The sequence below is a fragment of the Amycolatopsis sp. NPDC054798 genome (assembly GCF_053611505.1).
Genome location: NZ_JBSHAM010000045.1, coordinates 10732 through 67969, shown reverse-complemented (window position 1 = coordinate 67969; position 57238 = coordinate 10732). Strand labels below are relative to the sequence as shown.

The 57238-nt window shown below is 70.2% G+C and carries 48 protein-coding genes and 2 pseudogenes (1 of these 50 cut by a window edge); 30 read left to right on the top strand and 20 right to left on the bottom strand.

Annotated features, from left to right (window positions below; translation table 11 throughout):
• Positions 1-85 carry the 3' end of an RsmB/NOP family class I SAM-dependent RNA methyltransferase gene (locus ACWGIC_RS26000; RefSeq protein ID WP_452078528.1) on the top strand. 1340 nt of this gene lie to the left of the window's left edge, so 85 of the gene's 1425 nt are visible here — the last part of the coding sequence; the start codon falls outside the window, past its left edge; its stop codon occupies positions 83-85.
• A complete protein-coding gene (locus tag ACWGIC_RS25995) occupies positions 82-588 on the top strand; it encodes a flavoprotein (RefSeq protein ID WP_452078527.1) in 507 nt (168 codons plus the stop codon). The genes ACWGIC_RS26000 and ACWGIC_RS25995 overlap by 4 nt, the downstream gene beginning before the upstream one ends.
• Before the next feature lie 64 nt (positions 589-652).
• Here ACWGIC_RS25995 and phoA read toward each other — a convergent pair whose 3' ends face one another.
• Positions 653-2056, bottom strand: a complete 1404-nt coding sequence (phoA, locus tag ACWGIC_RS25990; RefSeq protein ID WP_452078526.1) for an alkaline phosphatase — start codon at positions 2054-2056, stop codon at positions 653-655.
• Between the two features lie 169 nt (positions 2057-2225).
• Between phoA and rpe the strand changes: the two genes are divergently transcribed.
• The 5 genes from rpe (at position 2226) to ACWGIC_RS25965 (ending at position 5919) form a co-directional block, all read left to right on the top strand.
• On the top strand, positions 2226-2909 hold the full coding sequence (gene rpe, locus ACWGIC_RS25985) for a ribulose-phosphate 3-epimerase (protein WP_452078525.1): 684 nt from the start codon (positions 2226-2228) through the stop codon (positions 2907-2909).
• Positions 2910-2993: 84 nt separating this feature from the next.
• Positions 2994-3599 (top strand): riboflavin synthase, encoded by a 606-nt coding sequence (locus tag ACWGIC_RS25980; RefSeq protein WP_452078524.1) that lies wholly within the window; start codon positions 2994-2996, stop codon positions 3597-3599.
• Positions 3600-3632: 33 nt separating this feature from the next.
• On the top strand, positions 3633-4964 hold the full coding sequence (locus ACWGIC_RS25975; RefSeq protein WP_452078523.1) for a bifunctional 3,4-dihydroxy-2-butanone-4-phosphate synthase/GTP cyclohydrolase II: 1332 nt from the start codon (positions 3633-3635) through the stop codon (positions 4962-4964).
• Positions 4961-5467 carry a 6,7-dimethyl-8-ribityllumazine synthase gene (ribH, locus tag ACWGIC_RS25970; protein ID WP_452078522.1) on the top strand — a complete coding sequence of 169 codons (507 nt, stop codon included), beginning with the start codon at positions 4961-4963 and terminating at the stop codon, positions 5465-5467. The genes ACWGIC_RS25975 and ribH overlap by 4 nt, the downstream gene beginning before the upstream one ends.
• 5 nt (positions 5468-5472) lie before the next feature.
• Positions 5473-5919: a PH domain-containing protein gene (locus ACWGIC_RS25965; protein ID WP_452078521.1), complete on the top strand. Its 447-nt coding sequence runs from the start codon at positions 5473-5475 to the stop codon at positions 5917-5919.
• A gap of 4 nt (positions 5920-5923) precedes the next feature.
• On the opposite strand, the gene ACWGIC_RS25960 is transcribed toward ACWGIC_RS25965, so the two are convergent.
• On the bottom strand, positions 5924-6709 hold the full coding sequence (locus ACWGIC_RS25960; RefSeq protein ID WP_452078520.1) for an exodeoxyribonuclease III: 786 nt from the start codon (positions 6707-6709) through the stop codon (positions 5924-5926).
• An 81-nt stretch (positions 6710-6790) separates the two neighbouring features.
• Between ACWGIC_RS25960 and ACWGIC_RS25955 the strand changes: the two genes are divergently transcribed.
• From ACWGIC_RS25955 to ACWGIC_RS25930, 6 genes are all read left to right on the top strand, one after another.
• Positions 6791-7030 (top strand): DUF2283 domain-containing protein, encoded by a 240-nt coding sequence (locus ACWGIC_RS25955; RefSeq protein ID WP_452078519.1) that lies wholly within the window; start codon positions 6791-6793, stop codon positions 7028-7030.
• Positions 7031-7110: 80 nt separating this feature from the next.
• The gene (gene uvrC, locus ACWGIC_RS25950; protein WP_452078518.1) at positions 7111-9150 is read left to right on the top strand and encodes an excinuclease ABC subunit UvrC; all 2040 of its coding nucleotides are present in this window, start codon (positions 7111-7113) and stop codon (positions 9148-9150) included.
• Positions 9151-9200: 50 nt separating this feature from the next.
• The gene (gene rapZ, locus ACWGIC_RS25945) at positions 9201-10058 is read left to right on the top strand and encodes an RNase adapter RapZ (RefSeq protein ID WP_020658140.1); all 858 of its coding nucleotides are present in this window, start codon (positions 9201-9203) and stop codon (positions 10056-10058) included.
• 1 nt (position 10059) lies between these two features.
• Complete coding sequence (locus ACWGIC_RS25940) at positions 10060-11022, top strand: gluconeogenesis factor YvcK family protein (protein ID WP_452078535.1); 963 nt, start codon at positions 10060-10062, stop codon at positions 11020-11022.
• A 36-nt stretch (positions 11023-11058) separates the two neighbouring features.
• Positions 11059-12048 carry a DNA-binding protein WhiA gene (gene whiA, locus ACWGIC_RS25935; protein ID WP_093574335.1) on the top strand — a complete coding sequence of 330 codons (990 nt, stop codon included), beginning with the start codon at positions 11059-11061 and terminating at the stop codon, positions 12046-12048.
• A gap of 557 nt (positions 12049-12605) precedes the next feature.
• Complete coding sequence (locus ACWGIC_RS25930) at positions 12606-13583, top strand: LLM class flavin-dependent oxidoreductase (protein ID WP_452078517.1); 978 nt, start codon at positions 12606-12608, stop codon at positions 13581-13583.
• Between the two features lie 64 nt (positions 13584-13647).
• Here ACWGIC_RS25930 and ACWGIC_RS25925 read toward each other — a convergent pair.
• Both ACWGIC_RS25925 and ACWGIC_RS25920 read right to left on the bottom strand, forming a co-directional pair.
• Positions 13648-15693: pseudogene (locus ACWGIC_RS25925) on the bottom strand (PQQ-dependent sugar dehydrogenase); the annotation flags it as partial.
• Between the two features lie 221 nt (positions 15694-15914).
• Positions 15915-16355: a PPOX class F420-dependent oxidoreductase gene (locus ACWGIC_RS25920; RefSeq protein WP_452078516.1), complete on the bottom strand. Its 441-nt coding sequence runs from the start codon at positions 16353-16355 to the stop codon at positions 15915-15917.
• 77 nt (positions 16356-16432) lie between these two features.
• Between ACWGIC_RS25920 and ACWGIC_RS25915 the strand changes: the two genes are divergently transcribed.
• The 3 genes from ACWGIC_RS25915 (at position 16433) to ACWGIC_RS25905 (ending at position 23394) form a co-directional block, all read left to right on the top strand.
• On the top strand, positions 16433-17896 hold the full coding sequence (locus tag ACWGIC_RS25915) for a hypothetical protein (RefSeq protein ID WP_093574332.1): 1464 nt from the start codon (positions 16433-16435) through the stop codon (positions 17894-17896).
• A gap of 148 nt (positions 17897-18044) precedes the next feature.
• Entirely contained in the window at positions 18045-18848 is an 804-nt protein-coding gene (locus tag ACWGIC_RS25910) for a hypothetical protein (RefSeq protein ID WP_037814632.1), read from the top strand.
• Between the two features lie 88 nt (positions 18849-18936).
• A complete protein-coding gene (locus ACWGIC_RS25905) occupies positions 18937-23394 on the top strand; it encodes a hypothetical protein (protein ID WP_452078515.1) in 4458 nt (1485 codons plus the stop codon).
• Positions 23395-23448: 54 nt separating this feature from the next.
• On the opposite strand, the gene ACWGIC_RS25900 is transcribed toward ACWGIC_RS25905, so the two are convergent.
• Positions 23449-24429, bottom strand: a complete 981-nt coding sequence (locus ACWGIC_RS25900) for a YncE family protein (protein WP_452078514.1) — start codon at positions 24427-24429, stop codon at positions 23449-23451.
• 114 nt (positions 24430-24543) lie between these two features.
• Here ACWGIC_RS25900 and ACWGIC_RS25895 point away from each other — a divergent pair.
• The 3 genes and pseudogenes from ACWGIC_RS25895 to ACWGIC_RS25885 all read left to right on the top strand — a co-directional run.
• A pseudogene (locus tag ACWGIC_RS25895) lies at positions 24544-24666 on the top strand (LysR family transcriptional regulator); the annotation flags it as partial.
• Between the two features lie 244 nt (positions 24667-24910).
• Positions 24911-25432, top strand: a complete 522-nt coding sequence (locus ACWGIC_RS25890) for a LysR substrate-binding domain-containing protein (RefSeq protein WP_452078534.1) — start codon at positions 24911-24913, stop codon at positions 25430-25432.
• Between the two features lie 54 nt (positions 25433-25486).
• Positions 25487-26749: a winged helix DNA-binding domain-containing protein gene (locus tag ACWGIC_RS25885; protein ID WP_452078533.1), complete on the top strand. Its 1263-nt coding sequence runs from the start codon at positions 25487-25489 to the stop codon at positions 26747-26749.
• Between the two features lie 145 nt (positions 26750-26894).
• Here ACWGIC_RS25885 and ACWGIC_RS25880 read toward each other — a convergent pair whose 3' ends face one another.
• The gene (locus ACWGIC_RS25880; RefSeq protein ID WP_452078513.1) at positions 26895-27854 is read right to left on the bottom strand and encodes a hypothetical protein; all 960 of its coding nucleotides are present in this window, start codon (positions 27852-27854) and stop codon (positions 26895-26897) included.
• Positions 27855-29027: 1173 nt separating this feature from the next.
• On the opposite strand from ACWGIC_RS25880, the gene gap reads away from it, so the two are divergent.
• From gap to ACWGIC_RS25855, 5 genes are all read left to right on the top strand, one after another.
• Positions 29028-30029, top strand: coding sequence for a type I glyceraldehyde-3-phosphate dehydrogenase (gap, locus tag ACWGIC_RS25875; protein WP_020658150.1), 1002 nt, complete (start codon positions 29028-29030; stop codon positions 30027-30029).
• A 5-nt stretch (positions 30030-30034) separates the two neighbouring features.
• Entirely contained in the window at positions 30035-31249 is a 1215-nt protein-coding gene (locus tag ACWGIC_RS25870) for a phosphoglycerate kinase (protein WP_452078512.1), read from the top strand.
• Positions 31250-32035, top strand: coding sequence for a triose-phosphate isomerase (gene tpiA, locus ACWGIC_RS25865; protein ID WP_452078511.1), 786 nt, complete (start codon positions 31250-31252; stop codon positions 32033-32035).
• A 136-nt stretch (positions 32036-32171) separates the two neighbouring features.
• A complete protein-coding gene (gene secG, locus ACWGIC_RS25860) occupies positions 32172-32402 on the top strand; it encodes a preprotein translocase subunit SecG (protein ID WP_033292761.1) in 231 nt (76 codons plus the stop codon).
• A 76-nt stretch (positions 32403-32478) separates the two neighbouring features.
• Positions 32479-32823, top strand: coding sequence for an RNA polymerase-binding protein RbpA (locus ACWGIC_RS25855; protein ID WP_009075886.1), 345 nt, complete (start codon positions 32479-32481; stop codon positions 32821-32823).
• 907 nt (positions 32824-33730) lie between these two features.
• Here ACWGIC_RS25855 and ACWGIC_RS25850 read toward each other — a convergent pair.
• Together ACWGIC_RS25850 and ACWGIC_RS25845 are read right to left on the bottom strand one after the other, a co-directional pair.
• Entirely contained in the window at positions 33731-34933 is a 1203-nt protein-coding gene (locus ACWGIC_RS25850; protein ID WP_452078510.1) for a sensor histidine kinase, read from the bottom strand.
• A 422-nt stretch (positions 34934-35355) separates the two neighbouring features.
• Positions 35356-35895: a YbhB/YbcL family Raf kinase inhibitor-like protein gene (locus tag ACWGIC_RS25845; RefSeq protein WP_452078509.1), complete on the bottom strand. Its 540-nt coding sequence runs from the start codon at positions 35893-35895 to the stop codon at positions 35356-35358.
• A 90-nt stretch (positions 35896-35985) separates the two neighbouring features.
• Here ACWGIC_RS25845 and ACWGIC_RS25840 point away from each other — a divergent pair, with 90 nt between their 5' ends.
• Complete coding sequence (locus ACWGIC_RS25840) at positions 35986-36645, top strand: GntR family transcriptional regulator (protein WP_452078532.1); 660 nt, start codon at positions 35986-35988, stop codon at positions 36643-36645.
• A 121-nt stretch (positions 36646-36766) separates the two neighbouring features.
• Here ACWGIC_RS25840 and pgl read toward each other — a convergent pair whose 3' ends face one another.
• Genes pgl through tkt form a run of 6 tightly spaced genes read right to left on the bottom strand, consistent with a single transcriptional unit; the run spans position 36767 to position 44945 of the window.
• The gene (gene pgl / locus ACWGIC_RS25835; RefSeq protein WP_452078508.1) at positions 36767-37540 is read right to left on the bottom strand and encodes a 6-phosphogluconolactonase; all 774 of its coding nucleotides are present in this window, start codon (positions 37538-37540) and stop codon (positions 36767-36769) included.
• The gene (gene opcA, locus ACWGIC_RS25830) at positions 37537-38574 is read right to left on the bottom strand and encodes a glucose-6-phosphate dehydrogenase assembly protein OpcA (RefSeq protein ID WP_452078507.1); all 1038 of its coding nucleotides are present in this window, start codon (positions 38572-38574) and stop codon (positions 37537-37539) included. The genes pgl and opcA overlap by 4 nt, the downstream gene beginning before the upstream one ends.
• Positions 38571-40097: a glucose-6-phosphate dehydrogenase gene (gene zwf, locus ACWGIC_RS25825; protein ID WP_452078506.1), complete on the bottom strand. Its 1527-nt coding sequence runs from the start codon at positions 40095-40097 to the stop codon at positions 38571-38573. The genes opcA and zwf overlap by 4 nt, the downstream gene beginning before the upstream one ends.
• Positions 40094-41713 carry a glucose-6-phosphate isomerase gene (locus tag ACWGIC_RS25820; protein ID WP_452078505.1) on the bottom strand — a complete coding sequence of 540 codons (1620 nt, stop codon included), beginning with the start codon at positions 41711-41713 and terminating at the stop codon, positions 40094-40096. The genes zwf and ACWGIC_RS25820 overlap by 4 nt, the downstream gene beginning before the upstream one ends.
• A 10-nt stretch (positions 41714-41723) precedes the next feature.
• The gene (gene tal, locus ACWGIC_RS25815) at positions 41724-42833 is read right to left on the bottom strand and encodes a transaldolase (RefSeq protein ID WP_452078504.1); all 1110 of its coding nucleotides are present in this window, start codon (positions 42831-42833) and stop codon (positions 41724-41726) included.
• A 12-nt stretch (positions 42834-42845) separates the two neighbouring features.
• The gene (gene tkt / locus ACWGIC_RS25810; RefSeq protein WP_452078503.1) at positions 42846-44945 is read right to left on the bottom strand and encodes a transketolase; all 2100 of its coding nucleotides are present in this window, start codon (positions 44943-44945) and stop codon (positions 42846-42848) included.
• Positions 44946-45386: 441 nt separating this feature from the next.
• On the opposite strand from tkt, the gene ACWGIC_RS25805 reads away from it, so the two are divergent.
• From ACWGIC_RS25805 to ACWGIC_RS25795, 3 genes are all read left to right on the top strand, one after another.
• Positions 45387-46367 (top strand): heme o synthase, encoded by a 981-nt coding sequence (locus tag ACWGIC_RS25805; RefSeq protein WP_452078502.1) that lies wholly within the window; start codon positions 45387-45389, stop codon positions 46365-46367.
• 191 nt (positions 46368-46558) lie between these two features.
• Complete coding sequence (locus tag ACWGIC_RS25800) at positions 46559-48808, top strand: HelD family protein (protein WP_452078501.1); 2250 nt, start codon at positions 46559-46561, stop codon at positions 48806-48808.
• A 9-nt stretch (positions 48809-48817) separates the two neighbouring features.
• On the top strand, positions 48818-49324 hold the full coding sequence (locus tag ACWGIC_RS25795; protein ID WP_452078500.1) for an FKBP-type peptidyl-prolyl cis-trans isomerase: 507 nt from the start codon (positions 48818-48820) through the stop codon (positions 49322-49324).
• Between the two features lie 6 nt (positions 49325-49330).
• Here ACWGIC_RS25795 and ACWGIC_RS25790 read toward each other — a convergent pair whose 3' ends face one another.
• Positions 49331-50302 (bottom strand): quinone oxidoreductase family protein, encoded by a 972-nt coding sequence (locus ACWGIC_RS25790; protein ID WP_452078499.1) that lies wholly within the window; start codon positions 50300-50302, stop codon positions 49331-49333.
• Between the two features lie 92 nt (positions 50303-50394).
• Between ACWGIC_RS25790 and ACWGIC_RS25785 the strand changes: the two genes are divergently transcribed.
• A complete protein-coding gene (locus ACWGIC_RS25785; protein WP_452078498.1) occupies positions 50395-50712 on the top strand; it encodes a hypothetical protein in 318 nt (105 codons plus the stop codon).
• Positions 50709-51572: an ATP-grasp domain-containing protein gene (locus tag ACWGIC_RS25780; protein WP_452078497.1), complete on the top strand. Its 864-nt coding sequence runs from the start codon at positions 50709-50711 to the stop codon at positions 51570-51572. Before ACWGIC_RS25785 ends, ACWGIC_RS25780 begins: the two co-directional genes overlap by 4 nt.
• Here ACWGIC_RS25780 and ACWGIC_RS25775 read toward each other — a convergent pair.
• The 5 genes from ACWGIC_RS25775 to mptB form a co-directional block, all read right to left on the bottom strand.
• On the bottom strand, positions 51569-52498 hold the full coding sequence (locus ACWGIC_RS25775) for an acyl-CoA desaturase (RefSeq protein WP_452078496.1): 930 nt from the start codon (positions 52496-52498) through the stop codon (positions 51569-51571). The two genes, ACWGIC_RS25780 and ACWGIC_RS25775, sit on opposite strands and share 4 nt — an antisense overlap.
• Before the next feature lie 94 nt (positions 52499-52592).
• A complete protein-coding gene (locus ACWGIC_RS25770) occupies positions 52593-53564 on the bottom strand; it encodes a COX15/CtaA family protein (protein WP_452078495.1) in 972 nt (323 codons plus the stop codon).
• A gap of 142 nt (positions 53565-53706) precedes the next feature.
• Positions 53707-54495 carry an ABC transporter permease gene (locus ACWGIC_RS25765; protein ID WP_452078494.1) on the bottom strand — a complete coding sequence of 263 codons (789 nt, stop codon included), beginning with the start codon at positions 54493-54495 and terminating at the stop codon, positions 53707-53709.
• Entirely contained in the window at positions 54492-55418 is a 927-nt protein-coding gene (locus ACWGIC_RS25760) for an ABC transporter ATP-binding protein (RefSeq protein WP_037359205.1), read from the bottom strand. Before ACWGIC_RS25760 ends, ACWGIC_RS25765 begins: the two co-directional genes overlap by 4 nt.
• A gap of 6 nt (positions 55419-55424) precedes the next feature.
• Entirely contained in the window at positions 55425-57050 is a 1626-nt protein-coding gene (gene mptB, locus ACWGIC_RS25755; RefSeq protein ID WP_452078531.1) for a polyprenol phosphomannose-dependent alpha 1,6 mannosyltransferase MptB, read from the bottom strand.
• Positions 57051-57238: the final 188 nt, after the last annotated feature.

Here is a 57238-nt window from a genome sequence, read left to right as displayed (position 1 = left end):
ACTCGGCAACGGCCCGTACGTCCAGCTGTGGCCCCATCGACACGGTACCGACGCGATGTTCTGCGCGGTGCTGCGCAAACCGTGACAGACCTGGGTTTGGTCGCCAGCTCGTGCGGCGGGCTGGACACCCGGTTCACCGACGAGCTGGCGAAACCAGCGGTCGCCCGCGGCTGGCGGCTCGCCATCACCCTCACCCCGACCGCGTGGGGCTGGCTGAAAGCGACCGGCGGCCTGGGCGAACTCGAAGCCACGACGGACCTTCCGGTGCGCAGCGCGTCCCGGCTGCCCGGCGAACCACGCCCGCACCCGGACCCGAAGGTGTTCCTCTTCGCGCCCGCTTCGGCTAATTCGGTGGCGAAGCTGGCGCTGGGAATCGCCGACAACCAGGCACTCACCTTGCTCGGCGATGTCCTCGGCACACCGGGGATCACCATCGTCGTGGCGTACCAGACCCAGCCGACCCGGGCGCATCACCCGGCCTGGCAGCGGCATCTGGACACCCTGACCGAAGCAGGCGTCCGGCTGCACCGGCTCGACCCGCGCCGCCCGTGGTCGGAAGCTCTCGACCTGCTGCCCTCGCCCGCGTGAAAAGCCGTGAGGGGAACCCTGAGGGAATCAGATTCCCTCAGGGCTCCCCTCACGGACTTGAGGCTCAGCGCAGGCGAAGAGCGCGCTTCACGGTGCCGAACAGGTCGGTCTGGTTGGTCAGCCCGACGACGTTCGCCGCCTGCGGCCCGTAAGCCGCGATCCGGACCTGCGTCCCGGTGTGCTCCATCGAGGAACCGGGCAGCGCGGTGCCGTAGTTGAGGGTCATGTTCGCACCCTCGTTGGTGATCAGCGTGGCGGTCTGACCAGGCGTCTTCGCGTCATTGGACACGATCTGGCTGGTGTGCCCGTGGTCCGCGGTCACCACGACGAGCGTGTCAGTGTGGCTGCGCGCGTAGGCAAGCCCAGCGGCGACGGCAGCGTCGAAGTCGATCGTCTCGCCGATCTGCCCGCACGGGTCGGCCGCGTGGTCCTGCTTGTCGATCGACGCGCCCTCCACCTGGAGGAAGAAGCCCTTGTTGCTCCGCCGGTCTTCCAGCAGCTGCAACGCCTTCTGCGTCTGCGCCACGAGCTTCGGCTGCGTCTTCGGCAGCGCCGGGTTCGGGGTGCAGCGGGTCGGCGCGGTGCCGCCCTGCACGGCCTTCGGGCCGGTCCAGTTCACCGGCATGTTGCCCGGCGCGAACAGGCCGAGCAGCGGCTTGCCGGGACGGGCCTTGGCCAGGTCGTCCGCGGTGTTCACCACGGTGTACCCGGCGGCCTTGGCCTGCTCCAGGACCGGCTTGTCCTTGAACTGCCCGGCGGTGGCCTTCTGGTCGAAGTACTTCGCGCCGCCGCCGAGGAGCACGTCCGGGCGGGTCTGCACGAGCTGCTCCGAGATCGAGCCCGCGCCGCCGTTCTCCTTGGCGTTCTGCGCGCACTTCTTCGAGGTCTCCTGCGGACCCTTGCAGTCGCGGTCGACGACGTGCGCGCCGAGCACGGCCGGGGTCGCGTCCTGGACCTCGGCGGTGGTCACGTCGCCGGTGCGCAGGCCGCTGCGCTTGGCGAGTTCGAGCAGCGTCGGGACCGGGTTGCCGTAGGCGTCCACGGAAATCGCGCCGTTGTACGTCTTCGTGCCAGTCGCCCAGCCGGTGCCGGACGCCGCGGAGTCGGTGACGTAGTCCGGCTTCGCCGGGTTGCCCTTCTCGACCGCGTACGTGGTGTAGTCGCCGGTCAGCGGGAACTCGTCCATCGCGAGCCGTCCCGCCGCGCCGCGCTCGTAGTTGCGCGCGGAGGTGATCTCGGACTGGCCCATGCCGTCGCCGATGAACAGGATGACGTTGCGCGCGTGTCCGCCCTGGATCGCCTGGCGGATCTCCTGCGTGCGGTCGCCCGCGCCGGCCGAAGCGGCGCGCGCGGCCTGGTCGTCCTGGTTGCCCTGCCCGGCGATCGCGACCGGGGCGGCGGCGACCATCGCGACGCCGAGCGCGCCCGCGGCCAGCCACTTGCGGCGGCCTGCCAAGACCGTTCTCATGGTTCTCCTCGAAATGCTTCCCGTCCGGAATTTCCGGACGTGACCCATTAGTGCTCGCCGATATGTTCGAGACGGAGAATCCGGATGAGCGCCCGGTGTCCGGAAAGCGAACTCCGGTGCGGTCACGGCCGGTGAACAGCCGGGAACGGGGTCCTCTTACACTCGGGTCGTGGCTTCACCTCTCATCGCACCCAGCATCCTGTCCGCCGACTTCGCCAAGCTCGGCGAGGAGATCGCGGCCGTCGCGCACCCCGGGGACACCCGGGCCGACTGGGTGCACGTGGACGTCATGGACGCGCACTTCGTGCCCAACCTGACCCTCGGCCTCCCGGTGGTCCAGTCGCTGCTGAAGTCCACCGACCTGCCGCTCGACTGCCACCTGATGATCGACGACCCGGACCGCTGGGCGATCGGCTACGCCGAGGCGGGCGCGTACAACGTCACCGTGCACGTGGAAGCCGCCGCGGACCCGGTCAAGCTGGCGAAGAACCTGCGCGCCGCCGGTGCGAAGGCCGGGCTGTCGATCAAGCCGGGCACGCCGCTCGAACCGCATCTGGAAACCCTCAAGCACTACGACACGCTGCTCGTCATGTCGGTCGAACCGGGCTTCGGCGGGCAGTCGTTCATCGCCGACGTGCTGGAGAAGGTGCGCACCGCGCGCCGGCTGGTCGACACCGGCCACCTCAAGCTGGTCGTCGAGATCGACGGCGGGATCAACGCCGACACCATCGAACAGGCCGCCGAAGCGGGCGTCGACTGCTTCGTCGCGGGCTCGGCTGTCTACGGGGCCGAGGACCCGGGCCGCGCCGTCGCCGCGCTGCGCGAGCAGGCCGCCCGCCTCCGCGTCAGCTGACCTTCCGGCCCGGGAAGCTCCCGGAGCCGGACGGGTGTTGGATGGAAGGGCCACCGAGGATGGTGGCCGGGCGAGGAGGCAGCAGTGTTCACGGGAATTGTCGAAGAGGTCGGCGAGGTCACCGCGGTCGAGCAGCTCACCGACGCGGCTCGGCTCACCGTGCGCGGCCCGCTGGTCACCTCGGACGCGGGCCACGGCGATTCGATCGCGGTCAGCGGCGTCTGCCTGACCGTCGTCACGGTCTCCGGCGGCGAGTTCACCGTCGATGTGGTGAACGAAACACTCCAGCGTTCGAGCCTCGCGAAGGTGGCCGTCGGCGACGCGGTGAACCTCGAACGCGCGACCCCGGCGGGCGGGCGGCTCGGCGGGCACATCATGCAGGGCCACGTCGACGGCACCGGCGTCTTCATCTCGCGCGACGAGCGCGGCGTGACCACGTTCTCCCTGCCCCCGGCCTTGTCGCGGTACGTCGTGGAGAAGGGCTCGATCGCGGTGGACGGCGTTTCGCTCACCGTCGCGAGCATCTCCGAGGACCGGTTTTCGGTCGCGCTGATCCCCACCACGCTCGAGGTGACGACGCTCGGCAGGCGTGAAGAAGGCGACCTCGTCAACCTCGAAGTGGACGTCGTCGCGAAGTACGTGGAGAAGCTCACTGCGCCACACGTGGCGGCGAACGCGCACAATGTGTGACATCCACCCGGCGGCGGCAGCGAAGGAGCACCCGTGAGCGAGACGAAGGCGGCCGAGCCGCAGACCGGATGGACCCCGTGCGGAGCAGGCGCGGCGGTCGACGTGGACGCCATCGAGGCCGCGATCGCGGACATCGCCGCCGGGCGCGCGGTGGTCGTCGTCGACGACGAGGACCGCGAGAACGAGGGCGACCTCATCTTCGCCGCCGAGAAGGCGACGCCGGAACTGCTCGCGTTCATGGTGCGCTACACCTCGGGCTACGTGTGCGTTGCGCTGACCGAGTCCGAGGCGGACCGGCTCGACCTGCCGCCGATGTACCACACGAACCAGGACCAGCGCGGCACCGCGTACAGCGTCACGGTCGACGCGGCCGAGGGCATCACGACCGGCATTTCCGCCGCCGACCGCGCGCACACCACCCGCCTGCTGGCCGACCCCGAAGCCACCGCGAAGGACTTCCGCCGCCCCGGGCACGTGGTGCCGTTGCGTGCCAAGGAAGGCGGCGTGCTGCGCCGTCCCGGGCACACCGAGGCGTCGGTCGACCTCGCCCGGCTGGCCGGGCTGCACCCGGCGGGCGTGCTCTGCGAGATCGTGTCGCAGAAGGACGAGGGCGACATGGCCCGGCGCGACGAGCTGGAAGTGTTCGCCGCCGACCACGACCTGAAGATCATCTCGATCGCGGACCTGATCGCCTACCGCAGGCGCACCGAGAAGCAGGTCGAGCGCGTCGCCGAGGCGCGGATCCCGCTGGCCGCGGGCACGTTCCGCGCGGTCGGGTACGACAGCCTGCTCGACGGGATCGAGCACGTCGCCTTCGTGTACGGCGAGATCGGCGACGGCGAGGACATCCTGGTCCGGGTGCACTCCGAATGCCTCACCGGCGACGTCTTCGGCTCGCTGCGCTGCGACTGCGGCCCGCAGCTCGACGCCGCGCTGCAGAAGGTGGCCGACGAGGGCCGCGGGGTCGTGCTGTACATCCGCGGGCACGAAGGCCGCGGCATCGGCCTGCTGCACAAGCTGCAGGCGTACCAGCTGCAGGACGCGGGCGCGGACACCGTCGACGCGAACCTGGCGCTGGGCGTCCCGGCGGACGCGCGCGACTACGGCACCGGCGCGCAGATCCTGTGCGACCTCGGCGTCCGGTCGATGCGGCTGCTCACGAACAATCCGGCGAAGCGGGTCGGTCTCGAGGGCTACGGCCTGCGCGTCACCGGCCGCGAGGCTTTGCCGATCTCGCCGAACCCGGAAAACCTGCGGTACCTGCGCACCAAGCGCGACCGGATGGGGCACGACCTCAGCCAGCTCGAGCACTACGACCAGGTCGGGGCGACCGACCCGGGCACCGAGGAGGACACCACGCGATGAGCGGCGAGGGGCGGCCGGAAGCCGCGCTCGACCTGCGCGACTGCAAGTCTCTGCGGCTGGCGGTCGTCGCGACGCGGTGGAACGCGAAGATCACCGACGTGCTGCTGGAGCGCGCGCTCGCCGCGGCGAAGGACGCCGAGCTGGAGGAAGAGCCCACGGTCGTCCGCGTGGCGGGCGCGGTGGAGCTTCCGGTCGCGGCGCAGGCGCTGGCGCGCAACCACGACGCGGTCGTCGCGCTGGGCGTCGTGATCCGCGGCGGCACCCCGCACTTCGAGTACGTGTGCGACGCGGTCACCGCCGGCCTCACCCGGGTCGCGCTCGACGAGAGCACGCCGGTCGGCAACGGCGTGCTGACCTGCGACACCGAACAGCAGGCGCTGGACCGCTCCGGCATGCCCGGTTCCGTGGAGGACAAGGGCTACGAAGCGGCCGTGGCGGCGCTCGACACCGCGCACGTGCTGCGGAGTCTGGGCAAACCGTGGACCGAGCGGGGATTCGTGTGAGCGTGATGACCGAGCAGCAGACCGCCCTCGTGATCCGGCCGCGCCGGGCGCTGATCATGTGCAGCGTGCTGGCGGTGGCGCTGCTCGCGGTGTTCGTGGTGGTCGCGGTCCTGCTGCGCAGCACGCAGACCGGTGTCGTGTTCGAGGTGTCGGACCAGGTCGCGATGATCGGCATCGGCGTGGCGCTGTCGGCGGGCACGATGCTGTTCGGCAATGCCCGGGTCCGCGCGGACGCCACCGGCATCGAGGTCCGCAACGTGCTGGCGCGGCGGGTGTTCACCTGGGACCAGGTGCTGTCGATCAGCTTCCCGGACGGTGCCTCGTGGGCCCGGCTGGAACTGCCCGACGACGAGTACTTCTCGGTGATGGCCGTGCAAGCCGTGGACCGGGAACGCGCGGTGACGGCCGTGCGCGCGCTGCGGAAGCTGCACCGAACCGCCACCGAGGGCTGAGTTCTTACAGCTCCAGATCCACGACGATCGGCGCGTGATCGGACGGTCCCTTGCCTTTGCGGGCTTCGCGGTCCACGTAGGAATCGGTGACCGCCTTGGCGAAAACCTCGTTCCCGTAGACGAGGTCGATGCGCATTCCCCTGTTGTTGGGGAAGTTTCCGGCGCGGTAGTCCCAGTACGTGAACGGGTGGTCGTACTTCAGCGGACGCGGGAAAACGTCGGACAACCCGGCGTCGCGGAGCTTCTTCAGCGCCGCCCGTTCGGGCTCGGTGACGTGCGTGGACTCGGCGAACAGCGAGATGTCCCAGACGTCTTCGTCCGTGGGCGCGACGTTGAAATCGCCGAGCACCGCGAACGGGCGCGCGTGCTGGAGTTCTTCGCCGACCAGATCGCCGAGCTTCTCGAACCACTCGAGTTTATAGGCGTAGTGCGGGTTTTCCGGCTCGCGCCCGTTCGGCACATACACCGACCAGAGGCGGATCCCGCCGCACGTCGCGCCGATCGCACGCGCTTCGGCCTGTCCGTCGAAACCCGGTTCGCCCGGTAGCCCGCGCGCCACGTCGTCGAGCCCGATCTTGGAGAGGATCGCGACGCCGTTCCACCGCCCCAGCCCGTACGCGGCGACCTCGTATCCGCGCGCGACGATCTCGTCGGCGGGGAAGGCTTCGGTGGTGTTCTTGAGTTCCTGCAGGCACAGGACGTCCGGCGCGGTGTTGTCGAGCCAGTCGAGCACGCGGGGCAGCCGGGGAACGATGGAGTTCACGTTCCAGGTGGCGACGCGGACGGTCATGGCTGCTCCCTGATCGCTCGGCGGGTCGGCGAAACTACGGTACGGCAGGGCAATTTCGCGCGGCGAAGGCGGGGAGAAGCAGTGACGGAGGTCAGAGTCACCTACGACCGGGCGGCCGATGCGGCCTACATCTATTTCGTGGCCCCAGGCGATTCCGATGCCACGAGGTCGGCGCACATGTACCCCTGCGACCCGGTCGCGGTCGGCGGGATGATCAACCTCGACTTCGGCGACGACGGGCGTCTGCTGGGCGTCGAAGTGCTGGCCGCGAGCAGCAAACTGCCGCGGTACCTGCTGGATTCGGCGGAGCAGCCCTCCTGAGAGCCGGAAGCAGCCGTCTTCTCCCGCCTCACGCAAGGGGTCTCACGGAAACTGTCGGACCCTCGCCATACAGTGGGCACGTGGCTGATCCGACCACCTACCGACCTCAGCCGGGGAGCATCCCGGACTCGCCTGGCGTGTACAAGTTCCGCGACGACGCCAAGCGAGTCATCTACGTGGGCAAAGCGAAGAGCCTGCGCAGCAGGCTCAACTCGTACTTCGCCGACCTGTCCGGCCTGCATCCGCGCACGCGGCAGATGGTCACCACCGCGGCGAGCGTCGAGTGGACCGTCGTCGGCACCGAGGTCGAGGCGCTCCAGCTGGAGTACAACTGGATCAAGGAGTTCGACCCCCGGTTCAACGTCCGCTACCGCGACGACAAGAGCTACCCGGTCCTCGCCGTCACGCTGAACGAGGAATTCCCCCGGCTGCACGTCTACCGCGGCGCGCGCAAGAAGGGCGTCCGCTACTTCGGGCCGTACTCCCACGCGTGGGCGATCCGCGAAACACTCGATCTTCTGCTGCGCGTTTTCCCGGCCCGCACCTGCTCCGCAGGCGTCTTCCGCAGGCACGGGCAGATCGGGCGGCCGTGCCTGCTCGGCTACATCGACAAATGCTCGGCCCCGTGCGTGGGCCGGGTGTCCGCGGACGAGCACCGGGCGATCGTGGAGGACTTCTGCGACTTCCTGGCCGGCCGCACGGACGCGATGGTGAAGCGGCTCGAACGCGAGATGGCCCAGGCCTCCGAGGAGCTGGAGTTCGAGCGCGCCGCGCGGCTGCGGGACGACCTGGGCGCGTTGCGTCGTGCGATGGAGAAGCAGGCCGTGGTGTTCGGCGACGGCACGGACGCGGATGTCGTCGCCTTCGCGCACGACGAACTCGAGGCCGCCGTCCAGGTGTTCCACGTGCGCGGCGGGCGCGTGCGCGGGCAGCGGGGCTGGGTGATCGACAAGGCCGAGGAAATGGACGTCCCGGCATTGGTCGACCACTTCCTCACCCAGTTCTACGGCGAGGAGTCCGACCGCGTGGGCCGCGACGACGTCGAGACCGGCCCGGTCGTCCCGCGCGAGGTGCTGGTGCCGGAGCTGCCTGCGGACGCCGAGGCGGTCGCGGAATGGTTGTCCGGCCTGCGCGGCTCGCGGGTGCGGCTGCGGGTCGCACAGCGCGGAGACAAGAAGGCGCTCGCGGAAACGGTGGAGCGCAACGCCAAGGAGGCGTTCACCCAGCACAAACTGCGCCGCGCGGGCGATCTCACCGCGCGGTCCGCGGCGCTGCAGGAACTCCAGGACTACCTCGCGCTCGACAGTGCGCCGCTGCGCATCGAATGCATCGACATCAGCCACATCCAGGGCAGCGACGTCGTGGCGTCGCTGGTGGTGTTCGAGGACGGGCTGCCGCGCAAGTCCGAGTACCGCAAGTTCGCGTTGCGCGAGGCGGCGACCGAGGGCGACGTCGCGTCCATCGCCGAGGTCGTGCGGCGGCGATTCCACCGCTATCTCAAGGAAACGGCCGAAAACGCGGAAAACACCGCGGGGACAACGGAAACCGCTTCGGAAACCGCCGAGGACGCCGGGGACGAGGCGGTCCAGCCGGTGCGCGCCGGGATCGATCCGGAGACCGGCCGCCCGCGCAAGTTCGCCTATCCGCCGAACCTGCTGGTGGTCGACGGCGCGGGCCCGCAGGCCACCGCGGCCGCGGACGTGCTCGCCGAACTGGGCATCACCGACATCGCCGTCGTCGGGCTCGCGAAGCGGCTCGAAGAGGTGTGGTTGCCAGGGGAACCGGATCCGATGATCCTGCCGCGCACGTCCGACGCGCTGTATCTGCTGCAGCGGCTTCGCGACGAGGCGCACCGGTTCGCCATTCGCTACCACCGCGAAAAGCGCGCCAAGCGCATGCAGGCGTCCGAATTGGACAGTGTGCCCGGACTCGGGCAGGCTCGGCGCACCGCGCTGATCAAGCACTTCGGCTCGGTGAAGAAGCTCAAGCAGGCCCGGGTCGAGGAAATCGAAGCGGTTCCCGGTTTCGGCAGGCGCACTGCCGAGGCCGTGGTGGCGGCACTGGCCGGGGAGACCGGCGCCGCACCGCAAGCAGTACCGGGAGGGGACCAGGGGTCGTGATCGGGAAGGAAGCACACGTGAGTGCGGAAAAGGAACAACGGGGCAGCGGGATGGAGGTCGCGGTCGTGTCCGGCCTGTCCGGCGCGGGCCGTTCCACGGCGGCCAAATGCCTGGAGGACCTCGGCTGGTTCGTGGTCGACAACCTGCCGCCGGAGCTGATCGCCACCATGGTCGAGCTCGGTGCGCAGGCGCGGGGGGCGATCACGAAGGTGGCGGTGGTGATGGACGTGCGCTCGCGCGCCTTCACCGACGACCTGGCCTCGGTGATCAAGGATCTGGACGCGCGCGGCTACAAGCCGCGCGTGCTGTTCCTGGAGGCCACCGACGCGGTGCTGGTGCGCCGCTTCGAATCGGTCCGTCGCGGCCATCCGATGCAGGGCGACGGCAGGCTCGCCGACGGCATCACCGCCGAGCGCAAGCTGCTTTCGCCGCTGCGCGAGGAAGCCGACCTGGTGCTCGACACGTCCGCGCTGTCGGTGCACGACCTGCGCGCGAAAATCGAGGACGCGTTCGGTTCGGAGGCCAGCACGCAGACCCGCGTCACCGTGCTGTCCTTCGGCTACAAGTACGGTTTGCCGATGGACGCCGACCTGGTGATGGACGTGCGGTTCCTGCCGAACCCGTTCTGGATCCCGGAGCTGCGCGAGCACACCGGCCTCGACGGCGAGGTGCGCAACTACGTGCTGTCGCAGGAAGGCGCCGAGGAATTCCTCGACCGCTACCACCAGCTGCTGCGGCTCATCGGCGCCGGCTACAAGCGCGAGGGCAAGCGGTACCTGACGCTCGCGGTGGGCTGCACCGGCGGCAAGCACCGCAGCGTCGCGATCTCCGAGGAACTCGCCCAGCGACTGTCCAATGAGGACGGCATGGCAGTAAAGGTGGTGCACCGGGATCTTGGCCGGGAGTGACGTGCGCGCGGTGGCGCTGGGCGGAGGACACGGGCTTCACGCGACGCTGACCGCGCTCCGGCGGATCACCCGCGCCGTCACGGCAGTGGTCACGGTGGCCGACGACGGAGGGTCGTCCGGCAGGCTGCGCCGGGAACTGGGGCTGCTGCCGCCGGGCGACCTGCGCCAGGCGTTCGCCGCGTTCGCCGCGGAGGACGGCGGGCGGCTGTGGGCGGAGGTGTTCCAGCACCGCTTCGGCGGCGACGGCGCGCTCGCCGGGCACGCCGTCGGCAACCTGCTGCTCGCCGGGCTGTTCGAGGTGCTCGGCGATCCGGTGGCCGCGCTCGACGAGGCGAGCAGGCTGATGGGCATCTCCGGCCGGGTGCTGCCGATGTCGCCGGAGCCGCTGGAGATCGAGGGCGAGGTCAGCGGACTGGACAGCGAGGACCCGGACGCGATCCGGCGCATCCGCGGCCAGGTCGCGGTCGCCAGCACGCCCGGCCAGGTGCATCGCATCACGCTGCACCCGGCCGGCCGCCAGGAACGCCCGCCGCGCGGCTGCGCGGAGGCGATCGAGGCGGTGCTGGAGGCGGACGTCGTGTTCCTCGGCCCCGGGTCCTGGTTCACCAGCGTGCTGCCGCATCTGCTGGTCCCGGATCTGCACGACGCGCTCGTGCGCACGACGGCGACGAAGGTCGTCGTGCTGAATTTGGTCCCCCAACCGGGGGAAACCGGCGGATTCTCCCCGGAGCGGCATCTGGACGTACTCTTCGAGCACGCGCCCGCGCTGCGGGTCGACGCCGTCGTCGCGGACCGTGATTCCGTCCCTGACCCGGCAAGCCTGCGCCGGGCGGCCGAACGCCTCGGAGCGAGGGCCTGCCTGGGGGCGGTGGCCGACCCGAACGTGGTGGGACGGCATGATCCTGGTGCGCTCGCCCAGTGCGTGCGAGAGGCACTCGGCCTCGGCGGGGAGCACTGTGGGTGACGGCGGGCGCGCAGCGAAAGGCAGGAGGGGCAGTACATGGCGATGACCGCCGCGGTGAAGGACGAACTGAGCCGGCTCGAGATCACGAAGATCGGGCCGCGCCGGGCGGAGGTCGCGTCGCTGCTTCGCTTCGCGGGCGGGCTGCACATCGTGGCCGGCCGGGTGGTGGTCGAGGCGGAGCTGGACACGGGTTCGGTCGCGCGGCGGCTGCGCAAGGAGATCCACGAGCTGTACGGACACCATTCGGACGTGCACGTGATCACCGCGAGCGGCGGCCTGCGCAAGGGGACGCGGTACGTCGTGCGCGTGGTGAAGGACGGCGAGGGCCTGGCGCGGCAAACCGGCTTGATCGACCAGCGCGGCCGCCCCGTGCGCGGCCTGCCCGCCGCCGTGGTGTCCGGCGGGGTGGCCGACGCCGAAGCGGCCTGGCGCGGTGCGTTCCTGGCGCACGGCTCGCTGACCGAACCGGGCCGTTCGTCGTCCCTGGAAGTCACCTGCCCTGGTCCGGAAGCAGCCTTGGCGCTGGTCGGCGCCGCCCGCCGGATGGGCATCCAGGCGAAGTCCCGCGAGGTGCGGGGCGCGGACCGGGTCGTGGTCCGCGACGGTGACGCCATCGGAGCCCTGCTGACCCGCCTCGGCGCGCACACTAGCGTGCTGCAGTGGGAAGAGCGGCGGATGCGCCGGGAGGTCCGCGCGACCGCCAACCGCCTCGCCAACTTCGACGACGCGAACCTGCGCCGCTCGGCCCGCGCCGCCGTCGCGGCCGCCGCCCGGGTCGAGCGCGCACTGGAGATCCTGGGCGACACCGCCCCGGACCACCTGCTCGCCGCGGGCCGCCTGCGCTTGTCGAACCGCCAGGCGTCGCTCGAGGAACTGGGCCAGCTGTCCGACCCGCAGATGACGAAGGACGCGGTAGCGGGCCGGATCCGGCGGCTGCTGGCGATGGCGGACAAGCGGGCGAAGGAGCTGAGCATCCCGGACACCGAATCAGCGGTGACGCCGGAAATGCTGGAAGAAGAGGCCTGACGCGGTTGTCTGACGGGCCTCGGCGAGGGACCGGTTAGCCGCTGCGGCGCCGGTCGCGGGGGAGGGGTGGTCTGCCGAGCCCGGTTGTGGTGGCGTGTTCGGGAGCGCGGGGCTTGTCGAGTCCGGTTGTGGTGGCGTGCCTGGGGAGAGCGGGGCCAGCCGAGCCCGGCTGCGGTGCCGTGCCTGGGGAGAGCGGGGCCCGGGCGGCCTGCGCGGGGCCGGGGGCCGCCAAGGCGAGTAGCGGGTTTGTGCGGGGAAGCGCTGGTTTAGTGCGGGTGCGCGTCTTGTGAGTGTCCATCCCGGTTCTAACCGGAAAAAACTCTCACAACGGTCCAGGTTGCCAGCCGGTCGGAGTGCTGCTGCTCAGCGGCCCGCCTGGGCCAGTCGCGGAGGCTGGGCGGGGGAGAAGTGCCCGCCAAGGCCTCAGCCGCGGGCTTGGGCGGGTGCGCCGCCAGAGAATCCCCGCCACCCCGGCCCTCACCCCACTCCCGTCAAGACCTCGTCCACAGTGGACAAATCACCGCCGCCACACCCCCGGGTTCGCTACCGTAGGGGGCATGATCGATCTGCCGCTTTCCGCACTTGAACTCGCGCTGGTCGAAGCCGGGCAGTCGGCCACCGCGGCGCTCGAACCGCTTTCCGCCGTCGCGCGGCGGCTCGACGACCTCGGCTATCACCGTCTCTGGTTCGCCGAGCATCACGGGTCCCCGGCCATCGCCAGCGCGTCCCCGCAGGTGCTCGCGGCGCACGCGGGCGCGGTGACGTCCCGGGTGCGCGTCGGGTCCGGCGGCGTCCTCGCGCCGAATCACGCGCCGTTCGCGTTGGCTGAGCAGTTCGGGACGCTGTCCGCGCTCAACGGCGGGCGGGTCGATCTCGGTGTGGGACGCGGGCCGGGCGCGCTCGATCCGGACATCATCCGCGCGCTGCGCCGGGGGGCCGAACCGGCGGGAGAAGCCGACTATCACGCCGACGTCGACGAGCTTCTCGGCTACCTCGGCAGCGAAAAGGTGCTTCCGGGCGGAGTGACCGTGCCGGAGCCGTGGCTGCTCAGCTCCAGCCCGGTGGGCGCGGAGGTCGCCGCCGAGCGCGGGTTGCCGATCGCGTTCGCGCATCACATCCGGCCGGACAACACCGCGCCCTCGCTGGAGCGCTACCGGGAGAAGTTCCAGCCCTCGAAATGGCGTTCGAAACCGTACGTGCTGTTGTGCGTCGAGACGATCTGCGCGGACACCGAGGCTGAGGCCGAGTACCTGTCCGGGCCGATGAACGTGCTCAAATCCCACCTGCTGACCGGCGGCGGGGGAGATCAGCCGATGCTCACGCCGGAGGAGGCCGCCGGGTACGAGTTCGCACCGGAGATGATTCCGCAGCTCGAACACTTCCGGGCCGCCCAGGCGTATGGCGAGCCGGAGCAGGTCCGGGCGCGGCTCGCGGAGCTGGCGAAGCAGACCGGCGCGGACGAAATCATGGTCACGGTGCCGGTCTTCGACGCGAAGGCGCGCATCCGCTGTTACGAGCTGGTCGCCGGGCAGTAAGCCGGGCACTAAAAGGTGCGGCAGGGGTGACCGGCGCCGCTCCGGTCACCCCTGCCGCGGCTTATCCGGCGAACGCCGCGCCGGGGAACTTCAGCTGCACCACCACGTTGTCGATGGTGTCCGGCGTGCCGCCGAGCTTGTCGTTGTTCGTCGAGGTCACCCACAGGTGCCCGTCCGGCGTCTTGGTCACCGAGCGCAGCCGGCCCCAGCGGCCGGAGAACACCGCGGACACGTCGCCGACGCTGTCGCCCTTGAGCTGCGCCACGAACAGCTGCTTGCCGGTCACCGCCGCGATGTAGATCCAGTCGTTCACGATCTCGATGCCCGACGGTCCGGCCTGCGAGGTCGGCCAGGTCTTCTTCGGCGCGATGGTCCCCTTGCAGTCGCCGATCGTGCCTTCGCACGCCGACCAGCCGTAGTTGCCGCCCTTCTGGATCAGGTTCAGCTCGTCCTGGCTGCTGTCGCCGAATTCCGACGACCACAGCTGTCCGCGCGAATCCCAGGCGAGGCCCTGCGGATTGCGGTGCCCGTAGCTCCAGACGTACCGGGCGTTGCCGCCGGTGGCGTAGAACGGGTTGTCGCTCGGCGCGGAACCGTCCGGGTTGAGCCGCAGGATCTTGCCGTTGAGCGAACTCTTGTTCTGCGCGTTGGCCTTGAGCTTCGCGTCGCCGACGGTGGCGTACAGCTTGCCGTCCGGGCCGAACGCGATCCGGCCGCCGTTGTGGTACTGGTTCTTCGACATCCCGGTCAGCACCGGCGTGGTCGTCTTCGACAGCGTGGTGCCGTCGTAGGTGACCTTCACGATCCGGTTGTCGCTGGACGACGTGTGGTACAGGTACACCGCGTGGTCGGTGTTCCACTGCGGCGAGATCGCCAGCCCGAGCAGCCCGCCCTCGCCGTTCGTGGTGACCACGCCGGGGATCTTGCCGAGCGTTTTCTTCTTGCCGTCCGGCGTGATCTGCAGCAGTTCGAACCGGTCCCGTTCGGTCACCAGAGCGTTGCCGTTCGGCAGGAAACCGACCGACCAGCCGAGGTCGACCTTCGTGATGTCCTTGTCGTACGACGGAATTCCGCCGCCGGCCCCGGTGTTGCTGGTGGTTTTCGCGGTGACCGCGTTGCTCGCCGCGGAGGCGTTGCCGTTGGGGTCACGCGCTTTCACGGTGAAGGTGTAGGACGTGTTCGGCTTGAGGTCGGTGACCGTCGCCGAAGTCTGCGTGGTGGTCGAGACGACGTCGTTGCCCTGGTAGACGTCGTAGCCCGCGATGGAGCCGCTGTCGTCGGTGGAAGCCTTCCAGGACAACGAAATGCTGTCCGAGGTGCTGCCGGTGGTCTTCAGCGAACCGGGCACGCTCGGCGGGGTTTTGTCGTCGCTGGGCGGGGTTTTCACGCCGACGACGTTGCTCGGCTGGGACGGGTTGCCCGCCGCGTCGTAGGCGATCACCGAGATGTCGTACGACGTGTTCGGCGTCAGCTGGTCGACGGTCGCCGAGGTGGTCTTGCCGTCCACGACCTTCAGCGTGTTGCCGCCGCGGTTGATCTCGTACCGCGTGACGCCGACGTTGTCCGTGGCCGGGTCCCAGCGGAAATCGGCCGCGGTGGGCCGGATGTTGGACGCCTGGAAGTTCTTCGGCGGCGTCGGCGGTTCGTTGTCGGCCGGGGCGGAGAAGCTGTCGGTGATCTTGTCCGTGTTGGGCCCGCCGTTCGCGGACGCCGAAACGGTGCGCACGTGGTTGACGCCCGCGGTGAGCTGGACGGTCGCGGTGACGGTCTTCCACGTCGTCCAGGAACCCGTGCTGGGGAAGGAAACCGTGCCCTTGTCGCCGCCGTCGACGACGAGCTTCATCGGCCGGTCGTCGGCGGTTCCGTTGGCATAGCGGAAAGTCAGCGTGTGCGTCCCAGCTTGGGCCGCGTTGACGGAGTAGTCGGCGTAGCTGCCGACGAGGTTTTCGAAGTCCACGAATCCCTTGCCGGAGTAGCCGGAATGGTTCGTGGCGATCTTGGCCTGGGAAAGCGTCGCGTCCTCGGACTCGTAATCCCCGGTCGCCGCGGTCGCGGTCACGGGGGTCAGCAGTGCGCAGCCGAGCGCGGTCGCCGCGGTACCGGCGAACAGCGCGCTCAACGTCGAGCGTCGTGCCACGGGGGCCTCCTGCGTGAGGGGGATCGGGGCGGCGGCGGGGAGGTGTTCGTTGTCCAGCGAGGTCTTCGTTAGGAAAGTTTCCTATTTATCGGGACAGATCACACACCCTCGGCAGGTGCGGTGTCAATAGGGCGATCGCGGCATTACGCTCCGCAGCGGGCGCCGCGGAGCGTAATGCCTAAAAGGAACCGGGCTCAGAAGCCGGCGATGTCCGCCCGCGCGATCACCTTCGTGATCCTCGCCCGGACGAGGGATTCTTCGGGGACGGCGTTGCGCTCGCCGTAGGCCGGGCCGTTCTCCTCGCCCATGTACCGCGCGCCGAGCCGGGTCGCCCACTCCAGCATTTCGCCGAGGTCGTGGTGCAGTTCCGCCTCGGCGGTGAACTGGACGTACGAGAACGGCGGCCGCTGGTCGTCCACCGCGAGCGAGATCCGCGCGTCGCGGCGCAGGGCCTTGCCTTTGAGCGTGTCGGTGCCGGTGGTGAAGATCAGTTCGTCGCCGCGGGGCCCCTCGTTCAGCAGGAACCACACCGGCGTGACGACCGGGGCCCCGTTGGCCCGCACGATCCCCAGCATCCCGGTCCGCGTGCCCTCGCTCGCGAACTTCCACCACTCCGCCCTGGTCATCTCCCGCATGCCCGCCACGCTAGCCGTCCGCGTGTGCGGGCGCTCGGGCAGGCCGACTAGCCTGACCTGCTGTGCGATACGACGAGATGGGCGCCGCGGGGCTCGCCGACGAGGGGCTGACCCGCCGGCTGAAGGCGCTCGCCTGCACCGCGCCGTTGCACGACCTCGACGCGCGCAAGGCGAAGCTCGACTGGGCCGACGCCACGGTCTACCAGATGGCCGAGATCGCGCTGCACACGATCGACCAGGTCACCATCGCGATGGACTTCGACACCGGGGCCGGGCACGACCAGGTGATCGACCGGCTGCTGCCGTTCATCTCGCTGCAGGCGCCCTCGCGGATGCCGGACGAGCACGTGCGCGTCGCCAAATGGGTGCTGGACAACCTGATCAACGTCGGCACCACCGACCGCGGCTTCCGGCGCGTGTACGGCTCGCTCGGCCCCGGCGGCTACCAGCGCCGCCAGTTCGACTTCAAGCTCCTGGTCGAGCTGGCCGCCCCGGACGGCGAGGTCTATCTGCGCGCGACCGACGAGGCGATCAACGTGCTGGTCGGCGCGCTGGACACCGACGTCGAGTCGGCGCAGATCGCGGCCGAGGTGAAGCTGGAGAACCTGATCAACCGCGGCCGCCTCGCCGACGCGAAGCTCGCCGCGGAGCAGGCCCGCTACCGCACGGTGCAGTACGGCGAGACGCTGCGCGCGAAGCTCGACGCCACTCGCCGCGACGTGCGCGCGGTCGACTGGGAGAGCGAGGTGCCGGAGCTGATCGAATCGGCGCTCGGGCACATCGAGTCCCGCTTCCGCGCGGAGAACGCGATCCTGAAGAACATCACCACCGCGCGGGACGAGTCGGAGGACGCCGACCACAAGCGCCGCGCGGCCGAGCTGGTCGACATCGTCGCCGACTGCATCCGGCGGCACACCCGGCTCCAGTCGCGGCTGGCCGACGCCGGTGCGGTCTTCCGCGCCGAACAGGACCGCCAGCAGTTCTCCGGACCGCCGCAGCGGGCGACGATCGACCTGTTCGGCCAGCTCCTGATGCCGACGCTCGGGCTGCCGCTCGCCGACGCCACCGCGCCCGCCGAGCACTTCTTCCACGCCGTCGCCGGCATCACGACGCCGGTCGTGCCGTCGCTGTCCTCGCTGGTGTCGCTGCTGCTGCGGCCCGCCCCGGAACGCGACCAGCTGGTCGGCGAGGTGCCGGAGCCGGAGCTGGTGCCCGCCGAGGTGACCGACCGCTTCGGCGACGACGTGTGGCGTCTCGCCGACGAACTGCTCGACCTGCCCGACGTGCCGCGCCGGCTGTCCGGGCTGCTGGAGGACGCGCGCCGCTCCGGGCAGCCGAACCTGGCGTCTCTGGTCGCGCTGCGTGCGCTGCACGCTTACAGTCCCGAGGTCGGCGCGGCGCGCCGGCAGGGGGAACGCCACGTGCTGCTCGCCGTCGACGACGGCACCCTGCTCGACGACCCGGATTTCGGCGGGGCAGATCTGCTGCTGTCCACCGCGGAGGTCGAACGAGCGGACGACGAGACCGAGGAGGTCGCCTGATGCTTGTTTCCCCGAGGCGACCAAACCGCCCCAATGTGGCATTGGGTGCATCCCACGCACCGAATGCCACATTGGGTGCGTCTGACGCACCGAATGCCACATTGGGGCGCTTTGCGGCAGGTCACGACGAGACCGAGGAGGTCGCCTGATGCCGGTGACGCACACGAGCGTCGACGCCGAGGCCGCCGCGCGCCTCGTCGCGTTCGGGATGCGCCCGAAGCAGCTGCCCGCCCGCGACGTCGTGTACGGCGAGCTGGTGCGCCGTTACGGCGAGGACAACGCGTTCAAGGCGCTCACCCACGCGGTCGCGTCCGGGCTCGGGCTGATGGTGCTGGAGGTGACGCAGCAGGCCGGCTGCGTGCTCGCGGCGACCGACGAGTCCGTCTTCGAGATCAAGATGGACAGCTACGCGCGGCAGGCCAAAATCCGCGAGCGGCGCGAGACGGAAAAGGTGCTGCACGGCCTGATCCACCTCGCGACGGCCGCGCTCGGCTACCCGCGGCCGGACGACCTGGCCAACGACACCTACATCGGCCGCGTGAGCGTCGAGCAGGTCGACGCGATGGTCCGCGAAGCGGCGCGTGTGCTCGACGAGCGGGCGCAGCTGGCCGAGGCGAACAACGACCCGCTCGCGGACGCGCCGGAGCTGGAGCAGGCATGGCGCGCGTACGCCCGCCGTCCAGCCGCAGCGGCGACGAAGGACGGCCGGATGGCGGCCGACACCACGCGCGGCATGGTGTCGCGGGCGCTGCGGTTCCTTGCTGATCAAGGCTTTTTGGTGCAGGTGAGCGACGAGCAGGGCGGCACTTACCGCACGACGCCGCGATATCAGATCCAGGTGCGCGAGCTGGCCGCGGACGCCGCGTTCGACGACCTGCTCGCGCTCGACGTCGTCGCGGTCGCCGGTGCTGGGGGCACGCTGCGCGCGACCGCCTCGGACACGCTGCAGTGAGGGAATCAAGGTCCGTGGGGGAATCAGAGTCCGTGAAGGTTCCCTTCACGGACCAGCGGGCGGATCAGGCGCGGTAGAGGGGAAACGGATGTACGAGCTTTCGCGGGTCCGCCTGCATTCGGTGGGCCCGGCGGGCGCCCGGTACCAGGACGTGGTGCTGGACTTCAGCGGCGTCGGGGCCACGATCACCGCGCCGAAGCAGGACGCGCTGTTCTCCGCGGGCATCCACGCCGGCGGCCCGGTGCGCCGCCCGTCGCCGGCCAGCGTGCTGTTCCTGGAGAACGGCGGCGGCAAATCGGTGCTGATCAAGCTGATCTTCTCGGTGATGCTGCCCGGGCGGCGCCAGGTCGTCGGCACCACGAGCACGAAGGTGCTGGAGAAGTTCGTGACGGCCAAGGACGTCGCGCACGTGGTGCTGGAGTGGCTGCACGTCGAGACCGGGCAGCGGGTGATCACCGGCAAGGTGTCGGAGTGGCGCGGGCACGTGACGTCCGCGGACTCGGAGAACCTGGTCGACTCCTGGTACTGCTTCCGCCCGACCGCCGAGGTCGGCCTCGATTCGCTGCCGCTGACCGAAGACGGCCGCCTGCTCACCATGTCCGGCTTCCACGACCGGATCGCCGGTGCGGCGATGGCCGAACCGGAGCTGGAGCTGTTCTGGACGCGCCGCCACCACGAGTGGACCGGGCGGCTCGACCAGCTCGGCCTGGACACCGAGCTGTTCCGCTACCAGCGCGCGATGAACGCGGGCGAGGGCGAGGCGGCGGACGCGTTCCAGTTCTCCACCGACGAGGCGTTCGTGGAGTTCCTGCTGCGCGCGGTGCTGTCCGAGGACGAGCCGAAGGACCTCGCCGAGGTCGTGTCGACGTACGCGAACAACCTCGCGCAACGCGGCGATCTGATGGCGGAGAAGGAGTTCGTCGAGGGCGCGCTGGAACTGCTCGGGCCGCTGGCCGAGGAGGAAGGCGTGGCCGCGGCGTCCCGGCGGATCGCCGAATCGGCGCGGGAGGACCTCAGCGAGCTGGCCGGGCGGATCCACGCGCGCAACGAGCTGGAGAACGCGCGGCTGTCCGGGCTGGAGGAGCACGTCGAAGAGGTGCGGACCGCCGAAAAGCTCGCCGAGGGCGACCATCGGCGGCTGACCGCGGGCGTCACCGAGCTGCGTCGGCTGGTCGCGGTGCTGCGCCTGGAAGAAGCGCAGATCGAACGCGAGCGCGTGGACGGCGAGCTGGCCGAAGCGAAGACGCAAGCGGAAGCGTGGCGCGAAACCGCGACCGTGCTGAACCGGTTGAACGCCGCGCGCAAGGCGAAAGACCTGCGCGAGCTGGTCGGAAACCGCGAGGAAAAGGCGAAGCCGGCGCTGGCCGCGCGAGATGCGGCGGCCGTCGCGCTGGGGCGTGGTTTGCTTTCGCTGGCGCGTGACGCGCAGCGCCAGGCGGACAAAGCCGAGGCGCACGCGGACGCATTGCGTGCCGAAGCCGAGAAGGCGCAGACCGACCGCGACGAGGCGGCGAATCTGGCTGCTGGACGTCGAGCTGAGGCGCGCGGGCTGTCGTCGCGGATCGCTGAGCTGCGCGAGGAAATCGCGGAGTCCGTCCGCAGTGGACTGTTGCCGTCCGGTGCGGATGTCGCGGAAGCGGCGCGGTCTGCACGGGCGGAAGCCGAGGCCGCGGCGGCGGAATCCGTTCGCCGGGAACAGGAACTCGACCGGGTCGGCGAGGATCTGCAAGCGGCGCAGCGCTCGGTCAACGAGGCGCATCAGCTCGCCGGGTCCACTCAGGACCGCCTGGTGCGCGCGGCTGAGGATCTTGAGCGGGCGCACCGGCGGACCGACGCGCTGGCCGCGGAACCGCGGCTGATGGAGCTGCTCGGCGCGGACGACGTCAAGCTGGAGAGCGATCTTCCGGTGCTGCTGCAGCGTTTGCGCGACGCGAGCGCGGCGGTGGAGAAGGAACAGACCGCGCTGCGGATGGAAGAGTCGGCCGACGAACGGGCGCTGGCCGCGCTGGGGTCGGGCGGGCTGCTGCCGCCGCCCGAGGACGTGCAAGCCGCGCTGGATGCGTTGGAGCAGGCCGGGATCACCGCGTGGTCGGGCTGGCGTTATCTGTCCAAACTGGACTCGGTGCGACGTGACGAAGTGCTGGAGCGGATGCCGCAGCTCGTCGCCGGGGTGCTGCTGAACGACGCGGCGCAGGTCGAGCGGGCGCGCGAGGTGCTGGCGGCTTCGCGGCTGCTGCCGAGCGCGGTGATCGCGGTCGGGACCACCGAGGCGTTCCAGGCATCGGACGGTCCGGCCGCTGCGGGCGTCGAGTTCCTCGTGCCGCCGAACCCGGCGATGTACGACGAGGAAGCCGCCGACACCGAGCGGGAAGCCGTGGCGCAACGGCACGCCGAACGTCAGCGTCGGCTGGAGCAGCTGTCGGAGAAGCTGGCAGCCGACGGGGCATTGACGTGGAAGCTCACCACCTGGCGTGAGGACTATCCGGCCGGTGCCATCGGGACGCTCGCCGAGCAGGCCGAAAGCGCTCGCGTCGCACGGGAGACCGCGCAGACCGCGCTCGGGCAAGCCGAGGCGGAATTCGCCCGGTTGAGCGAAAAAGCAGCTGCGTTGCGCGAGCGGGTCCCGGCCTTGCGGACGGCTGCTGCCGAAGCCGAGGAGAAGGCGCGTCGGCTCGGGGAACTGTCCACTCGGGCCGCGCGCGTCGCGGAATGGACCGAAGAAGTCGAGCGGGCAACGGAAATCGCGGAACGCGCGGAGTCGTCGGCGGCCGAAGCATCGGCCCGGGCGGCGCGATTGCGTGAGCAGGCGGCGGAGGAGCAGCGGACCGCCGACGGCCACCGCCGCACCGTCACCACCGCACGGTCCGAGCTGGCCGAGGTACCGGGTGCGGCCGAGCTGCCGGAGGACGTCGAAGCGCCTTCGGAACCGGTGGACGCGTTGCGGCGCACCTTCGCGTCGGCCTCCGAGGCGTACGCGAAGGTCGAGGTCGGCAGCGATCTCCGGGCCGAGCTGGAACAGGCGGAATCCGCTGAGGCCGCAGCTTCCTCGGCGCTGGAATCGCTGGACGAAGAGGTCCGGGTGCGCGCGGCGGCGTTGCTGGAGACGCCGGACGGTTCGGACTCTTCCACGCGAGCGGCAGCGTTGGCGCGGGCCCGGCGAGTCGTCGACTCGCTGGAGGAGGAACGCACCGAGGCGATCGGCCAGGTGTCGACGCGGCGCGCTGAGCTGGACGTCCTGCCGTTGCAGACCGGCGTCGCTTCGCCTGCGGAGCGGCCGCGCGACATCGAACACGGCCTTGAGCTGATCGACGCTGCTTCGCTGGAAGTGTCCGCGGCGGCCCGGAAATGGGAAGAGCTGCAAGAGCGCCGAGCAGCCGCGGAGGCGACGCTCGACGCGGGCAAGGCATCGGCGTCCGGCTTCGGGTTGCTGGCGGAATCGTTGGCACACTTGCGTTCGGAGGAGCCCGCGGACGCGTACGACGGCGATGTCGAGTCCGCGCGGACCCGGTACAACCAGCTCAACACCGTCCTGAACGACGCGCAGTCGGCGGCCGACTCCGGCGACCGGCGGGTGCGCGCGGCGGCGGACCAGCTGGCGCAGTACGCGACGGAAAAGCGGTTCGAGAAGCTCAGCACGCCGGTGCGGCAGCAGGTGATTTCCGTTAAACGGGACCAGCTTCCCGTGCACGCGGCGGAATGGGGCGAGGCGCTGCGGCCCCGGCTGCGGACGCTCACCGACGATCTCGCGCAGATCGACCGCCATCGCGGCGGCATCATCACGCGGCTGCAGGGCATGGTCGAAGGCGCGTTGCGCACCTTGCGGTCGGCGCAGCGGGTGTCGCGGCTGCCGGACGGGCTTGGCGACTGGTCCGGGCAGGAGTTCCTGCGGATCCGGTTCACCGAGCTGGAAGACCATGTGCTGGCGGAAAAACTGGGCGAGGTCGTCGACGAGGCGGCCGCGGGCAAGACCGCCGACGGCCGCGACGTGAAACGCGACGGGCTGTCGCTGGTGCTGCGCGGGGTGCACGTGGCCGCGCCCAAGGGGTACCGGGTCGACATGCTCAAGCCGGATTCCGTGCTGCGCACCGAACGCCAGCGGGTGTCGGAAATCCGCGACGTGTTCTCCGGCGGCCAGCAGCTGACCGCCGCGATCATCCTGTACTGCACGCTGGCCGCTCTGCGCGCCAACAACCGGGGCAAGGCGCGGAACCGGCATTCGGGCGTGCTGTTCCTGGACAACCCGATCGGCCGCGCGTCGGCCGGGTATCTGCTGGAACTGCAGCGCGCGGTGGCGGAGGCGCTGGGCGTGCAGCTGATCTACACGACGGGGTTGTTCGACGCGGGCGCGTTGGCGGAGTTCCCGCTGATCGTGCGGCTGCGCAACGACGCGGACCTGCGGGCCGGGCGGAAGTACCTGTCGGTGGACGCGACGATCCGGAACTCCCTCGACGATCTCGGGGACCCGGACGGGGTGGCGCGGCTTTCGGCGACGCGGATGTTCAGCCGTACCGCTCCCGCGGAACTGCCCGCGGAAGAACCCGCCTGACGGTCCGGCTGGCGCGCGGTCTGCCCCGGACGGCACACCGCGCGCCGAGACCCGTCAGCTGACGGGCACGTACGCCAGCCCGTGTCCGCCTGCCGCCTCGGCCGCCTCAGTGTCCAAAGTGGATACCAAGGTGCGGGTTTCGAGATCGATGACCTCCACCGCCGCCGACCCCGCCCCGGAAACGAAAGCGACCCGGCCGTCCGGATCGGACAGAATGGCCAGCGGAAACTCCGTCTGGAGTTCCATCGACCCGAGCATTTCGTTGCTGGTAGCCGAAAACGCCAGCAACCGTCCGCCCAGTTCGGCGGCCAGCACCTCGCCGGACGTCGTGCAATGGATCGGCAGCACCGGACGTTCCGTCGGAATCAGGGTTTCGAGCGATCCGGTGACCGCGTCGAACACCCTGATCCCGGGCGCCGCCCGGACCGGCTCGGTGCCGTTCTCCAGATACGGTGCCGCGACATAGAGCCGCTTGCCGTCCCGGGAAATCCCCAGCCCTTCGCTGCCCGGAACGGAAATCCGCTCGACCTCGCCGCTGTCGAGGTCCACAAAGGACACGAACGGTGCTTCCTTGTTGGTCACGAACCCGCGCCGTCCGTCCGGGCTGATCGTGACCCAATGCGGCCCGGGTGCACCGGCCGCGAGATGCCGCACCGGCCGCCGCGTCGCGGTGTCGACCACCACCAGGCCGCCTTCGCGCCCCGGGCCGGCCTCGACGGTCGCGTACAACAGCCCGCGCACCGGATCGATCGCCAGCCCGTGCGGCGCGTGATCCGGCGAGAGGTCGACGACCTCCAGGATCTCGCGCGAATCCGGATCGATCGCGGTCAGTTCGGTCGCCCGCTCGCCGTGGCTGTGATAAGCGCCGCGGCGGTACGCGCTCGCGCTCCAGACGAGGCGGTGGACCGGGTCGTAGCAGAGGTCGTGCGGCTGCGCGGGCACTTCGACGGTGCCGAGGTGCTTCCCGGAACCGACGTCGAAGAAGGCGACCGCCGGCCCCTTCGCCCCGGCGACCGCGAGTATCGCTTCTTGCATGGGTCTCTCCTGGTCTCGTGGCTTGCCTGATCCACTCTGGGCGACCGCGGATTGCGCGTCGATGCAAGAATTGGCACGGAATTGTTCCGCTGGACGCAAACCTTTCGGAGCGGCATGGACCTCAACCTCTTGCGTGTGCTGGACGTGCTGCTGCAGGAAGGCAGCGTCACGCGCGCCGCGGCCAGACTGGGCAGCTCGCCCGCCGCGGTGAGCCGCACGCTCGCCAAACTGCGCCGCGCCGCCGGCGACCCGCTGCTGGTTCGCGCAGGCCAAGGCCTGGTCCCGACCCCACGCGCCCTGGAACTGAAGGACGAAGTCGCCGCCCTGGTGCACCGCGCCGACCGCATCCTGGGCCCCGGCCCCGGTTTCACTCCCGCGGACCTGCGCCGCACCTTCACCGTCCAAGCCGCCGACCTGGTCGTGAGCGCGCTGGCCGGTGCCCTGAGCCCGTCTCCGCGCCGAAGCTCCGCACGTCGAGGTCATCTTCCTGCCAGAGTCCACAGAGGACAGTGGTGCTCTGCGCGACGGCCGGGTAGACCTCGAAATCGGCGCCGCCGGTCACCACGACCCGGAAACCCGCACCGAGCCGTTGGTACTGTCGACAGTGCTAGGCGTTGCCCGGCAAGGGAATCCACTCTTCGCCGCGCCAGTGGATCCTGCCCGCTTCGCCGCCGCCGAACACATCGGCATCTCCCGCCGAGGCAAGCAACAAGGCCCGATCGACGCCGCCCTCGCGCAACTGGGTTTGCGCCGCCGGGTCGCCGTGGTCGTCCCCGGCCACCCGAGTGCTTTGGTCCTAGCGAGCGAAAGCGACCTGGTGACCATCGGCGTCGTCGGCTGGCTGGACCCGTTCCTGGCCGCTTTGGGCCTGCGGACCTTCCCGATCCCGCTCGACCTGCCGCCGATCGAACTGGGCCTGGCCTGGCACCCCCGGACCGCCGCCGACCCCGCTCAGCTCTGGTTCCGGAACCACGTGCGCGCAGCCCTGTTGCGATCGACTTGACCAGCCGGAACGCGTTTTCTGTCGGCCCCTCCTGGTAGGAATCGTGTCGTGAAGATGACCCTCGCCCAGCGCCGGGCCCGCCTCGGCGTCCGCCACCACCTCGCGGCACGGGCGACGACCGTCGCGACAGCAGTCGACGGCGTCGTCGCGCTGCACGCCACCGATCCCGCTTCGGTGTACCTGTCCGCATGGTCACGCGTGCGGGAGGTTTCTGTCGCCGATGTCGAGGACGCGCTGTACTCCCGCCGCACCCTTTTGCGCCTCCTGGGCATGCGGCGGACCGTTTTTGTTGCCGACGTCGCCACCGCCGCTCTGGTCCAAGCCGCGTGTTCGCACGACATTGCTGCCCGCCAACGCCGTCTCCTGGAAAAGCAGTTGGCCACCCAAGGTCATCCGGACAATGTGCTTAATCCCGCCGAATGGCTGGACGACGTGATGGCGAGCGTCGAAAAAGCGTTGCGCGCCAGAGGATCGGCGACCGCCCAGCAGTTGGTGGAGGATGAACCGCGGCTGCGGCAGCAACTGCTGATGGCGAAGGGAAAGCCGTACGAATCGATCGGCAACGTCACCAGCCGCGTGCTGTTCCAGCTGGCCGCGGAAGGCCACATCGTCCGCGGCCGCCCGCGGGGGAGTTGGCAAAGTACGCAGTACCACTGGTCGCCGCTGGCCGAATGGCTGTCCGGGAGTGCTGCCGGGGCAGGTTTTCCCAGCTCTGGTGCCGGTGGCCGCCCTAGCCCCGGCACTGGCCCGGTGGGCCGCCTCGACCCCGGCGCTGCCGACTGGCCAGCAATCCCCGAAGACGAAGCCCGAGCCGCCCTGGCCCGGCGATGGCTCTACGCCTTCGGCCCCGCCCCGGCCGCCGACCTACGCTGGTGGACCGGCTGGACCGCGGGCCAAACGAAAAAAGCGCTGACCGCCGTCGCCCCCGCCGAGATCGACCTGGACGGCGAACCGGCGATCGCCCTGCCCGACGACCTGGCCCCGGTAGCCGCTCCCGACCCGTGGGTCGCCCTGCTCCCCGCCCTCGACCCGACCGCGATGGGCTGGCAGTCCCGGGACTGGTACGTCGGCCCGCACCGTCCCGCCTTGTTCGACCGCAGCGGCAACATCGGCCCGACCGTCTGGAGCGACGGCCGGATCGTCGGAGCCTGGGCCCACCGCCCGTCGGGAGAGATCGCGGTCCGCCTGCTGGAGGACATCGGAGCGGAAAAGACCGCCGCGGTGGACGCCGAAGCCGCCCGGTTGAGCGAGTGGCTGGGGGAGGCGCGGGTGGTGCCGAAGTTCCGGACCCCGGCAGAGAAGGAGTTGTCTGCGTAGCGCCTCGTGGTGCCGGAGATGTGCGCTGTCGAACGGCTCGGCCGCCGGACTGCCTGACGAGCAAAGTGCCTGACACCCTGCCGTCGCGCACCCGGGCGAGTCTCTTGCGGGCGGACTGATCCTGCCTGCCCGCCCGCAAGAAAGACTACTTGTTCACCTTGAACGATTTCAGGATCTTGTCCTTGTCTGCCGGGGTCAGATTTTCGTATCCGTCGACCTTCAAGGTCGGATCCATCAAGTAGTAGCAAAGGACAGCAGTCACCGGTTTCCCGCTGGAATCCTTCGAGGGAAGCGCCACGAAGACCATTCCGTTGTCGAAATCGGGGTCCGTGTTGACGCCGCCGTCGCAGTCGGCGACGCCGTGGTGGGCAGGACGGATGGAGTACTTGTACCCGTGGACCCCGTCGAAGTCCGCCTCGCCCCATTGCCCGTGTTCGGCGTCGTTGACCTCTTGGAATTTGAAGCCGGTGCTCATCTCGTAGACGGAAGGGATGAGTTTCTGGAAAATTTTCAGGGCTTCGTCTTTGCTGCTGCTGGCACCGGCCGGATACGCGGCGGTGAAGATGGACGCTTTGGTGATCCCCGCCTGGGACGGCTTCCCGTTCTTGGTGCCGTGGCATTCGCCGATGCCGTACTGCAGCATCTTCCATTCGCCGCCGCCCATGGTCAGCCGGGCGGAGAAGGGAGTCCACTCGTCGCCGACCTCGTACTCGAGACCGGCCGCGTCGTCGGTGACAGTCTGCACCCCGGTGATATGAGTCCAGTTGACCACGATGACGAGGCAGAGGAACGCCACCGCCAGGCCCAGTCCGATGCCGGACGGGATGAAGACCAGGAGCTTCTTCTTGAGACTCCACTTCTTCCGCGGCTTCTTGCCCTTGCGACCGCCGGTTTCCTCGCCGCCCGGCGTGGCGTGCTGAGAGGAAAGACCAGCGGAATTCCATTGCTGCGCTGTCCCGGGCCCGGGAGGATTTTGCGGGAATTGCGGCTGCGATGGCGGTTGCTGCGGATATCCCGGAGATCCGCCTTGCGGCTGTCCGGGATATCCGGAATAATGGGGTTGTCCCTGAGGGTTGTGCTGTTGCGGATTTCCGCCTGGTTGCATTTTCGCGATTCCTCCCCTGGTCGCCTTCCGGTGCATCGCTGACGCGCGCGGAGATCAACTTAGCGGAGGAGAACCGGGAAGCCAGGGAGTCGCCCGCGCCACGGCGGGCGAGACGGTTCGGCCCGGGGAAGCCGGGACCGAGACGGACCTCGCTGGTCGCTGGTCGCTGGTCGCTGGTCGCTGGTCGCTGGTCGCTGGTCGCTGGTCGCTGGTCGCTGGTCGCTGCCGTCCGGCGCTGATTTCCGTCACGCTGTATCGCTGTCACGCGCCCGGCCGGTGTTGTGCGGCTGAACCGCGCCAAGCCGCCCTGTCTCGCTGCACCGCCGCGCTGCGCTGTTGCCTCACCTCGTCTGGTTGCGTTGCACGGCGTTCTTGCCTCGCGGCGTCTCGTGTGCGTTGCGTTGCCCGGCCGCACCGCGTCACAGGGCCTTGTTTCGCCGTGCCCGCGCCACCGCGCCACCGCGTTGATTTGCGGTTGTCGGCCGCGCCTCGTCGGCTGCTCCCGCCGTCCTGTGCCTGTCACCACCGAGGCAGCCTCATACGCGACGTGCCCAGCACGCTCAGAGTGAAAGAGCCCGCCTCGGCAGGCCCGGCCGGTCCTGAGGCCAGACCGCCCGCATCGCCGGTTCCGAAGCCGCTCGGCCCCTCGCGGTTTGTCCTCGCCCGCCGCTGCTCGTCAGGCCGAGACCCCGCGCCTGCCGCACCCGCTGCATCGGGCGCACTCCGCAATCCGCTCTCGCCGGAAGCCGCACCCCGCGCCGTGCTCGCCGTCCCCCTCACCGCCGAGCCGTGCAGCCGCCAAACTCCCGCCGCCTCCGACACCCGCCCCGCGCCGCTCGGCGAAACCGTCCCGACAGCGTGAACCGGGGCACCAAGACCGATCAAGCGAGTGGTCCGCCCCCGCCCCGAACCGCCGCGGGAGCCCGCGCCCCGTTTTCGGTCCTCACCCGGCTGAGCTGGGTTCTTAATCGATTCTTGACGTCCCCCCGGCAGTGGTGGAAGTCTCGTCAGGGCAGTCCGGGGCAATGGCGCCCGCACGCTAGGGTTGCGCCCGAAACCGGAAGTCGCAGGAGTCGTCCGGGGCGGGCGCCCCGGAAAACTTCCGCAGTGTCCAACCGAACGGTCGGCGGCCGGTGCGCCGCCGCCGTGATCAACACCAGAGGAGTGGCAGCAGTGACCGTTCGCGTAGGTGTCAACGGCTTCGGCCGGATCGGCCGCAACTTCTTCCGTGCCGTGAAGGCGAGCGGTCACGACATCGAGGTCGTCGCGTTCAACGACCTCGGCGACGTCGCCACCATGGCCCACCTGCTCAAGTACGACTCGATCCTCGGCCGCTTCCCGGGCGAGGTCAGCGTCAGCGACGAGGGCATCGTCGTCGACGGCAAGACCATCAAGGCCCTCGCCGAGCGCGACCCGGCCAACCTGCCCTGGGGCGACCTCGGCGTGGACGTCGTCGTCGAGTCGACCGGCTTCTTCACCAACGCCGACGCCGCCAAGGCGCACATCGCCGGCGGCGCGAAGAAGGTCATCATCTCCGCGCCCGCCAAGGGCGAGGACCTGACCGTCGTCCTCGGCGTCAACGACGACAAGTACGACGGCTCGCAGACGATCATCTCGAACGCGTCCTGCACCACCAACTGCCTCGGCCCGCTGGCCAAGGTCCTCAACGACGCCTTCGGCATCGAGCAGGGCCTGATGACCACGATCCACGCCTACACGCAGGACCAGAACCTGCAGGACGGCCCGCACAAGGACCTGCGCCGCGCCCGCGCCGCCGCCCTGAACGTCGTCCCGGCCTCCACCGGCGCGGCCAAGGCGATCGGCCTCGTGCTGCCGGAGCTGCTCGGCAAGCTGGACGGCTACGCGCTGCGCGTCCCGGTCCCGACCGGCTCGGCCACCGACCTCACCGTCACCCTCAAGAAGTCGGCCACCGTCGACGAGATCAACGAGGCGTACAAGGCCGCCGCCGAGGGCCCGCTGGCCGGCATCCTGCGCTACTCGGTCGACCCGATCGTGTCCTCGGACATCGTCACCGACCCGGCGTCCTGCATCTACGACTCGCCGCTCACCAAGGTGATCGGCAACCAGGTCAAGGTCGTCGGCTGGTACGACAACGAGTGGGGCTACTCCAACCGCCTCGCCGACCTGATCAAGCTCGTCGGCTCGAAGCTCTGAACCGGATGAGCGTCAAGAACCTCGACGACCTGCTGGGCGAGGGCGTTCAGGGCCGGTACGTACTCGTGCGTTCCGACCTGAACGTCCCGCTCGACGGGTCGGCCATCACCGACGACGGCCGGGTCCGCGCCGCGCTGCCGACGATCAAGAAGCTCGCCGACGCGGGCGCGAAGGTCGTCGTCACCGCGCACCTCGGCCGCCCCAAGGGCGAGCCGGACCCGAAGTTCACGCTCGCGCCCGTCGCGAAGCGGCTGGGCGAACTGCTCGGCTCCGAGGTCCCGCTGGCCGGCGACCTCGTCGGCGAATCGGCCAAGGCGCTCGTCGCCGGACTGGCCGACGGCGGTGTCGTGCTGCTGGAGAACGTGCGTTTCGACGCGCGCGAGACCAGCAAGGACGCTGTCGACCGGTCCGAGCTCGCGGCTGAGCTGGCCGCGCTGACGCCGGGCGGGGCGTTCGTCTCCGACGGCTTCGGCGTCGTGCACCGCAAGCAGGCCTCGGTCTACGAGATCGCCGCGGTGCTCCCGGCCTACGCGGGCGGCCTCGTGCTGGCCGAGCTGGACGTGCTGAAGAAGCTCACCGACGACGTCAAGCGGCCGTACGTGGTCGCGCTCGGCGGCTCGAAGGTGTCCGACAAGCTCGGCGTCATCGCGAACCTGCTCACCAAGGTCGACCGGCTGCTCATCGGCGGCGGCATGGCGTACACGTTCCTCAAGGCCAAGGGCTACGAGGTCGGCAACTCCCTGCTGCAGGAGGACCAGCTCGACCAGGTCAAGGGCTTCCTCGCCGAGGCGGAGAAGCGCGGCGTCGAACTGGTGCTGCCGGTCGACGTGCTCGCGGCTGAAGGGTTCGCCGCCGACGCGGCGCACGAGGCCGTCGACGTCACCGCCATCCCGGCCGACCGCATGGGCCTCGACATCGGCCCGCGCAGCGCCGAGCTGTTCGCGCAGAAGCTCGCCGACGCGGCGACCGTCTTCTGGAACGGCCCGATGGGCGTCTTCGAATTCGAGGCGTTCGCAGGCGGCACCCGCGCGGTGGCCGAGGCGCTCGTCAAGAGCGACGCGTTCACCGTCGTCGGCGGCGGCGATTCGGCCGCCGCGGTGCGGCAGCTGGGCCTGCCCGAGGACGGCTTCTCGCACATCTCCACCGGCGGCGGCGCCTCGCTGGAGTACCTGGAAGGCAAGGAGCTGCCCGGCGTGGCGGCGCTGGAGGGGAAGAACTAAGTGGCACGCAAGCCCCTGGTGGCCGGCAACTGGAAGATGAACCTCAACCACCTCGAGGCCATCGCCCTGGTGCAGAAGATCGCCTTCGCGCTGCCGGAGAAGTACTACGCGAAGGTGGACGTGGCCGTGCTGCCGCCGTTCACCGACATCCGCAGCGTGCAGACCCTGGTCGACGCCGACAAGCTCCCGCTCGCCTACGGCGCGCAGGACCTGTCGCCGCAGGACTCGGGAGCCTTCACCGGCGACATCTCCGGTCCGATGCTGGCGAAGCTGGGCTGCAGCTTCGTCACCGTCGGGCACTCGGAGCGGCGCGCGATCCACGGCGAGACCGACGAGCTGGTCAACAAGAAGGTCAAGGCCGCGCTCAAGCACGGCATCACGCCGATCCTGTGCGTGGGCGAGGAACTCGAGATCCGCGAGGCGGGCGAGCACCTCGAGCACACCCGCAACCAGCTCGTCGAGGGTCTCAAGGGACTCAAGGCCGAGCAGGTGCAGGCCGTCGTGATCGCGTACGAGCCGGTGTGGGCCATCGGCACCGGCAAGGTCGCGACCGCGGCCGACGCCGAAGAGGTCTGCAAATCCCTGCGCGGGACGCTGTCGGAGAAGTACGGCGACGAGGTCGCCACCGCGGTCCGGGTGCTCTACGGCGGCTCGGTGAAGTCCGGGAACGTCTCCGAGCTGGTGGGCGCGGACAACATCGACGGGGCGCTGGTCGGCGGCGCGAGCCTGGACGGCGAGGAGTTCACCAAGCTCTGCGCGCTCGCCGCCGGTGGCCCGCTGCCCTGATCGTGGGCACTACCGGGTAGCCTGTGTGTTCGGTCCGTCACTAGAGCAGTGGACGAGTCCAGGGGTACGGTGAAGATCCGCACACTGTGCGGGTCCGGCCGTACCCCTGCATGCTCCGACAAGCACAGAGGATGACATGAAGCTGTTCCTGCAAATCCTGTTGATCGCCTCCAGCGTGCTGCTGGTGGTGGCAGTGCTGCTGCACCGCGGCCGGGGCGGCGGCCTGTCGTCCCTGTTCGGCGGCGGGATGCAGTCGAGTCTCGCGGGGTCCAGCGTCGCCGAGAAGAACCTCGACCGGATCACGCTGCTGCTCGGTGCCATCTGGCTGATCAGCATCGTGGGTCTCGGCCTCCTGCTCAAGGTATGACCGGGTCCCCGGAAGGGGACTTGCGATCGGCGTGCCTATTGGGGGGCGCGCCGCCGATTCCAACGGGTGAGGATTCATGGTTGGCGGTAACGCGATTCGCGGCACCCGCGTGGGTGCCGGTCCTTCGGGCGAATCGGAGCGGGGTGAATCGGCGCCACGGCGCCGGGTGTCGTATTGGTGCGCGAACGGGCACGAAGCTCGCCCGTCGTTCGCGATGGACGCGGAAATCCCCGACGAATGGGACTGCCCGCGCTGCGGGCTCCCGGGCGGTCAGGACGAGCAGAATCCGCCCGCCGCGCCTCGTACCGAGCCGTACAAGACACATCTGGCTTACGTGAAGGAACGCCGCAGCGACGCGGACGGCGAGGCCATCCTCGCCGAAGCGCTCGAGCGCCTCCGCCAACGCCGCGAATTGATCTGAGGCACGGTTTCTCCGGGACCACCGGTTCTTCGTCCGTCGAGGGCGAGGGCCGGTGGTTTTTTAGTTCCCGGGTGGTTGGGGTTCGCTGGGGTTCAGGCCTCTGCGGGGGCGGCTCAGTTTGGCGGAGACGCGCTTGTGCCGGATAGCGGGGGCGGTGTGTGGGCGGGGTGGTTCAGACCTGCTGGAGACAGGTCTGGACCTCTGCGCGGGAGGTTGTGCGGTCCGGGGTGGGGGAGTTCTTGCGGTGGGCGGGTCTTGACCGGTCCAGACCAATCTCGGCAGTGGTCCGGGGCGAAAGTTGCTGCGAGGTGGCGGCTCCGGCGGTTCTTGCCCGGAGGCGATGCGGGGCGGAGCGGCTTGTCCCGGCGTCGTGCGGTGGGTTCGGGTTTCGGGGAAGCGGCTTGGCGACATCGGCTTGGCGGAAGCGGCTCTGTGGAGGCGGTGAGACGGCGGAACCGGTTCGGAGGGGAAGCGGCTTGGTGAAACCGCTCGGCCGGAACTGACTCGACGGAACCGGCTCGGCGAGAAGGGGCTTGGCGAAACCGGTCGACCGAAAGTGGCTCGGCGGGAGTGGCCCGGCGGAAGTGGCTCGGCGGGAGCGGCCCGGCAGAGTCGGTCTGGCGGAGCTGCTCGACGGAGCCTGTCTGGTGGCACCAGACCAGGTGGCACCGGCCCGATGGGAGCGGCTCAGCGGAACCAGCCCGGGCGAAAGCGATCCGGCGGAACTGCTCGACGGAACCCGGCGCGGGTCCGGCTTTTCCGATGGTCTGGACCGCCACCGATCCAGACCGGGCCGACCGAAAACGCGGCGAGAACAGCATCCTTGACCGGTCCAGACCAATTCCGCGACAGGTCCGAACCAGACCGGAACCAGACCAGAATCAGCCCTGAACCAGCCCCGGGCAGCTCAGCGGTCCAGCGGATACCGCGCCCGCACCCGGAACCCGCCGTCCTCTGTGCCGGACGTTTCGAAGCTTCCGCCCAGCAGCCGGGCGCGTTCGGCGAGTCCAGTGAGTCCGTGGCCGCCCGATGGGAACGCTTCGCCTGCGCGGCAGGCGCGGGCGTTCTCCACCTCGATGTCCAGCGCGCCGCTCGCCGCGTGGATGCGGATCGTGGCTGTCGCGCCGGGAGCGTGCTTGTGGACGTTCGTCAGGCACTCCTGCACCGTCCGGTACGCCGCCGCGGAGACCTGGCTCGGCAGAGTGTCCGGCAGTTGCTCGACAGTCAGCTGCACCGGCACGTCGCACTCGCGGATCAGGTGGTCCAGTTCTCCGATCCCGGGCCGCGGGCCGTCGTCGCCGGAACCGGAGCGCAGCACGCTCACCAGCGAGCGCAGTTCCTCCAGCGTCCGCGTCGACAGCTGGCGGATGACCTGCGCCGTTTCCAGCGCCGGGCCGTCCTTGGCTTGTGCTTGCAGTGCGCCGGCCTGCATGGCGATCAGCGTGATCTGGTGCGACACCACGTCGTGCATCTCGCGGGCCAGTCGCGCGCGTTCCTCGGCGCGCACGGCGTCGGCGTGGAAGCGGCGTTCGCGGTCGCGGCTCTTCGCCAGCTCGCGCAGTTTTGTCGAGATCTCTGCGCGCGCCCCGATCAGCAGGCCGATCGCGATCGGCATTCCGGCCACCAGCACGCCGTAGATTCCGTCCAGGACGTGTTCGCGCCAGCTCAGTTCCGCGAACTCCGGCAGCGGCCACCGCACGAACCGGCAGGTGAACACCAATCCCGCGCCGACCCAGGTCTGCCAGTGCAGCTGCCGCCGCGTCGCGAGCATGCCCAGGTTGAGCATCGACGCCAGCTGCGCCCATCCGGCGAAGAATCCCGGCACCGCGGCGAGCACCGCGAGGAACGGGAACCGCCGCCGCACCACGACCGCGAGGCACGCGGCGGCCGACAGGTAGAGCGAATAGGGGTGCGCTTTCGGCGGCACGACGAGCCAGACGTCGAGCACCGCCAGCAGCACGACCACCGCCTCGACGGCGATCGTCGCGGCGAGGGGTTTCCGGAACACGGCGAACGCGCCGGTCAGGTTGACGCGTCTGGCCCGCCGGGCTGCTCCCGCGGCGGAGCTGCTCATCGAGATGCCAGGAATCGAGAGTCCCTCAGTGCTCATCGCGGCGACCCCATTCGTCTTGTGGACTTAGTGATGAGATGCTCCGGCCACCCGATCGGGACGCGCGGTGGTGAACAAATGTGCGGATGCTAACGGGAATGTGTGTGTTGGCAGTAAGTTTCACCCAGAGTGGCTTTTGTGGTGTTGTAATCTCCACAACTGCTCCAAGAAGGTGAACGAGGCGCGGTCAACATCACCTTGTGTCGATCACATCACCTTATGTTCACCATACGGCGGTTCCCACATGCTGGTGAGCCGCTTTTTGGCGGAGTGTCATTTACTCCGTTTGCCGCCCAGGTCGGGACCACGCGTTCAGGGGAGACATCACCCGTGCGGGTGGGTGGAAGTGTCGCTGCGCAGTCGAAGGCCGCCGCGTCGTGGCGAGCACGAGGCGGCGGCCTGAACGGGGCCTTGCTGGGGCTTTACGCGGGCGTTTCCGCGGTCGCGACGAGGGCCGCGCGGCCGAGCGCGTGGCCGAACATGGTGAACCCGAGGACGGCGGGCGTCGCGTCGGCCGGGACGCCGATCGACTCGACGTCCAGGGCGTGCACGACGACGAAGTAGCGGTGTTCGCCGTGTCCGGCGGGCGGGGCCGCGCCGATGAAGCGGGCTGCTCCAGCGTCGCCGCGCAGCTGGAACGCGCCGTCGGGCAGGCCGGATCCGGTGTCGTCGCCCGCGCCTTCCGGCAGATCAGTGACGGTGGCCGGGATGTCGGCGACCGCCCAGTGCCAGAAACCGGAGCCGGTCGGCGCGTCGGCGTCGTAGACCGTGACGGCGTAGCTCTTCGTGCCTTCGGGTGCGCCAGACCAGGACAGCTGTGGCGACGTGTCTTTGCCGCCGGGCACGCCGAAGATCCCGGAGAACTGCTCGGCGGACCAGGCCGCGCCGTCGGCGACGGTCGTGCTGGTGACGGTGAAGCTCGGCACCTCGGGAAGGCGCGCGAACGGGGAGTTGGCGGACATGGGTTCCTCTCACTGGAAGCGGTACGTCATCGACGATAGCACTAATAATCGATGATTTGTCGGATCGTCTATCCTGAGGGCATGAAGCAGATGCTGTCCGAGCAGATCTACGACCAGGTCCGCGACGCGATCATGCGCGGCGAGGTCGAGCCGGGACAGGCGCTGAAACCGCAGGAACTGGCGGCTCGGTACGAGGTCAGCCTCGCTGTGGTGCGCGAGGCGCTGGTCCGGCTGGTCGGGGAGGGGCTGGCGGTACGGCTGACGAACCGGGGGTTCGCGGTGCCCTCGCTCGCCGATCAGCGATGGCAGGAGATTGTCGAGGCGCGCCAGACGGTCGAGCCCGCGATGCTGCGGCTGTCGGTCGCGCGCGGGGACCTGGAGTGGGAAGCGCGGGTGCGCGCGGCGGGACACCGGCTCGGCCGGACGCCGATGTATGTGCCGGCCGAGGGCAGCTACTACTCCGCGGCTTGGGCGGAAGCGCATCGCTTGTTCCACCGCACGCTGCTCGACGGCTGCGGGAACGCGGTGCTGTTGGAGAATTTCGACCGGATGTGGCTGGCCAGCGAACTGGCCCGGCGCTGGACGGTGCACCCGGCGTACCGGCTGCCGGAGGAGGACGTGCTCGCCCAGCACGAGGAGCTGGAACGGGCGGCGCTGAGCCGGGATCCGGAGGAGGCGGCGGGGTTGCTGACCGCCCACCTGGCGGCGACCGCGACGCTGCTGACCAGTGCGGGGGAGCAGGGGTCGTGAGTGCGTATCGCGGTGAGAACCGGGCTACGCGCTCACGAGCCGCGCCCGCCCGCTTTCCCTGCCCCACAATGAAAAAGGCCCCCCGCGCCCAAGCGCGAGGAGCCTTTCCCGATAAACCGTTCTATTCAGCGGGCGGCTGATACACCTTCGTCAGCTTCCCGGCCGCTTCGCGGTCCAGGAGCCACAGCGTCCGCCGGTAGCCGCGAGCGCCCGAGACCGGGATCTGCGTTTCCGGCGCACCGGCCAGCGCCTGCGCGACCGCGTCCGCCTTGGCGGTGCCCGCCGTCATCAGCCACACCTCGCGGGCACGGCGGATGGCCGGGAGCGTGAGCGACACTCGCGTCGGCGGAGGTTTCGGGCAGTCGCGGACCGGCACCACCGAGCGCTGAGTCTCGCGCACCTCGGCGGTTTCCGGGAACAGCGACGCCGTGTGGCCCTCGCCGCCGAGACCCAGCAGCATGATGTCGAACTCCGGCACGTCCGCGCCGGGGCCCGCCGCGTCGGAGAGCACCTTCGCGTAGGCCTCGGCCGCCGCGTCGACGTCGTCGCCGAATTCGCCGTCCGAAGGGGCCATCGCGTGCACCCGTTCCGGAGCCAGCGGCACGTGGTCGAGCAGGGCTTCGCGCGCGCCCTTCTCGTTGCGCTCGTCCGAATCCGCCGGGACGAACCGCTCGTCGCCCCAGTAGACGTCCAGCCGCGACCAGTCGATCGCGTCCCGCGCGCTCGACTCCCGCAGTTCGCGCAGCACCGCGATGCCCGCGCCGCCGCCGGTGAGCACCACCGACGCCGCGCCGCGAGCCGCCTGCACGTCGACGATCCGGGTCACCAGCCGGGCCGCGGCGGCCGCGGCCAGCAGGTCCGCGTTTTCGTAGACGACAACCTCGGTCCGGCTCATGAGGCGCTCTTTTCCGCCGTCTTGCGGCTGGTCGCCTTCGGCTTAGCCGCCGCGGCGGGCTTAGCCGCGGGCTTGGCCGAAGCGGAAGCCTTGGCAGCAGCGGGTTTGGACCCGTTGGACGCCGCGATCTTGTGCAGCCCGTGCAGCGACGCCTCGTACACCTCGTCCGGGTCGAGCCGCCGCAGTTCCTCCACGAGGCACTCCGGATTGCTGCGCCGCTGCAACGCGATCCGCCGCGTCGGCTGTCCCGGCTGGGTCAGCGTGCCGACCCGCCCGTCCGGCCGCGTCAGCTCCACCGCGCCCGATTTCCGCTCCAGCTTCACCGAGATGATGCCTTGCGCGCTCGAGCTTTTGACCCGGTGCACCGGGGCCTTGAGGTACTCGGCGAGCCAGCCCGCGAGCAGTTCGGTGGACGGCGAATCGGCCTCGCCGGTCACCGTCGCGCCGGTGATCTTCTCGTACGGCGGCAGGTCCAGCGCCGACACCAGCTGCGCCCGCCAGTGCGTCAGCCGGGTCCACGCCAGGTCGGTGTCACCCTCCACATAGGACTTAGCGCGCGTAGTGAGTGCCCTTATCGGGTTCTTCTCCGCGGCGGAGTCGGTGATCCGGCGCTGCGCGAGCTGGCCGAGCGGGTCCTCCGCGGGGGCCTTCGGCCCGGCACCCGGCCACCAGGTGACGATCGGCGCGTCCGGCAGCAGCAGCGGCACCACGGCGCTCTGCCCCTGCGCGGCCAGCGGGCCGTACAGCCGCAGCACGATGACCTCGCTCGCGCCGGCGTCGCCGCCGACGCGGATCTGACCGTCTATGCGCGGCGCGGCCGTGCGCGCGCCCTTCGCCACGACGATCACCCGCGACGGATGCTCGCGGCTGGCGTCGTTCGCGGCCTCGATGGCTTCCTCGAGCTTGGCGTCGTCGTCCGCGACGATCACCAGCGTCAGCACCCGGCCGAGCGCGACCTGGCCGCCCTGCTCGCGGATCTCCACCAGTTTCTTGTTCAGCGCCGACGTCGTGGTCGACGGCAGGTCGATGATCACGGACGCCTCCAGTGCCTGCCGGTACGTTCCAGCATCTCGTCAGCCGACTTCGGTCCCCAGCTGCCCGGCGGATACTGCTCCGGAGCGGTGCCGAGCTTCGCCCAGTGCGACAGCACCGGGTCGAGGATTTCCCACGACAGCTCGACTTCCTCGTTCACCGGGAACAGCGACGGCTCGCCCAGCAGCACGTCCAGGATCAGCCGTTCGTAGGCCTCCGGCGACGATTCGGTGAACGCGTGGCCGTAGCCGAAGTCCATCGTGACGTCGCGGACCTCCATCGTGGTCCCCGGCACCTTCGAACCGAACCGCAGCGTGATGCCCTCGTCCGGCTGCACGCGGATGACCAGCGCGTTCTGCCCCAGCTCCTCGGTGGAGGTGGAGTCGAACGGCAGGTGCGGCGCGCGTTTGAACACGACCGCGATCTCGGTGACGCGACGGCCGAGGCGCTTGCCGGTGCGCAGATAGAACGGCACGCCCGCCCAGCGGCGGTTCTGCACCTCCAGCGTTACCGCGGCGTACGTCTCGGTGGTCGAATCCTTCGCGAAACCGGCTTCCTGCAACAGCCCCGGCACCTTGGTGCCGCCCTGCCAGCCGCCCGCGTACTGCCCGCGCGCGGTGGTCTGGTCGAGCGGCAGCATCGGCTTGGTCGCCGCCAGCACCTTGGCTTTCTCCGAGCGCAGCGCCTTCGGCTCGAACGACAGCGGCTCGTCCATCGCGGTGAAGGCGAGCAGCTGCAGCAGGTGGTTCTGGATGACGTCGCGCGCGGCGCCGATCCCGTCGTAGTACCCCGCGCGGCCGCCGAGGCCGATGTCCTCGGCCATGGTGATCTGCACGTGGTCGATGAAGTTCGCGTTCCAGATCGGCTCGAACAGCTGGTTCGCGAACCGCAGCGCCAGGATGTTCTGCACCGTCTCCTTGCCGAGGTAGTGGTCGATGCGGAACACCGACTCCTCGGGGAAGACGTCGTTCACGATCGCGTTGAGTTCCTTGGCGCTCTTGAGATCGTGGCCGAACGGCTTCTCGATGACCACGCGCCGCCAGGTGTTCTCGTCGGCCTGCGCGAGGCCCGAACGCGCCAGCTGCTTGGTCACCACCGGGAACGCGCCCGGCGGGATCGACAGGTAGAACGCGGTGTTGCCGCCGGTGCCGCGTTCCTCGTCCAGTTCGCGCACGGTCTTCGCGAGCCGGTCGAACGCCTCGTCGTCGTCGAAAGTGCCCTGGACGAACCGGATTCCTTCGGCGAGCCGGTTCCACACCGACTCCTTGAACGGCGTCCGCGCGTGCTCGCGCACCGAATCGTGCACCAGCTCGCCGAAGTCCTGGTGCTCCCAGTCCCGGCGGGCGAAACCGACCAGCGAGAACCCGGCGGGCAGCAGCCCGCGGTGCGCGAGGTCGTAGATGGCCGGCATCAGCTTCTTGCGCGCCAGGTCGCCGGTGACGCCGAAGATCACCAGGCTCGACGGCCCGGCGATCCGCGGCAGCCGCTTGTCGCGGGGATCCCGCAGCGGGTTGCGCCAGGTCACTGAGCGGCCTCCTGCACTGCCCGGACGAGCTGCGCGAGCCCGGCGGCGCGGTCGGTCAGGTGCAGCCGCAGCACCGGACGCCCGTGCTCGGCGAGCACCTGGCCGTCGCCGAGCGCCTGCGCGTGCTGGAGCTGGCCCAGCGTGTACGGGCGGTCCGGCACCGCGAGGTCGTCCTCGACCGCGCCGGTGATCTGCAGGAAGCTGCCGTTCTGGTGGCCGCCCTTGTGGTACTGCCCGGTGGAGTGCAGGAACCGCGGGCCCCAGCCGAACGTGGTCTGCACGCCGGTCCGCTTGGCGATTTCGGCGCGCAGCAACGAAGTCGACGCGTCGTCCAGCCGGTCGAGGTACGCCTGCACGGCGATGTAACCGCCGTCGGCCACCGAACCGAAGAACGCGCGCAGGATGTCGGCGAGCTTGCCGTCGGTGGAAACCCCTTCGCTGCCAAAGACTTCGACCGCACCGTCCACAGTGGCCGGTGTCTCGCCGCCCTTCAGCTTCTCCGGGTCGTCCAGCAACGCGCGAGCCGCCTTCTTGGCCGCTTCGACGTCCGGCTGGTCGAACGGGTTGATCCCGATCAGCCGTCCGACGAGCGCGGTCGCGAACTCCCACATCAGGAACTGCGCGCCGAGCGGGCCGGTCACCGAGATCTGCGCCGCGCCTTCCGGGGCGCCGATCGCGACCGCGGTCGCGTCCTTGCCGTGGCCGGCGAACCCGGGCGCGTCCGGGCCCTCGACGGCCACCGGCAGCAGGCCGGTGCCGAGCTTGCCGGTGGACTCGGCGATCAGCTGCTCCGCCCAGTCCGGGAATCCCTTGATCCCGGAACCGGTGTCGGCCAGCACGACCTTCTCCGCACCCGCTTCGTGCGCCGCGCCCCAAGCCGCCGCCAGCTGCACGGCCGGGTTCTCGGGCGCGTCCTCGGCGAGCGTTTCCGCCACCGAGGCGGCCTGGTCGAGCAGCCGCGCGACGTCCGCGCCCGCGAGACCGGCCGGCACGAGGCCGAACGCGGTCAGCGCGGAGTAGCGGCCGCCGACGTGCGGGTCGGCCAGGAAGGTCTTGCGGTAGCCCTCTTTCTCCGCCAGTTCGGAGAACGGGGAGCCGGGATCGGTGACGACGACGATGCGCCGCGCCGCGTCGATCCCGGCGTCCGCGAACGCCTTGGCGAAAATCCGGCGGTGGCTGTCGGTCTCGACAGTGCCGCCGGACTTCGACGACACCACGATGACCGTGCGCTCGAGGTCGCCCGCGAGCGCGTCGGCCACCTGGCCGGGGTCGGTCGTGTCGAGCACCGTGAGCGGGACGCCGGCCGTGGCGGTGATGACCTCCGGCGCGAGCGACGAGCCGCCCATGCCGGCGAGCACCACGCGGTCCACGCCCTCGCTGCGCAGTTCCGTGCGCAGCGCTTCGATTTCCCCGATCAACGGACGCGACGACTTGTGCAACGTCGTCCAGGACAATCGGATCGACGCTTCGGACTCGGCGTCCGGACCCCACAGCGTGGAGTCCTTGGCGGCGAGCTTGGCAGCGGCGCCGTCGGCGGCCAGCCGCTGCGCCAGCGGCGCTGCCTTTTCTGCCAGTTCGGCGTCGACGATCACGACGCCGGTTTCGTCCCCGCTCATGGTCTCTGGTTCAGCCCCTCGCTTTGTTCAGCTGTCCGGTCACCGTGTCCAGCAGTTCCTGCCAGGACTTCTCGAACTTCTCGACGCCCTCGGTCTCCAGCGTCACGAAGACGTCCGGCACGTCGATGCCTGCCGCCGACAGCTTGTCGAAGACCGCCTGCGCCTGCTCGCCCTTTCCGGAAACCGTGTCGCCGGTGATCTCGGCGTGGTCGGCGACCGAGTCCATGGTCTTCTCGGGCATCGTGTTCACGACGTCCTTGACCACGAGCTGGTCGACGTAACGGGTGTCGGAGTAGGCCGGGTCCTTCACGCCGGTCGAGGCCCACAGCGGACGCTGCGCGTTCGCGCCAGCCTCGGCGAGCGCCTTCCACTGGTCGGTGGCGAACAGCTTCTCGAAGGCCGCGTACGCGAGCCGCGCGTTGGCGATGGCCGCTTCGCCCAGCAGCGCCTTGGCCTCGTCGGTGCCGATCGCGTTCAGCCGCTTGTCGACTTCACTGTCCACACGGGACACGAAGAACGATGCGACCGAGTGGATGCCCTTGAGGTCGTGGCCGTTGGCCTTCGCCTGCTCCAGACCGGCGAAGAAGGCCTTGATGACGGCCTCGTAGCGCTCGACGGAGAAGATCAGCGTGACGTTGACGCTGATGCCCTCGGCGAGCACCGCGGTGATCGCGGGCAGACCCTCTTCGGTCGCCGGGATCTTGATCATCACGTTGGGCCGGTCGACGGTCTTCCACAGGTCCTTGGCCTCGGCCACCGTCTTCTCGGTGTCCTTCGCCAGGCGCGGGTCCACCTCGATGGACACGCGGCCGTCGACGCCGTTCGTGGCGTTGTACACGTCGCGGAACAGGTCCGCGGCGTTGCGCACGTCGGTGGTGGTCAGCTCCCGGACGGTGCCGTCGAGGTCCGCGCCGCGGGCGGCGAGGTCGTTGACCTGCTCGTCGTAGGCGGCGCCGTTCGACAGCGCGTTCGCGAAGATCGTCGGGTTGGTGGTCACGCCGACGACGTGCTTGTCGCGGATGAGCCCGGCGAGGTTGCCCGAGTTCAGGCGCTCCCGCGAGAGGTCGTCCAGCCAGATCGAGACGCCTGCTTCGGACAGCTGCGCGAGTCGGTCAGTCATCGTGATCCCCTTTCAGTTCTTGGTGTTGGCGATCGAACGACGGGCGGCGTCGACCACGGCCTCGGCGGTGAAGCCGAACTCGCGGAACAGCGTCGCGGCGTCGGCCGAGGCTCCGTAGTGCTCGATCGACACGTTCTCGCCGGCGTCGCCGGTGAAGCGCTGCCACGGCATCGCGATCCCGGCTTCGACCGAGACGCGGGCCTTGACCGTCGGCGGCAGGACGGCGTCCTTGTAGTCCTGCTCCTGCGCGTCGAACCACTCGACGCACGGCATCGACACGACGCTGGTGGGGATGCCGTCGGCCTCGAGGGTCTTGCGCGCCTCGACGGCCAGCTGGACCTCGGAACCGGTCGCGATCAGCACGACCTCCGGGGTGCCGTTGGACGCCTCGGCCAGCACGTAGCCGCCCTTCTTGACGCCCTCGGCGTTCGTGCCCTCGAGCACCGGCACGTTCTGCCGCGTCAGCGCGAAACCGGACGGGTGGTGCACGTCCTCCAGCACGGCCTTCCACGCGTACGCGGTCTCGTTGGCGTCCGCCGGGCGGACGACGTTGAGGCCGGGGATGGCGCGCAGCGCGGCGATCTGCTCGATCGGCTGGTGCGTCGGGCCGTCCTCGCCGAGGCCGATCGAGTCGTGCGTCCACACGTAGATGACCGGGGCCTTCATCAGCGCGGCGAGCCGGACCGGCGGGCGCATGTAGTCGGAGAAGGTGAGGAAGGTCGCGCCGTAGGGCCGGGTGCCGCCGTGCAGCGCGATGCCGTTGAGGATCGAGCCCATCGCGTGCTCGCGGATGCCGAAGTGCAGCGTGCGGCCGTACGGGTTGGTCTTCCACATGTCGGTGCCGGCCGAGGCCGGGCCGAACGAGTCGGCGCCCTTCATGGTGGTGTTGTTGCTCTCCGCGAGGTCCGCGGAACCGCCCCACAGCTCGGGCAGCGGCTCGGCCAGCGCGTTGAGCACTTCGCCGGAGGCCTTGCGGGTGGCGATGCCCTTGGCGTCGGGCTCCCACGACGGCAGGTTGTCCGCGAAGCCCTCGGGCAGCGTGCGGGTCGACAGCCGGTCGGCCAGCTTCTTGCGCTCCGGGTTCGCCGCGGCCCACGCCTCGTAGCGCTCCTGCCATTCGGCGCGCTGCTTCTCGCCGCGCTCGATGGCCTGGCGGGTGTGCGCGAGAACCGCGTCGTCGACGTCGAAGTTCTTCTCCGGGTCGAAGCCCAGCGCCTTCTTGACGCCGGCGACCTCGTCTGCGCCCAGCGCCGCGCCGTGCGCCTTGCCGGTGTTCATCTTCGTCGGGGCCGGGTAGCCGATGATCGTGCGCAGCTGGATGAACGACGGCCGCTTCGTCTCGGCCTGCGCCGCCTTGATGGCCGCCTCGATCGCGACGACGTCCTCGCCGCCCTCGACGGTCTGCACGTGCCAGCCGTAGGCCTCGTACCGCTTCGCGACGTCCTCGGACAGCGCGATGTTGGTGTCGTCCTCGATGGAGATCTTGTTGTCGTCGTAGAAGACGATCAGGTTGCCCAGCTCCTGGCGGCCCGCGATGGACGAGGCCTCGGAGGTGACGCCCTCTTCGATGTCGCCGTCGGAGGCGATCACGTAGATGTGGTGGTCGAAGATGCTCTCGCCGGGAGCGGCGTCCGGGTCGAGCAGGCCGCGCTCGCGGCGGGCCGCCATCGCCATGCCGACGCCGTTCGCGAGGCCCTGGCCCAGCGGGCCGGTGGTGGTCTCGACGCCCTTGGTGTGCCGGTACTCCGGGTGGCCCGGGGTCTTGGAGCCCCAGCGGCGCAGCTGCTCGAGGTCTTCCAGCTCCAGGCCGAACCCGGCCAGGTACAGCTGGATGTAGAGGGTCAGGCTGGAGTGCCCGGCGGAGAGGACGAACCGGTCGCGGGCGGGCCACTCCGGGTCGGCCGGGTCGTGCCGCATGGTGCGCTGGAACAGCGTGTACGCCAGCGGCGCCAGGCTCATCGCGGTGCCCGGGTGGCCGCTGCCGCAGTTTTCGACGGCGTCCGCGGCCAGCACGCGGGCGGTGTCTACGGCGCGGGTGTCGGTCTCGGTCCAGTCGGCCGGCACGTTGCGCCGGAGCAAGGGGTTGGTCTCGCTGCTAGAGGTTTCGGACACTGAACTCGAACTCCTGCGTCGGTGAAGTGATGGCTGTATTCCGTGCGTGCCGCTCAAGTGCTGCGGTGTGCGCCCTCAGTTATCTCAATCGATCCCGAAGGGACGATATTCCTGCTGGCGGCGCTCTGCAGGCGGAGCGAGCGGCCCGACGCTGTCACCCTAGTGCGTACGCGTGCGCGCGAGCGCGGGCGACAGCCCAGCGGGTGAGGTGATCCTGCCCGCCTGCCCCTCTCCGGCTACCCGCCGCGGGCGCTCGCGACTCGTCCGGCCCGCCGCGGCCGACGTGACGGAGCAGACATCGCCGGGCGTGTCCCGGACCCGCGGGCGTCGGGCCGGTCCGCCACGTCTAACATCGATCGCGGGCCAGGCACGGGAGTTCTCCACCGAGCACCACCTCATTTCTTCCGGGCCGCCCGGCCCAGGACTGACTCAGGGAGAGAAATGTCGTTGGTGAACGCTGCGCACGGACGCAGTGAAGACACCAGCGCCGCACCCCCGGACGGCGGGCGACCGCGCGGGGCCCGGCGAAGCTTCCGCCAGGTGGCCGGCGCGTACGCCGCACTGGCGAAGCCGCGCGTGATCGAGCTTCTCCTCGTCACCACGATCCCCGCGATGTTCCTCGCCGGGCGCGAGGTGCCGAACCCGTGGCTGGTGGTCGCGACGCTGGTCGGCGGCACCATGGCCGCGGGCAGTGCGAACGCGCTCAACTGCGTGATCGACAGCGACATCGACAAGGTCATGAACCGCACCAAGCGGCGTCCGCTGGTGAAGGACGCGGTGCCGCGGCGCAACGCGCTGATCTTCGGCCTCGTGCTGGGCGTCGCCTCGTTCGTGGTCCTGTACTTCACGGTGAACCTGCTGGCGGCGGTCCTCGCGATCGCGACCATCCTGTTCTACATCTTCGTCTACACCCTCGGCCTCAAGCGGCGGACGTCGCAGAACGTGGTCTGGGGCGGCGCTGCGGGCTGCATGCCGGTGCTGATCGGCTGGGTCGCGGTCACCGGCACCGTGCAGTGGCCCGCGTTCGTGATGTTCGGCGTGATCTTCTTCTGGACGCCGCCGCACACCTGGGCGCTGGGCATGAAGTACCGCGACGACTACGAGCGCGCGGGCGTGCCGATGCTGCCGGTCGTCGCGACCGCCGAGCACGTGGCCCGGCAGATCGTCATCTACTCGTGGGTGATGGTCGCCTGGACGCTGCTGCTGCTCCCAGTCACCAGCTGGCTGTACGCGACCTTCGCGATCCTCGCCGGCGGCTGGTTCCTCTTCTACGCGCACCGGCTGCAGGCCGCCGTGCACCGCGGCGAGGAAACCAAGCCGATGGCGCTGTTCCACCGGTCGAACACGTACCTGATGATCGTGTTCGTCGCCCTGGCGGTCGACTCGGCGATCGGCTTGCCGGTCCTCGGCCTGCCCTTCTGACCCCTGCCGTCGAGCGCCCCAATGCCACATTGGGTGCGTCAGATGCACCCAATGTGGCGTTCGGTGCGTCAGATGCACCCAATGCCACATTGGGGCGCGAGCAGCCCTTCGCGACCGGGCAGGAATGGTCCGGGATCCTCGCCGGTTGCACTCTTCCGGCCCCGATCCCGACCTGAAAGCAGGACCTTTCCTTGCCCGAGGAACCGGCCTACGAAGCCGAGCTGCGCCGCGAGCAGGCCTACACCGACGCCCTGTTCGCGAAGCTCGATTCCGAACGCTCCCAGACCCAGCGCCGGCTGGACGAGACCCTGCGCCAGACCGGCGGGACGCCGCAGGCGCGGACCGAACGCGAAGCCGCCACGACCCTGCACAGCGACCGGCTGGCCCAGCTCGGGTCGGTCGAGCAGGGCTTGTGCTTCGGGCGGCTGGACTTCGTGCCGGGCAGCACCTCCGAAGACACCGACGAGACCGCCTACATCGGACGGCTCGGGCTGTTCGACGAGGACGACGACTACCGGCCGCTGCTGATCGACTGGCGCGCGCCGGTCGCGCGGCCGTTCTACCTCGCCACCGCCGCCTCTCCGGACGGCGTGCGCCGCCGACGGCACCTGCGGTCGCTGAGCCGTCGCGTCACCGGGTTCGACGACGAGATCCTCGACCTGACCGCCGCCGACCAGGGCCAGGATCTCGGGCTGGCGGGCGAGGCGGCATTGCTGGCCGCGCTGGAGCGTCGCCGGACCGGTGAGATGGCCGACATCGTCGCCACCATCCAGGCCGAGCAGGACCGGATCATCCGCGCACCGCTCGGCGGGGTGATGGTGGTGCAGGGCGCGCCGGGCACCGGGAAGACCGCTGTGGCGCTGCATCGCGCGGCGTATCTGCTCTACACGCACCGCCAGCAGCTGACGACGCGCGGCGTGCTCGTCGTCGGTCCGAACTCGACTTTCCTGCGCTACATCGGCCAGGTGCTGCCTTCGCTCGGCGAAACCGGCGTGCTGCTGTCGACCATCGGGCAGCTGTGGCCGGGCCTGGACGCCGACGGCGTCGAATCCCCGGAAGCGGCCGAGGTGAAGGGCCGGCTGGTGATGGCCGACGTGCTGGCCCAGGCGGTCCGCGACCGGCAAGGTGTACCCGATCCGGTGATCGAGATCGAGCACGAACGCGAGATCCTCAAGCTCGACCGGAAGACCTGCACGCAGGCCCGGACCCGGGCGCGCCGTTCGCGGCGGCCGCACAACCTCGCGCGGCGGCTGTTCGTGTCCGACGTGCTCGACGCGCTCACCCGGCAGGCCGCCCGCGCGCTGGGGGAGGACCTGCTGGACGCGCAGGACGTCCAGGACATCCGCGCGGAGCTGGCGGCCAGCCCGGCGGTCGCTGCCGCGCTGAACTCGCTGTGGCCGAAGCTCACCCCGTCCGGCCTGCTGGACGACCTGTTCGCCGACCGCGAACACCTCGACCGGGCGGCCGGCGCGCTGCTGTCCGAAGAGGACCGGAAGCACCTGGAGAGCGGCCGCGACGCGAAGTGGACGCCCGCCGACGTGCCGCTGCTCGACGAACTGGCCGAGCTGCTCGGCAGCGACGACTCCGAGGAGGAAGCGGAGCAGAAGCGCCAGGAACGCGTCGAGCGCGCGTACGCCGAGGGCGTGCTGGACATTCTCGAGCAGGACGAGGAAATCCAGGACGAGGAGATCCTGCGGGTGTCCGACGTGCTGGACGCCGAGTTGTTCGCCGAGCGGCAGCAGGCGCGCAGCGAGCTGACCGCGGCGCAGCGGGCCGCGCAGGACCGGACGTGGACGTTCGGGCACGTGATCGTGGACGAGGCGCAGGAGCTGTCCGCGATGGACTGGCGGCTGCTGATGCGCCGCACGCCGAACCGGTCGATGACGCTGGTCGGCGACGTCGCGCAGACCGGGGCCGCCGGGGGAGCGCGGACCTGGGACGAGGTGCTCTCGCCCTACGTCGCGGACCGCTGGCGGCTGGAGCAGCTGACGGTGAACTACCGGACCCCGGCGGAGATCATGGCGGTGGCCGCGGGAGTGCTCGCGGAACTCGACGTGGACCTGGCCGCGCCGACGTCGGTGCGGGAGACCGGGGTGCCGCCGTGGGGGGTCGAAGTCGCTTCGCTGGACGAGGAACTGCCCTCGCTGGTGGCCGCGGAACTGTCCGCTGTGGACGGTGGGACGGTCGCGGTGCTGGTGCCGGGCGGCCGCCTGGACGAGGTGCGGAAGCTGCTTCCGGAGGACGAGCGGCTGAGCGTGCTGACCGTCGACCGGGCGAAGGGGCTGGAGTTCGACGGCGTCGTGCTGGTGTCGCCGGACGAGATCGCGGCGGGGTCGGCGCGCGGGCTCAACGATCTGTACGTGGCGCTGACCCGGGCGACGCAGCGGCTCGGCGTCGTGCGGACTGGTCCGGCGGTGCCCGCGCTCGGCGGGCTTGGTTAGTCTTCCGCCATGCAGAAATTCGGCAGGACAGTCGTCATCGGCGCGTGCGCTGCGGTTGCCGCGTTCGGCCTCACGGCCTGCGGCGACGACAGCAGCGCAGCCTCGAGCCGCGAATGCACCGTGGACGACGTCAAGACCACCGGGAACTTCGGCCAGGTGCCGACGATCGCCATCCCGGACGACTGCGCCCCGCCGAAGAAGCTGCTCACCAAGGATCTCTCCGAGGGCACCGGCCCCGCCGCGGCCAAGGGGGCGAAGCTGTCCATGAACTACCTGGTCGTCACCTGGTCGAACAAGAAGAAGCTGGACAGCTCGTTCGACCGCGGCGAGCCGTACGGCCTCGACCTCGGCGCCCACCAGGTCATCGACGGCTGGGACCAGGGCCTCGTCGGCGTCAAACAGGGCGGGCGGCGGATGATGATCATCCCGCCCGCCCTCGCCTACAAGGACGGCGGGCGCGGCATCGAGCCCAACGAAACGCTGGTGTTCGTCACCGACGCCCTCTCGGTTTCCTGAGCCGACTCAGGGAATCAGCAGCAGCTTTCCGGTCGTCCGGCGTCCCTGCAGGTCCTCGTGCGCCTTGCGGGCGTCGGCGAGCGGGTAGCGGCCGCCGATGCGGACGTTCAGCGAACCTTCCTGCACGGCGGCGAACAGTTCGCCGGCCCGCCAGTCGAGTTCCTCGCGGGTGCGCAGGTAGTGGCCGAGCGTCGGGCGGGTCAGGAAGAGCGAGCCGCCGGAGTTGAGCCGCTGCGGGTCGATCGGCGGCACCGGGCCGCTGGCCGCGCCGAACAGTGCCAGCGTGCCGCGGATCTTCAGGCTGGCGAGGCTGCCGTCCACGGTGCTCTTGCCGACGCCGTCGTAGACCACGGCGACGCCTTCGCCGTTGGTCAGCTCGCGGGTGACCTCGGCGAAGTCTTCTCGGTCGTAGCGGATCACGTGGTCCGCGCCGGCGCCGCGGGCCAGCTCCGCCTTCTCGTCGGTGGACACGGTGGCCAGCACTCGCGCGCCGCGTGCCTTCGCCAGCTGCACCAGCAGCAGCCCGACGCCGCCGGCTGCGGCGTGGATGAGGATGTCGTCGCCTGCCTGCACTTCATAGGTCGAGCGCACCAGGTAGTGGGCGGTAAGGCCCTGCAGCATCGTGGCCGCGGCGATCTCGTCGGACACGCCTTCCGGCACCTTCACCGCGGCGCTGGCCGGGACGACCGCGCGCTGGGCGTAGCTGCCGAGCGCGCCCTGCCAGGTCACCCGGTCGCCGGGGGAGAATTCGGTGACGCCCTCGCCGGTCTCCACGACTGTCCCGGCGCCCTCGGAGCCGAGGACGAACGGCAGGTCGATCGGGTAGATGCCCTGGCGCTGATAGGTGTCGATGTAGTTGACGCCCGCCGCGGCGAGGTCGACCAGCAGCTCGCCCGCGCCGGGCGGACCGGGCTCGATCTCGGCCAGTTCCAGCACTTCCGGGCCGCCGGTCCGGGTCACCTGCACTGCGGTCGGCATGGTTCCTCCTCGAGATGTGCGCGTCTGGCGTCCACTATGGCCGAGAACACGGTCGGGCCGCGGGGGCGGGGGTCTCGGGTTAAGCTCCGGACGTGGCTGAGGAGACCGAAAACACGCCGACCGCCCCGACGGCCCGCCAGCTGGCGTCCGCCCGCGCTTTCGTGGCGCGGCACGGCAAACCGTCGCGCGCCGTGGTCGAGAACATCGGCATCGCCGGCGCGCGCGTCGTGCTCGTCGGCCCGGACGGGGCGATGGGCGACGTGCTGGTCGCCGGGGTCGAGACCGGATCCGCGCTGGTCGAGCAGGTCGACGACCTCGAGGCCGCGGAGTGGGACAGCGAAACGGTGAAGACGGTCAAGATCGGTGCCGCGCACCGACGCAAGATGGCCGGGCCGCGAGCGGGCCGGTGACCCGCTCGGCGATTTTCGCCGGCTGCGCCGCGCTGCCCGAGGGCGACGGCGATGAGGCCGCGGTGCTGCCCGCGCTCGCCGACCTCGGCTTCGAGGTGAGCTGGGCGGCCTGGGATTCGGACGCCGACTTCGCTTCGGCGGACCTCGTCGTCCTGCGTGCTGCCTGGGACTACCCCGAGCGCCGCGACGAGTTCCTCAGCTGGTGCGAAGACGTGCCGGGGCTGAGCAATCCGGCTGCGGTCGTGCGCTGGAACACCGACAAGACGTACCTCGGCGAACTGCTGGACGCGGGCGTGCCGACGGTCCCGGTGGAGATCGTGCCGCCAGGAGAGAAGCCGCGCTGGCCGAAGAAGCCGTTCGTGGTGAAGCCCTCGGTAGGCGTGGGAGGCCGCGGTGCCGCCCGGTTCGAGACCGCTGGAGCCGAGGCGGAGAAGCACCTGAGCGCTCTGCACAGCGACGGGCGCACCGCTCTCGTGCAGCCGTATCAGTCCAGTGTGGACACTCAAGGCGAAATCGCCTTGGCGTACTTCGGTGGCGTTTATTCGCACGCTTTCACGAAATTCTCGCCGCTGGAGTCCGAAGTGGACGCTTCCGGGCTGTACCGGCAAGAGCGGCTGGCGGCTGCTGTCCCGGCACCGGAAGTGCGTGCGGTGGCGGAGGACGCGCTGGACGCCGCGTGCGGGCTGCTCGGCATCCTGCGCGCCGAACTCCTGTACGCCCGGGTCGACCTGGTCCGCGGCGACGACGGGCGGCCGCTGGTGCTGGAACTGGAGTTGACCGAGCCGTCGCTGGGTTTCCGGCACGCGGACGCGGGCGCGCCGTTGCGGTTCGCGTCGGCGGTGCGGCAGCAGCTGGCCTAAGCCGTCCGTCGCTTGGCCGCCAGCCGTTCGGCTCGGGGCCAGCGGACGTCGGTCGCCCAGCCGAGCCGTTCGAACGCCCAGATCACCCGGGCCGAGACGTCCACCTGCCCGCGCAGCACGCCGTGCCGGGCGCAGGTCGGGTCGGCGTGGTGGGAGTTGTGCCACGACTCGCCCATCGACAGCAGCGCCAGCGGCCAGAAGTTCGCCGCGCGGTCGCGGCTCGCGAACGGGCGGTCGCCGACCAGGTGGCACACCGAGTTCACCGACCAGGTCACGTGGTGCAGGAACGCGATCCGCACCAGCCCGGCCCAGAAGAACGCCGTCAGCGCGCCCTGCCAGGTGCCGCTGAACGCCCAGCCGAGCGCGGCGGGCAGGGCGAGGCTGAGGGTGATCCACAGCCAGAAGAACCGGTTCACCAGGCGCAGATCGCGGTCGCCGACGAGGTCCGGCGCGAACCGGTCGGCGTTGGTGACCTCGCGCTGGAACATCCAGCCCATGTGCGCGTGCCAGAACCCGCGCAGCAACGCGGCGGGCGAGGTGCCGAACAGCCACGGCGAATGCGGATCGCCCTCGCGGTCGGAAAAAGCGTGGTGGCGGCGGTGGCTCGCGACCCAGAAAATCACCGACCCCTGCACGGCCATGCTGCCCGCGATCGCGAGCGCGATCCGCAACGGGCGGCCCGCTTTGAAGGCGCCGTGGGTGAAGTAGCGGTGGTATCCGACGGTCACGCCGAGCGTGCCGAGCACGTAGAAGACGGTCGCGAGGATCAGGTCGGTCCAGCCGATGCCCCACCCCCACAGCAGCGGCACGGCGGCGACGAGCGCGGCGAACGGCACGAGCAGGAACGTCTTGAGCACGAGCATCTCGGCGGTCCCGCGCCGGCCGGAGAGAAGGGGTTTGCCGGAACGGGCAGGGGCGGTCGGCATGGCGGCACCTCGGGCTTTTCGGAAGCCGGACGGCGATGACGGTAAGCCGCGGACCTGTCCGCCGGGCCGACGCGCAGTTACGGCTGGATGACCGTCAGTTCGCGGCCGCGAGTTCCCGCTTCTCCGCAGGCTCCAGCGAAGTCACCGGCCCCCGGTCGCGAGTCCCCGTCCACAGCACCGCCGTCACGACGATTACGAGCGCCGAGCCCAGCACGTGGAACGACACCATCGCCTCCGGCACGCCCAACGCGTACTGCACCGTCCCCAGAACCCCCTGCAGCAGCGCGACAATCCACACCCACGCGTACCGCCGCCACACGCCCTTCGGCGCACCGACGCGCATCAGTGTCAGCCCGAAAACCCCCAGCACCACGAGATACGCGATCAGCAGCGCACTGTGAACGCGCGCCAGCGCCTCGATCGGCGCGTCGAGCCGATGCGTGTTCACGTCGCCGCCGTGCGGGCCCGCTCCGGTGACCGTGGTCCCGGCGATGAGCACCGCCCACATCAGCACCGTCAGCAGCACCAGCATCTGCCGTCCCAGTTTCGGGACCAGCGGGCGCGCCGGTTCGTCTCCTTCGTGGAACGCCTTCAGCAGCAGCACCGCCAGCCAGATGAGCGGCGTCGAAGCGAGGAAGTGGATCGCGACTGTCCACCATTCCAGTTTCGCCAGCACGGTCAGCCCGCCGATGACCGCCTGCAGCACGACGCCGCCGGGCATCGTCCAGGCGAGCTTCACCAGCCGTTTGCGTTCCGGGTGGTCGATCTGGATCCGCCACGCGGTGAGGACGGCCAGCGCCGCCACCACGATCACGACCCCGGTCAGCATCCGGTTCGAGAACTCGATCCACTGGGTGACCGCGTCGATGCCGGGGTGCTGCACCGGCACCAGGCTGCCCGCGACGCACTGCGGCCAGGTCGGGCATCCCAGCCCGGACCCGGTCACCCGCACCACGGAGCCGGTGACGCCGATGCCTGCCTGCGCGACCACCGCGGCGATCCCGACCGCGCGCTGGACCGCGGCGGACGGATACGGCAGGCGGGCGATCAAAGTGCGAAGGGACACGCGGAAAGAATACTCGCGCGCGTTTTCCCGCCTTCACGCGGCATTATTGTCGCGCCGGGATTTGCCAGCGTGCGCAAGGAATCGGGTGCGGCGGCGGTCACATTCAAGCGCAGAATTCCGCGCGGAAATCCGGAGGTGGGATTCAGGTGAGTTTCGTGGTCCGGGTCGCCAGAGCCCCGGCCGCAACGGCCCACACCACCAGCACCACCGCCGGTCCGATCGGGAACTGCCCGTCCACCAGTGCCGCGCGCATTCCTTCGGCCAGTGCGCCCGACGGCAGCAGCGAAACCACCAGCCCGACCCCGGACGGCAGCGCCGACGGGGCCAGCAGGATCCCGCCGGCCAGCAGCAGCACGAACCACACGATGTTCGCCAGCGCCAGCACGGCTTCCGCGCGCAACGCGCCGCCCAGCAGGACGCCCAGCGCGCCGAAAGCGAGCGTCCCCAGCACCAGCAGCACCACTGCGGAGCCGATCCCGGCGGTCGACGGCGACCAGCCCAGCAGCGCGGCCACGACGCCGAGCACCACGGACTGCAGCAGCACCACGACCAGCGCCGCCGACAGCCGTCCGGCCACGAGCAGCCAGCGCGGCAGCGCCGTCGCCGAAAGCCGCTTCAGCACGCCGTACCGGCGGTCGAAGCCGAGGGCGATCGCCTGTCCGGTGAACGCCGACGACATCACCGCCAGCGCGAGGATCCTCGGCGTCATCCAGTCCACTTTGGACGTCGAGCCGAGCTGGCTCGCGGGCAGGATGTCCAGCGAGCTCAGGCCGATCAGCAGGGCGAGCGGGATGATCAGGGTGAGCAGCAGCTGCTCGCCGTGCCGCAGCGTCAGCGCGGCCTCGACCCTGGCGTGCGTGCGCAGCATCCTGCCGAGCGAGCCGCGGCCGGGCGCGGGGGTGAAAGTGCCTGCGGGGAACGGAGAACTCATGCGCGCAGCTCCCGTCCGGTGAGTTCGAGGAACACTTCTTCGAGCGTCCGCCGTCCGACTTGCAGTTGTTCGGGCAGCACGCCCTGTTGCGCGCACCAAGCCGTCACGGCGGAGACCACCTGCGGGTCGACCGCGCCTTCCACCAGGTACGAACCGGGCGCGGTTTCGCTGACCCGGTACCCCTCCGGCAGCGCGGCTTCGAGCAGCGTCGTGTCGAGTTTCGTGCGGGCGCGGAACCGCAGCTGCGCCGCCTCGCCCGCTTCCAGTGTCAGCGAATGCGGCGTGCCCTCGACGACGACCTTGCCGTGGTCCACGATCACCACCTGGTCGGCCAGCGTTTCCGCCTCCTCCATCAGGTGCGTGGTGAGCAGGACGCTCACGCCGTCCGCGCGCAGGGCCGCGAGCAGGTCCCACACCAGCCGCCGCGCCTGCGGGTCCATGCCGGCGGTGGGCTCGTCCAGGAACACCAGCTCCGGGCGGCCGACCAGCGCGCACGCCAGGGAAAGCCGCTGCTGCTGCCCGCCGGAGAGCCGTTTGAACGGGGTCCGCTTCGCGCCGGCCAGCCCGAGCACGTCGAGCAGCCACGCCGGATCGTGCGGGTTCGCCGCGCAGGAAGCCACTAGCCGCAGCATTTCCTCCGCGCGCACGCCCGGGTACGCGCCGCCGCCTTGCGGCATGATGCCGACGCGCGGGCGGAGCCGGGAGCTGTCCGCGACGGGGTCGAGGCCGAGCACGCGCACCTGGCCCGCGTCAGGTCTGCGGAAACCCTCGCAAATCTCGACAGTGGTCGTTTTTCCGGCACCGTTCGGCCCGAGCAGGGCCAGCAGGGAACCACGCTCCATGCGCAGGTCGATGCCGTCGACCGCGGTGGTGGAGCCGTAGCTTTTCGCCAAGCCGGAGATCTCGACGGCGGGGTTGTCCACAACGAATCACGATACGACGTCCGCGGTCGCGCGCGGTGCTGGGGACGCCGGAGGTGTCCTGGACAACAGCAGCGGCGAAACCCGGTACACGATCGCGAGCCCGCCGAGCGTCACCAGAGCGGCCGCGCCGTAGGCCCACGGAAGGACGTACGAGCGGCCGTCGAAGGTGCCGCCGGTGGGCGGCAGCAGGAACGGCAGCCCCGCGCTGATGACCGTGGCGACCACCCGGAACCGCGACGTCCCGGCCGCCGCGGCGAGCGGGATCACCGCCCACAGCAGGTACCAGGGCTGGAGGTTGATCTGCAGGATCATCGCCGCGCCCAGCGAGACGCCGAGCCCGATGATCGGCCGGTACCGCCATTTGAAGCTGGCCCACAGGAATTTGACCGTGACCGCCGCGGTGATCACGTTGCCGAGCGCGCCGAGGATCGGCACCAGCGCGTCGGTGTGGTTGCCGAGCCCGAGCGCGATGCCGAGGACGCCGCTGAGGTTCGCGATTTCCGCGGTGGGGGAGATGAACGACCGCACCAGCCCCGGCGTGCTGGCGGTCGCGCCGACCCAGCCGAAGCCCAGCCCGGTGCCGAGGCAGATCGCGGTGAGCACCACGCCGAACAGCAGCGCCATCGGCGCGCCCGCCCACACCAGGTCTTTCAGCCGCCCGTGCCATCTGCGCGCCACCATCACCGAGAGGAACGGCAACGCCAGCACGGCCGGGATTTTCACGGTCGCGCCGACCGTGATGATGACGACGCCGAGCGCGATGAAGAGCAGTTCGCCCTTCGCCAGCGGCGGCGGAGTGTCTCCCTTCACCCGTACCGGCAGCCGCCGGATGCCGATCTCCAGCCCGGCCACCATGAGCCCGATGGCCAGCGAATCGTTGTGCGCGCCCGCGACGAAATGGAAGATCAGCAACGGGTTCGCCGCGCCGAGCCACAGCGCGGTGGCCGGCTGCACGCCGAACCGCCGGGCCAGCCGCGGCACCGCCCACACGATCAGCAGCACGCCGACCATCGCGAGACCGCGCTGCAGCAGCACGCCGACGACGATGTTGTTGCCGCCGACCGGGGCCAGCCAGCCGCCGAGCCGCAGCAGCAGCGGGCCGTACGGGGCGGGCGTCTCGCGCCAGATGTTGGTGACGCCCGCGGTGAGCGGGTCGGCGACGCCCAGCGCCTGCGCCGGGCCCAGCTGGTAGGGGTCCATGCCGCGGTGCACGATCTCGCTCTGGGCGAGGTAGCTGTAGACGTCGCGGGAGAACAGCGGCGGGATCAGCAGCAGCGGCGCGACCCACATCGCGACGGTGCGGGCGAGCTGGCCGCTGGTGGCCAGCCGGGCGCTCGCCGGACGGGCGAACCGGGCGAGCAGGAGCCAGCTCAGCACCAGGATGCCCATCCCGGAGAAGGCGATCGCGAGCGAGACCGTCGGGATCCGGATGAACAGCCGCAGCACCGGCAGGTCCTGCACCGGGTTGATCACCGGCGCGGCCCCGGCCCCGAGCGAGCCGAGCGCGAGGAACAGCGAGCCGACCGTGCCGAAGCGGCGGACCGCGTCGAGACCGCGGGTCTCGGCGGCGTTCAGCGGATCGGTGCGGCGGGGGCGGACCGGGGACGGCGCGGGGACCGGGGGAGCGGCCACGGCACCCTCGGCTCCGCCGGATACGTCCGGTTCCGGTGCCCGCTGATCCGGGTGTTCGCCGACTGCCACGCCCGGAAGCGTATCGACTCCGGTTCGAGGAGCGTATCGAGCCGTTCGGTCCCCGGCGCCGGGATTGCTCCCGTTGGTCCGTGAAGGGCTCCTTGAGGGAATCTGATTCCCTCAAGGAG

What these genes read in the sequence shown, in the direction of transcription:
- phoA (WP_452078526.1), bottom strand. Translation starts at nt 2,056, where the DNA reads ATGAGAACGGTCTTGGCAGGCCGCCGCAAGTGGCTGGCCGCGGGCGCG.
- ribH (WP_452078522.1), top strand. Translation starts at nt 4,961, where the DNA reads ATGAGCGGCGAGGGGCGGCCGGAAGCCGCGCTCGACCTGCGCGACTGC.
- ACWGIC_RS25965 (WP_452078521.1), top strand. Translation starts at nt 5,473, where the DNA reads ATGACCGAGCAGCAGACCGCCCTCGTGATCCGGCCGCGCCGGGCGCTG.
- ACWGIC_RS25960 (WP_452078520.1), bottom strand. Translation starts at nt 6,709, where the DNA reads ATGACCGTCCGCGTCGCCACCTGGAACGTGAACTCCATCGTTCCCCGG.
- rapZ (WP_020658140.1), top strand. Translation starts at nt 9,201, where the DNA reads ATGGAGGTCGCGGTCGTGTCCGGCCTGTCCGGCGCGGGCCGTTCCACG.
- whiA (WP_093574335.1), top strand. Translation starts at nt 11,059, where the DNA reads ATGGCGATGACCGCCGCGGTGAAGGACGAACTGAGCCGGCTCGAGATC.
- ACWGIC_RS25930 (WP_452078517.1), top strand. Translation starts at nt 12,606, where the DNA reads ATGATCGATCTGCCGCTTTCCGCACTTGAACTCGCGCTGGTCGAAGCC.
- ACWGIC_RS25920 (WP_452078516.1), bottom strand. Translation starts at nt 16,355, where the DNA reads ATGCGGGAGATGACCAGGGCGGAGTGGTGGAAGTTCGCGAGCGAGGGC.
- ACWGIC_RS25915 (WP_093574332.1), top strand. Translation starts at nt 16,433, where the DNA reads ATGGGCGCCGCGGGGCTCGCCGACGAGGGGCTGACCCGCCGGCTGAAG.
- ACWGIC_RS25910 (WP_037814632.1), top strand. Translation starts at nt 18,045, where the DNA reads ATGCCGGTGACGCACACGAGCGTCGACGCCGAGGCCGCCGCGCGCCTC.
- ACWGIC_RS25905 (WP_452078515.1), top strand. Translation starts at nt 18,937, where the DNA reads ATGTACGAGCTTTCGCGGGTCCGCCTGCATTCGGTGGGCCCGGCGGGC.
- ACWGIC_RS25900 (WP_452078514.1), bottom strand. Translation starts at nt 24,429, where the DNA reads ATGCAAGAAGCGATACTCGCGGTCGCCGGGGCGAAGGGGCCGGCGGTC.
- ACWGIC_RS25885 (WP_452078533.1), top strand. Translation starts at nt 25,487, where the DNA reads ATGACCCTCGCCCAGCGCCGGGCCCGCCTCGGCGTCCGCCACCACCTC.
- ACWGIC_RS25880 (WP_452078513.1), bottom strand. Translation starts at nt 27,854, where the DNA reads ATGCAACCAGGCGGAAATCCGCAACAGCACAACCCTCAGGGACAACCC.
- ACWGIC_RS25870 (WP_452078512.1), top strand. Translation starts at nt 30,035, where the DNA reads ATGAGCGTCAAGAACCTCGACGACCTGCTGGGCGAGGGCGTTCAGGGC.
- secG (WP_033292761.1), top strand. Translation starts at nt 32,172, where the DNA reads ATGAAGCTGTTCCTGCAAATCCTGTTGATCGCCTCCAGCGTGCTGCTG.
- ACWGIC_RS25855 (WP_009075886.1), top strand. Translation starts at nt 32,479, where the DNA reads ATGGTTGGCGGTAACGCGATTCGCGGCACCCGCGTGGGTGCCGGTCCT.
- ACWGIC_RS25850 (WP_452078510.1), bottom strand. Translation starts at nt 34,933, where the DNA reads ATGAGCACTGAGGGACTCTCGATTCCTGGCATCTCGATGAGCAGCTCC.
- ACWGIC_RS25845 (WP_452078509.1), bottom strand. Translation starts at nt 35,895, where the DNA reads ATGTCCGCCAACTCCCCGTTCGCGCGCCTTCCCGAGGTGCCGAGCTTC.
- ACWGIC_RS25840 (WP_452078532.1), top strand. Translation starts at nt 35,986, where the DNA reads ATGCTGTCCGAGCAGATCTACGACCAGGTCCGCGACGCGATCATGCGC.
- pgl (WP_452078508.1), bottom strand. Translation starts at nt 37,540, where the DNA reads ATGAGCCGGACCGAGGTTGTCGTCTACGAAAACGCGGACCTGCTGGCC.
- ACWGIC_RS25820 (WP_452078505.1), bottom strand. Translation starts at nt 41,713, where the DNA reads ATGAGCGGGGACGAAACCGGCGTCGTGATCGTCGACGCCGAACTGGCA.
- tal (WP_452078504.1), bottom strand. Translation starts at nt 42,833, where the DNA reads ATGACTGACCGACTCGCGCAGCTGTCCGAAGCAGGCGTCTCGATCTGG.
- ACWGIC_RS25805 (WP_452078502.1), top strand. Translation starts at nt 45,387, where the DNA reads ATGTCGTTGGTGAACGCTGCGCACGGACGCAGTGAAGACACCAGCGCC.
- ACWGIC_RS25795 (WP_452078500.1), top strand. Translation starts at nt 48,818, where the DNA reads ATGCAGAAATTCGGCAGGACAGTCGTCATCGGCGCGTGCGCTGCGGTT.
- ACWGIC_RS25790 (WP_452078499.1), bottom strand. Translation starts at nt 50,302, where the DNA reads ATGCCGACCGCAGTGCAGGTGACCCGGACCGGCGGCCCGGAAGTGCTG.
- ACWGIC_RS25775 (WP_452078496.1), bottom strand. Translation starts at nt 52,498, where the DNA reads ATGCCGACCGCCCCTGCCCGTTCCGGCAAACCCCTTCTCTCCGGCCGG.
- ACWGIC_RS25765 (WP_452078494.1), bottom strand. Translation starts at nt 54,495, where the DNA reads ATGAGTTCTCCGTTCCCCGCAGGCACTTTCACCCCCGCGCCCGGCCGC.